The organism is Pantoea sp. Taur (assembly GCF_009830025.1).
Lineage (GTDB): Bacteria > Pseudomonadota > Gammaproteobacteria > Enterobacterales > Enterobacteriaceae > Pantoea > Pantoea communis.
Map to the genome: position 1 here is coordinate 57,517 of NZ_SZZZ01000016.1, position 57,671 is coordinate 115,187.

The window sequence follows — 57,671 nt, forward strand, 5'->3', positions numbered from 1 at the left end:
GCCATAAACGTTTAACGGCTGCTCGTACTGGCGCTCTTCAATGAAGTTTTCATTGCGGCCACCGTAGGTGGCTGCGGATGAAGCGTACAGGAAAGGAATTTCACGCTCCAGGCAGAAATGCAGCAAGTCTTTGGAGTACTGATAGTTGTTATCCATCATGTACTTGCCGTCCCACTCGGTGGTCGCCGAGCAGGCACCTTCGTGGAACACCGCTTCGATTGGACCCAGATCTTCGCCGGACATGATGTAAGAGAGGAACTCTTCTTTGTCCATGTAATCCGCGATATCCAGATCTGCGAGGTTCACGAATTTGGTGCCATCTTTCAGATTATCCACCACCAGAATATCGGTAAGACCGCGATCGTTCAGCGCTTTAACAATGTTGCTGCCAATCATGCCAGCGCCACCGGTTACGATAATCATATGCTTTGCCTTTAAAGAGTTGGGGTGAAACAGGAGGTTTCACGCACGAATGCCTAACATCATAACATTTCAGCCCGAGACAGGTAGCCAGATGACTCCGTAACCGCTGCACAATTTGCATCCATCGCGTGAACTATGCTGCAAAATGAAGATTTCTCTGGCGGAAATGTCGGCACGATGCATCCTGATCAGTAATATGTTCCAAAATTTTGCTATCTGAGGAGCAGAATCATGTCCAGTCAGTTTTATTCGCAAATCCGTCAACAGCTTGTGACAACACGTAGCGATGGATTGTTCAAACAAGAACGTACCATCACTTCGGCGCAGCAGGCTGAGATCCATGTCGCTAATAGTCCTCCGGTGATTAACTTCTGCGCCAACAACTATCTCGGTCTGGCGAATCACCCCGCGCTTATTCAGGCCGCCAAAGAAGGCATGGATTCCCACGGCTTCGGCATGGCATCCGTGCGCTTTATCTGCGGCACACAAGATATTCATCAGCAGTTGGAACAAAAGCTGGCGGCCTTTCTCGGCATGGAAGATGCCATCCTGTTTTCCTCTTGCTTCGATGCCAATGGCGGTCTGTTTGAAACGCTGCTCAGTGCGGAAGATGCCATCATCTCTGATGCACTCAATCATGCCTCAATTATCGATGGCGTACGCCTGTGTAAAGCCCAGCGCTATCGGTATGCCAACAACAATATGTCTGAGTTACGTGCTCGGTTAGAGGAAGCGCGTGATAAAGGTGCACGCCATATTCTGATCGCCACAGACGGTGTGTTCTCGATGGATGGCGTGATTGCCAATCTGCAAGGCATTTGCGATTTGGCCGACGAATTTGACGCATTGGTGATGGTTGATGATTCCCACGCAGTCGGTTTTGTCGGAGCGGCTGGACGTGGCACCCATGAATACTGCGGCGTAATGGATCGCGTAGATATCCTGACTGGCACATTAGGCAAAGCGCTAGGTGGTGCTTCAGGTGGCTATGTGGCTGCGAAAAAAGAGGTGGTTGAATGGCTACGCCAGCGTTCACGCCCTTACCTATTTTCCAACTCCCTGGCACCTGCCATCGTCGCCGCCTCGCTGCGGGTGTTAGATCTGCTCAGTGAAGGCGATGGATTACGCCAGCGTTTGTGGGATAACGCCCGCTTCTTCCGCGAAAAAATGACCGCAGCCGGCTTTACGCTGGCGGGTGCTGACCACGCCATCATCCCGGTGATGCTTGGCGATGCAAAAGTGGCGCAGAATTTTGCCAGCCTGCTGCAAAAAGAGGGTATCTATGTCACCGGCTTCTTTTATCCGGTTGTGCCGCAGGGTCAGGCGCGCATCCGCACTCAGATATCTGCAGGCCATACGCAGGCACAGTTGGAACATGCCGTTGCCGCCTTTACGCGCATTGGTCAACAGTTGGGCGTGATTGCAGGAGCCGAAAAATGAAAGCACTGGCCAAGTTAAGAGCTGAAGAAGGCATCTGGATGGTGAAAGATGCGCCGATTCCGGAACCCGGTCACAACGACTTGCTCATCAAAATTCGCAAAACAGCGATTTGCGGTACCGATGTGCACATTTACAACTGGGATGACTGGTCACGGAAAACTATTCCTGTCCCGATGATTACCGGCCACGAATATGTCGGCGAAGTTGTCGGCATGGGCGAGGAAGTAAAAGGTTTCACTATTGGCGATCGCGTCTCTGGCGAAGGTCATATCACCTGCGGTCACTGCCGAAATTGCCGCGCCGGTCGCACTCACTTGTGCCGCAATACCGTGGGTGTCGGCGTCAATCGTCAGGGCTGTTTCGCCGAGTACCTGGTCATCCCTGCATTTAACGCTTTCAAGATTCCCGACAATATCTCTGACGAGCTGGCAGCGATTTTCGATCCCTTTGGCAACGCCGTGCATACCGCGCTCTCGTTTGATCTGGTCGGCGAGGACGTGCTGATCTCTGGTGCTGGTCCTATTGGTATTATGGCTGCAGCGGTGTGCAAACATGTGGGCGCACGCAATGTGGTCATCACCGATATCAATGAATATCGCCTCGGCCTGGCACGCCAGATGGGCGTGACACGCGCCGTAAATGTAGCGCAGGAAAATCTGCGCGATGTGATGGCTGAGCTGGGTATGACCGAAGGTTTCGATGTCGGGCTGGAGATGTCTGGCGCGCCTCCCGCGTTTCGCACCCTGCTGGAGGTGATGAACCATGGCGGGCGAATCGCCCTACTGGGCATTCCGCCGGGCGAGATGGCGATCGATTGGAATCTGGTGATCTTCAAAGGACTTTTCATCAAAGGCATCTATGGCCGCGAGATGTTTGAAACCTGGTACAAAATGGCAGCGTTGATTCAATCCGGCCTCGATTTAACGCCCATTATCACACATCGCTACCACATCGATGAATTCCAGCAGGGATTTGACGAGATGCGATCCGGGCGTTCAGGAAAAGTGGTATTGAGCTGGGATTAAGGATTCACAGGGAGGCTTTTGGGCCTCCCATGGCTTCACTTAATCAGCGCCAGATATTGCTGACAGATTGCCGCCGTATCAAATTCGGCAAAGGCATCCGCTGCTAACAACGGCGGGTGCTGATAAATGTCACACATTGCTGTTGCCAGCGATTCAGGATTGAGATCTGCCAGGCCGCGCGCTAAATCACCTTGCAACAGCCACATCGGGCCACCCGGACAACGCGTACTGACAACAGGCGTGCCACACAATACAGCTTCGATCAGCACATTACCAAAACCCTCGCTATCCGAACTGACGATCAGCATTGCCGCCCGACTGATCCATGCATAAGGATTTTGTGTAAAGCCCTGGAAAATAACACGATTGGCAATCCCTAGCGCTTGTGCCTGGGCTTCTAAAGCGGCTTTACGCTGTGCCGATCCCTGCCCCAATAACACCAACGGCAACTGAATATTGCTTAATGCGTAAGCCTTTAACAGGCGGTCATGCCGTTTGGTTTCGTGGAAGCGCCCGACATGCACCAGAAAACCAGACTCAGGCACTTCGGCGGCCTCTGCTGCCAACTGCCGAATCAGTGCAATATCGAACGGATTGCCAATTACCGCTTCGCCTGTGAGCTTCACAGTAAAGGCCTCTTTTAAATCCTCCAGCACGGCGGGTGAAACGCCGACTACGTTACGCCCCTGATAAACCTGCTGGATTTTACGCGCCTTTAACCAGCGTGATAATCCGGTGCGATGCCCAAGATAGGAGGCTGAAAACACGCCATGCAGGCAGAACCAGGTTTTCTTCGCATCCAGCGCGCGACTTCGACGCACGATACGGTCGGTTTTGTGCAGATGAGACACCACAAGATCAAATTCACCTGCCGTTTTCTCCGCCTGTTGTACTGCTTCGTCCAGCAAACGGGCTCGACGACTCAGCTCGGTGAGTTTGCGCCAGGGTCGACGATTGGTGTCCAGAATGACCTGATAATCCACTCCCTGCGGCAAGGGGTACTCGCACACTTGTCGCAGGGAAAAAAGTGATACACGGTGCCCCTGTGCCAGCATCCCGGTGACCAGCGTCAGGACCACCTTTTCAGCGCCGCCGCCCGGCAATCCATCTATCACCATGAGTATGCGTTTTGACAAAATATTCTACCTGTCTGAATGAAATAACATGTGATTGCCTGCAGTCCTGGCCAGGATAGTAGCGCAGATCCTTCGTGCTTTTCGCCTGTTTCCTGCCCGGGCAAATAGTTTTGCGTCACTGAATGGCTCAGCGTAACATTGCGATTTTATTGGCTTCAGGCGGCGAACATGACCCGGCACGCGTTCCTTATTACCATTGACACTGAAGGTGACAACCTTTGGCGCAATCACCGTTCAATCACCACCGAAAATACCGGCTATCTGCCACGTTTTCAGGACCTGTGCGAGCGTTATGGTTTTAAACCCACCTGGCTGACCAACTATGAAATGGCGATGGATCCTGCTTTCGTGGAATTCGGCAAAGATGTCATCGCGCGTAAACAAGGTGAGATTGGCATGCATCTGCATGCATGGAACAGTCCGCCAGAAGCTCCACTCACCGATGATGACTGGCGTTGGCAGCCTTTCCTGGTCGAATACCCGGATACCGTGCTGCGCGATAAAGTCGTTTATATGACTGATCTGTTGGAAGAAAAGTTCCAGACGAAAATGCTGAGCCATCGTGCAGGGCGCTGGGCATTTGATGAACGCTATGCCGCCATTCTCACCGAACTAGGCTATCAGGTGGATTGTTCCGTTACCCCGCGCGTGAACTGGTCCTTCACACGCGGCGCACCACAGGGTAAAGGCGGCACAAACTATACAGATTTTCCGTTCAAACCTTATTTCATCGATCCGCAGGATATCTCACGCAGCGGCAACTCTTCACTGCTCGAAATTCCTATGAGTATTCAATACAAATACTCGCCTTTGATGAATACCTTCAAACAGAGTCTGTATCGACTGCGCGGCAAGCAAAAAAGCCCTGCTGTACATTGGTTGCGTCCATCTGGCGGTAATCTTTCGGACATGCAGCGCGTGGTAGAAATGTCACTGGCAGAAGGTAACAATTACACTGAATTTATGCTGCACAGCTCAGAGTTCATGCCAGACGGCAGCCCAACGTTTAAAAACGAACGCGATATCGAACAGCTTTATGAGGATCTAGAGGCGCTCTTCAGTTGGTTAGCGCCCCGTTTCGTTGGCCAGACTCTGTCGGAATATCACGACAGTTTTAAGCTACAGCAGTCCGCACGTTAAGTTTCTGCCATGCCTGCCAGACCGTTTCCGGTGAGATATCACGACATTCTCCGGAATCGGTCTGCATAATCTGGTACTCGCCCGACCACGGATGCCACAGACTGGCATTGGTATCGCCAAAGAACACCACCTGCTTTTTATGCAGCCCGGCGGCGAGATGCATCTGCCCCCCATCGCTACACAAAATTTGCTCGCAGCAATCAAAGCCTGCGATGACTTCCCGCACCGATGCGGTGGGATAGCGCGCTACGCGTGATGAATTGACCAACGCCATCAACTCATCAGCACGGGCCGCATCGCCTTTGTCGTGAGGATCCAGCGTGCCCTGCGGCGACCAAAAAACCAGCACGCGCGCCTGCTCATCTTCCAGCAGCTTATTGATAAATGCCGCATAACTGGCTATCGGCCAGCGACGCTTAGGACTGCGGCTGCTGATGTGCACACCATAGACCCTGCCTGCTGAAGCAAAGCTTTGTGCAACACGCGCTTTGGCCGCTTCACGTTCTGCATCTGCGAGATAAAGATTCACAGATGGCACTTCAGGCAGGCTGTCAGTCAACGCAGAGAGATAAGAAAAGGTATGTTCGACCTGATGGCTGCCCTGAAAATCTCTTTTACGGAACGGATGATCCAGCTGAACGTCGGGCAAAGCAGCGCCAATAATATTGTGCGCGCCGGCCATTTTCGCCAGGCGTAAGCTGTATTTGCACGGCACCGGATTAGCCAAAATCGTGGCATCAAAGCGCGTTTTACGCAGTGCCAGCATGATTTTTACGCGCTGCCAGTAAACACCGAGTGTGGTTTCGTTCTTACCGCGATGTTTGGCTTTTTTGTAGACATACAGACGGTCAACGTGAGGATTATGGCTCACCACATCCTGAGCAATCTTATTAACCAGTAGGGTGATTTTTGCGTCAGGAAAAGTGCGTTTCAAACCTTCCAGCAGTGGAGTGGTACACACCATATCGCCAATGTTATCGCGTCGGATAACAAGGATGTTTTTCATACTGATGCCCAGGGTAAAAAGGATTGATGCCAAACATTCCGGCCAGAACCGTTCCTAAAAGCGCAAAAATGCTAGCGAGCTAACTACTTTTGACCATTAATGTCCAAAAAGTTCTGAATTTCTTAGCAATAATTAACGTTATAAAATCGTAAATAATTCATAAAACCATAAATAACAATGTCGCTTGATAATCCCGCACTTTCCATCATTACACCCATGTTCAACGCTGGCGCGATGTTCGAGACGTTTATGCAGTCTCTACTGGCGCAGTCGCTGACAGATCTCGAGATCATCATTGTCGATGATGGTTCCACCGATGGTTCAGGCGAACGAGCTGAGGCTTATGCGCATCAATATTCTCAGGTGCGGGTTATTCACCAGGCTAATGGTGGCGTCTCACGGGCACGCAATGCCGGATTAGCCGTCGCAAAAGGCAAGTACGTCACATTCCCGGATGCAGACGACACCATGAGCCCAACCATGTATCAAATACTGGTTGAGATGGCCGAGCGAGACGATCTCGATGCCGCGCAGTGTAATGCGGAGTGGTTTTTCAAAGCCAGCCAAACAACCAAACCGCTCATTCCTCTGGATCGCTTAACCAGCACCGATGTATTGAGCGGCCCAGAATGGCTGAACACCGCACTGCAGACGCATCGATACATGCACGTGGTGTGGCTGGGTATTTATCGCCGTGATCTGATTGAACAAAACAATCTCACTTTCGAACCGGGGTTACATCATCAGGATATTCCCTGGACCACAGAGTTCATGTTCAACGCCAAACGCGTGCGCTACACCGATCAAATGCTCTACCGCTACTACCTGCACGATGCCTCCATCAGCAACCGCAAACGCACCGGTCAACGAAATGTCGAGTATCAACGCCATTACCTGAAAATCGCGCAGATGCTGGAAGAGATCAATGCACGCTATTGCAATAAAGTTAAAATCTATCCCGCATTCCATTATCAAATTACGCGTGAAGCGCTCAGCGTCTGCCATTCCATTCGCCGTGAACCGGAAGAGAGCGCACGGCAGGCGATGATTGCGGATCTGTTTGCCACGCAAACCCATAAACGTATGCTGCGGAATGCACGCGGCGCGCGGCAGTGGTATCAACTGCTGTTATGGCTGAGTCGGATTTATCGCTGGCGTAACAAATAAGCGTCGCGGCTGGCTTTCGCCCTATAGGGGTTTGCCCTACAATCAGCTCACTGAAATTTGAGATCATTTGAGTATGGCAAGCCCGATTCCAGTCCAATTTGCACCGAAAAATATTCTGCTGATCAAGCTGCGCCATCACGGCGATATGCTGCTGACCACGCCCGCTATCAATGCGCTCCGTCAACGCTATCCAAACGCCAACATCGACGTCCTGTTGTATAAAGAGACGCGGCCGATGCTGGAAGCACACCCCGCTATTCGCCAGTTGCACATCATTGACCGCAACTGGAAAAAAGAGGGCGGCTGGCAGAAGTTCCGCCACGAGATGGCGCTGCTTTCAGCTGTACGTGCCTGCCATTATGACGTGGTCATTAACCTCGCCGATCAATGGCGCAGCGCGATTATCACACGTTTTTCAGCTGCGCCGGTGCGTATTGGTTTTGCCTACGCCAAGCGTGATCACGCCCTGTGGCGTTGGTGCCATAACTATCTGGTTTCGACAAAAAAACATAATCAATTGCACACCGTCGAGCAGAATATGGCGGCGCTTGAACCGCTAGGTATCAGCGCAGAAGGTGCAAAAGCCTCAATGCACTTTAGTGCGGCAGATAAACAGAAAGTGCAGGATGCATTGGTTCAGCAAAAGGTCAGCGGTCCGTTTATCGTGTTACAGCCAACATCGCGTTGGGTATTCAAATGCTGGGAAGATGAAAAGGTCGCGCAGCTGATTGATACGCTCGCCGCTGATGGCCATACCCTGGTTCTTACCGCTGCCCCAGACCAGAAAGAGCAAGCAATGATTACCCACATTCAGTCGCTGTGCCACAGCCAGAATGTGGTTTCACTTGCCGGGCAGCTTTCATTGCCGCAACTGGCGGCATTGATTGATGCCGCGCAGCTGTTTATCGGTGTGGATTCTGCCCCCATGCACATGGCCGCCGCACTCGATACGCCCTGTCTTGCGCTGTTTGGCCCCACCAAACTGCAACACTGGCGTCCGTGGGGTGAAAACAATCGCGTGATCTGGGCCGGTGATTATGCACCGTTGCCTTCGCCAGACGACATCGATACCAAAACAGAACAGCGCTATCTCTCAGCCATTCCAGTGGATGATGTGGTGGCCGCCGCCAGGAGTTTTTTGCATGACTAAGTTACGCCTGGCGATTGTCCGGCAGAAATATCGTCCGGATGGCGGTGCCGAGCGTTTCATCTCGCGGGCGCTGGAAGCACTGGACAGCGAGCAGCTCAATCTGAATATCATCACACGCAGCTGGCAGGGCACACCCAATCCAGCCTGGCATCTGCACATCTGCAATCCCGCCAAATTTGGACGCGTATCGCGCGAACGCGGTTTTGCCCACGCGGCACGTGCATGTTGGGAACGTGAGAAGTTCGATATCGTGCAGAGCCACGAACGCATTGCGGGCTGCGATATTTTCCGCGCCGGTGATGGCGTCCATCGCGTGTGGCTGGAACAACGTGCGCGTATCGTCTCACCCTGGCAGCGCTTGAGCGCCAGCCTGAGTCCTTATCATCGCTATGTTTTGCAGGCTGAAGCAGAGATGTTCAATGCAGCATCTTTAAAAGCAGTGATCTGTAATTCTGAGATGGTTAAGCAAGATATTTTGCGTCATTTCACGCTAGATGCCAGCAAAATCCATGTCATTCACAACGCCATCGATAGCCAACGTTTCCAGCCAGCAACTGAAGCTCAGCGCTACGCCATACGCCAGCAATTGACGCTGCCACAGGATGCCACGGTGATGATCTACGTGGGTTCAGGCTTTGAGCGCAAAGGCTTGAAAGCCGCCATTGAAGCACTCGCCCACAGCGATCGCTATCTGGTTGTGGTTGGCCAGGACAAACAACTTTCACGCTATCAGCAGCTGGCTAACCAGCTTAATTGCCTTGATCGCTTGCGCTTTGTTGGCGTGCAGCAGGATGTGCAGCCCTATTATCACGCCGCTGACGCCTTACTGTTGCCCACGCTTTATGATCCTTTTCCGAATGTGGTGCTTGAAGCGATGGCCTGCGGTTTGGCCGTGATTACCAGCACCGGCTGTGGCGGCGCAGAATTTATTCAAGCCGGCCAGGAAGGCTTCGTTTGTGATGCATTGGATATCAAGGCATTAAATGACGCCATTGTCGCCACACCTGCACTTTCGCAGAATTCTGCCATGGGAGAAGCCGCACGCCGCAGAATCGAACCTTTTGGTCCGCAGCGACTGGCGCAGTCCCTGACTTCACTCTATCAGCAAGTGCTGAAGACCAGCTGACGAAGTGGTATGAGCAGGCGGTCAGTTTCTGATAACATGCCGCCTTTCATGTGTTTTTTGACGCGAATCTGTCGTAACGATAACTATGACAACTCTATACACAGCCCTGCTCTATTTAATACAGCCACTGATCTGGCTGCGCCTGTGGCTGCGCGGTCGAAAAGCACCGGCCTATCGTAAACGCTGGGCGGAACGCTACGGCTACTGTGTGGGCAAAGTTGAACCGCACGGCATTGTGCTGCATTCGGTTTCTGTGGGTGAAACACTGGCCGCCGTGCCGCTGGTACGCGCATTGCGCCATCGCTATCCTACTCTGCCGATCACCGTGACTACCATGACGCCAACCGGTTCCGAACGCGCTCAGTCCGCGTTTGGTAAAGATGTGCATCATGTCTATCTGCCCTATGATTTGCCCGGTTCGATTAACCGTTTCCTTGATACCGTTGATCCTCGTCTGGTGATCATCATGGAGACCGAGTTGTGGCCGAACATCATCCGTATTCTGCATCAGCGCCAAATTCCGCTGGTCATTGCCAATGCCCGTCTGTCAGAGCGTTCGGCCAAAGGCTATAAAAAACTCGGTGGCTTTATGCGTGATTTGCTGCAGCGCATTACGCTGATAGCAGCGCAGAACAACGAGGATGCTGAGCGATTCCTCAGCCTCGGCCTTAAACGAACGCATCTCGCCGTCACCGGTAGCCTGAAATTTGATATCTCTGTAACGCCGGAATTGGCGGCCCGTGCGGTCACCCTGCGCCGTCAATGGGCATCGCGCCGCCCGGTGTGGATCGCGACCAGCACGCACGAAGGCGAAGAGACCATCATCCTTGATGCGCATCGTCGTCTGCTGCAACAGTTCCCCGATCTGATGCTGATTCTGGTGCCACGCCATCCTGAACGTTTCAAAGATGCCTGTGAACTGACGCAAAAGCGCGGTTTCAGTTTCACTCTGCGTAGCAGCGGTGAAATTCCGTCTGGCGCAACGCAGGTCGTGATTGGCGACACCATGGGTGAATTAATGCTGCTGTACGGCATCGCCGATATCGCCTTTGTTGGTGGCAGTTTGGTAGAACGCGGCGGTCATAATCCGCTGGAACCCGCTGCCCATGCCATTCCGGTGCTGATGGGGCCGCATATCTGGAACTTCAAATATATCTGCGCCAAATTGCAGCAGGCAGAAGGCCTGATCACCGTCACGGACGTGGTTTCGCTGGAGAAACAGGTGGCCAACCTGCTGCAGGATGATGATTACCGCCGCTATTACGGCCGCCACGCAGTCGAAGTGCTGCATCAAAATCAGGGCGCATTGCAGCGTCTGCTACAGTTACTCGAACCACATTTGCCGCCACGAGCTCATTAACGCATGCCACAACGCCAACGTCTTTCCGTGGTGATGATCGCCAAAAACGAAGCTGAATTGCTGCCGGAGGCGCTGGCCTCAGTGAGCTGGGCAGATGAGATTGTGCTGCTGGATTCAGGCAGCCAGGATAACACAGTAGCAGTGGCCCGCGCGCACGGCGCGCAGGTGCATCAGGCTGAAGGCTGGGCGGGCTTTGGCAAGCAGCGCCAGCGTGCACAAGCCCATGCAAGCGGCGATATGATTCTGATGCTGGATGCCGATGAGCGTGTCACGCCCGAGTTACGCCGCGCGATTGAAAACGTACTGGAGCAACCACCCTCTGATACTGTTTATTGCCTGGGACGCAGCAATTTGTTCCTTGGCCGCTTTATGCGCCATAGTGGCTGGTATCCGGATCGCGTGATGCGCCTCTATCCTCGCGTACTCAATTACAATGACAATCTGGTGCACGAATCGCTGGAAACTCAGGGCGCACCGGTGGTGACGTTACCAGGCGATCTCCAGCATCTCACCTGCCGCGATTTGATTGCTTTCCAACGTAAACAGATGAATTATGCCGAAGCCTGGGCGCAAGAACGTTTTCAGCGAGGCAAGCGTTGTGGCATCTTCTCGATTTTCAGCCACACGTTAGGCGCATTCCTTAAGACGTTGCTGCTGCGCGCCGGATTCCTCGACGGCAAGCAGGGCTGGATTCTGGCCGTCGTCAACGCGCAATACACCTTTAACAAATACTCAGCGCTCTGGGCGCTGCATCACACCTCAACACAAGGTCGCGTATGAGCACCAAAGCGATTTATCCCGGCACGTTCGATCCCATCACGTTGGGCCATGTGGATATTGTGACGCGCGCGGCGCAGATGTTTGATCGCATCGTGGTTGCTATTGCCGCCAGCCCCAGCAAAAAGCCGCTGTTTACACTCGATGAGCGCGTGGATTTGGCACGGCAGGCTACTCAGCACTTAGCCAATGTTGAAGTTTTGGGTTTTAGCGATTTGATGGCGAACTTCGCCAAAGCGCAAAATGCCAATGTGCTGGTGCGGGGATTGCGTGCGGTGTCAGATTTCGAATATGAACTGCAGCTGGCGCAGATGAATCGTCACCTGTTGCCTACGCTGGAAAGCGTGTTTCTGATGCCTTCCGAAGGGTTCTCGTTTGTATCATCGTCGCTGGTGAAGGAAGTTGCACGTCATCACGGTGATGTGCAGGCATTTCTGCCTGCCGTGGTGCATCAGGCACTGCTGACCAAGCTGACGCAGCCCTGATTAATGCTGACAGCGTGGGCACCAAAAGGTGCTGCGCTGGCCGTGTTTACCGCTGACGATCGGCGTACCGCATGCACGGCAGGGTTCGCCCGTGCGACCATAAACCTGCAATTCCTGGGCAAAGTAGCCGGGCTTGCCATCGGTTTGCAGGAAATCACGCAGCGTGGTGCCACCCTGCTCAATCGAACGCAGTAATACGGCCTTGATCGTCGCGACCATCAACTCCGCCTCATCACGACTCAAACTCATCGCCGATCGATCGGGTAAGATCCCGGCGGTAAACAGAGATTCGCTGGCGTAAATGTTGCCAACGCCGACCACCACTTTGTTATCCATCAGCCACTGTTTAATGACCGTGCGCTTTCCACGTGACTTATCAAACAGATAAGCACCATCGAATTCGCTGCTGAGCGGTTCAGGACCGAGATGTGCCAGTACGCTGCTGCCTTCAAGCTCAGAGGCCCACAGCCATGCACCAAAGCGACGTGGGTCGGTGTAACGCAGCACCTTGCCGTTGCTCATCACCAAATCGACGTGGTCGTGCTTAGCCGCGGGTTGCTCACCCGGTAACATGCGTAAACTGCCAGACATGCCGAGGTGAATGATGATCCAGCCATGTGGCAGTTCCAGCAGCAGGTATTTTGCGCGCCGTTGCACGCTCAACACTGGTTGGTCGCTCAGCGCATGAATTTCGTGCGAGACCGGCCAGCGCAGGCGTGAATTACGCACAATCGCATGCAAAATCGTTGCGCCCACCATATGTGGCTCAATACCACGTCGGCTGGTTTCTACCTCTGGTAATTCAGGCATGTCATCTCCTCAACAAATCGCAGAAACAAAAAACCCGGCCGAAGCCGGGTTTTTCGCAAGAACACCAAAATTACTTAATTTTGGCTTCTTTGTAGATCACGTGCTGACGTACAACCGGATCGAACTTTTTCAGTTCCAGTTTCTCTGGTTTAGTACGTTTGTTCTTCGTGGTGGTATAGAAGTGACCTGTACCAGCAGAGGAAACCAGCTTGATCTTCTCACGAATACCTTTAGCCATGATTCAATTCCTTAGTACTTAGTACTTCTCACCACGGGCGCGGATTTCGGTCAGAACCGTATCAATGCCCTTTTTATCAATAACACGCATACCTTTAGCAGATACACGCAGAGTAACGAAGCGCTTTTCGCTCTCAACCCAGAAACGGTGAGAGTGCAGGTTCGGCAGGAAACGGCGTTTCGTCGCGTTCATTGCGTGGGAACGGTTGTTACCCGTTACCGGACGCTTTCCAGTTACCTGGCAGACTCGTGACATTTCTATTCTCCAAAAATCAAATCAGCTCGAGCTTTAAAAACTAGGTTTTGGCCGCCTCGTCAGGCCTTAGCCCGCCCAAGCGAGTTCCATGTGAACCCGCTAAGCTGGCCCAAACGCCAAACCCGAGATTCTCAAAGGTGGCGTAGTATACGCCGCTCAGCCCAAGTGCTCAAGTCCCGAACAAATAAAGATCCCGATGGATCGCGCGAAAATGCATCATTTCTGCGCAATCGGATGGTTATTTTACAGCCAACCGCGCTCAGCGAAGGAGGTATACTCGCCGTGACCGATCACCAAATGATCAAGTAAGCGAATATTCAGCAGCGCGCAAGCCTGCCCGACTTTACCGGTAATATCACGATCGGCGCGACTGGGCTCGGCTATGCCGGAAGGATGATTATGCGCCAAAATCACGGCGGCCGCGTTGAGTTTTAACGCTTCGCGCACAATTTCACGTGGATGCACTTCGACACTGGCAATACTGCCGGTAAACATCTTTTGCGCCTGCAAAACCCGATGCTGATTATCCAGGAATAACGCCATAAAAACCTCTCGCTCCTGATGCGCCAGCACGCTTTGCAAGTAATGCCTTGTCACCTGTGGATTCTCCATCACATTTTCTCGCGCCAGCTGACTGGCGAAAAAACGTCGCCCCAGTTCAGCCACTGCATGCAGTTGGGTAATTTTGGCCGTGCCTACGCCTTTAATCACGCTCAGTTCTATTTCATTTGCGGTCATGATGCGATATAGCGAGCCAAACTCGTTAAGCATTTGTCGCGCCAGCGCCATCACCGGAATACCGTGGCTGCCGGTGCGCAAAAAAATCGCTAACAGTTCTGCATCGCTCAATGATTCTGCGCCTGTGATGGCCAGTTTTTCTCGTGGGGCCAGTTCCGTCATGACATTCTCCTTGCTGGGGCAAGGCAATTGTGCGTATTTGTCAGGAGGCATACCAGCAAGCCGGTCGCGATTTCAGAGCCATCTCGCAAAGGGCGCAGGCCGTGAAAAGGCGGTCGATGGATTTTGTGATAAAGTTGCCTGCATCTGCCGCATCACAGCGGCAATCCGTTTTGAGTTGAGGCAAAGAACATGACGGGATTAGCCGGAAAAAAAATTCTGCTCGGCGTCAGCGGCGGTATTGCTGCTTATAAAACACCCGAGTTGGTTCGTCGTCTGCGCGATCGTGGCGCAGAGGTGCGTGTCATGATGACTGATGCAGCGAAAGCCTTTATCACTCCGCTCAGCTTACAAGCCGTTTCCGGATATCCGGTGCTGGATGATTTACTCGACCCTGCCGCTGAAGCCGCTATGGGCCATATCGAGCTGGCGAAATGGGCTGATCTGATTGTGCTGGCCCCCGCGACCGCCGATTTGATTGCACGCATCACGGCAGGGATGGCTAACGATTTGGTGACCACCGCCTGCCTCGCCAGCGCAGCACCTCTGGCGATCGTGCCGGCCATGAACCAACAGATGTACCGCGCGCCGATTACCCAGGAAAATCTTCAGCGTCTAAATCAGCGAGGCGTTCTGATTTGGGGGCCAGACAGCGGCAGCCAGGCCTGCGGCGATGTGGGCCCCGGCCGCATGCTTGATCCGCTGGCAATTGTCGCTCATGCGCTGGAGTGGGCCGCGCCCGTCAACGATCTGCAACATCTCAACATTATGATCACCGCCGGCCCAACCCGTGAGGCGCTGGACCCGGTTCGTTACATTAGCAATCACAGCTCCGGTAAAATGGGATTCGCCATTGCCGCCGCCGCCGCAAAACGTGGCGCAACGGTGACACTGGTGGCGGGCCCGGTCACACTGCCTACGCCCGCTGGCGTCACGCGCGTTGATGTGGGGAGTGCACTGGAAATGGAAGCGGCGGTGATGGCGCAAATCAGCCAACAACATATTTTCATTGCCAGCGCTGCCGTGGCAGACTACCGGGCGGCAAACATTGCCGCAGAGAAAATCAAAAAACAGGGTGGCGATGATAACGTCACGCTGCAGTTGGTGAAGAACCCGGATATTGTCGCAGGCGTAGCGGCATTACAGAAACATCGCCCTTATGTGGTGGGATTTGCTGCCGAAACCCAGAATGTGGAAGAATACGCGCGGCAAAAACGGGTGCGAAAAAATCTGGACCTGATCTGCGCGAACGATGTGGCGCAGGCAGGACAGGGATTCAATAGCGACACCAATGCTCTTCACCTTTTTTGGCAGGAAGGAGAGAAAGTCTTACCGCTCAGTGATAAGACGCTCCTTGGCCAACAATTAATAGACGAGATTGTCAGCCGTTATGATGAAAAAAATCGACGTTAAAATTCTGGATGCGCGCGTGGGTAACGAATTCCCACTGCCAACTTATGCCACCTCGGGTTCTGCGGGTCTCGATCTGCGTGCTTGCCTTGATGGTGCACTGGAGATCTCGCCAGGCATGACCACGCTGGTGCCAACTGGTCTGGCGATTCACATTGCTGACCCTGCGCTGGCCGCTGTGATTTTGCCCCGCTCAGGTCTGGGCCATAAGCATGGAATCGTGCTGGGCAACCTGGTGGGCTTAATCGACTCCGATTATCAGGGCCAACTGATGGTCTCCGTCTGGAACCGTGGTCAGGATAGCTTTACGCTGCAGCCTGGCGACCGTTTGGCACAACTGGTCTTTGTTCCGGTGGTACAAGCCGAATTCAACCTGGTGGAAGATTTTGACACCAGCGATCGCGGCGCCGGCGGTTTTGGCCACTCTGGTCGTCAGTAACACGCGACACTTTTCGCAAGCCATCTTTTTATCTCTCGTCGCTACGGGCCAAACTGCTTGTGGCTGACGAGGCAGTATTGCCTGTTTTTGGTGAATTTCAGGGGTCTTGAAGGTCATGGCAGAAAAAAAAGCCGCGAAACGGAATCGTCGCGAAGAGATTTTGCAGGCGCTAGCGCAAATGCTGGAGTCGGGCGATGGCAGTCAGCGAATCACCACCGCCAAGCTGGCAGCCAATGTAGGCGTTTCGGAAGCGGCACTCTACCGCCACTTCCCGAGCAAAACGCGTATGTTCGACAGCCTGATCGAGTTTATTGAAGACAGTCTGATTACCCGCATCAATCTAATCCTGAAAGATGAGAAAGAAACGCTCGCGCGACTGCGTTTAATCGTGCAGCTGATTCTGGGATTTGGTGAGCGTAATCCGGGGCTGACGCGCATTTTGACCGGCCATGCGCTAATGTTTGAACAGGATCGTCTGCAAGGGCGCATCAACCAGTTGTTCGAACGCATCGAGGTGCAACTGCGTCAGGTGATGCGCGAGAAGAAAATGCGTGATGGTGAAGGTTTCCAGACCGATGAAACACTGCTGGCGAGCCAGTTGCTGGCGTTCTGTGAAGGATTGCTTTCACGCTATGTGCGATCTGAATTCCGCTATCGCCCAACCACTGATTTTGACAGCCGCTGGCCACTGATTGCGGCACAGTTAGTGTAGCGATTCATCAGGCGCGCCCATGATTGGGCGCGCGATAAAATACCTTGGTTCATCTCCGGTCGCCAGCGATGGCGGCCGTGATAAAGCCGCGGTGTTAAATACCGTACTCTTTACGATACGCCCGCACTTTCGCCAGATGGTCTGCCATTTCCGGCTTCTCTTCCAGATAATCAATCAGTTCCGCGAGCGTAATGATCGCCGTGACCTTGCACTGATAGTCACGTTCCACTTCCTGAATGGCGGAGATATCACCACGGCCGCGCTCCTGGCGATCCAGCGAAATCATGACGCCCGCCAATGTGGCATTGTGCGCGCTGATGATGTCCATCGATTCACGAATAGCGGTACCCGCGGTGATCACATCATCCACCAGCATCACTTTACCCTGCAGCGGGCTACCGACCAGCAAACCGCCTTCACCGTGGTCTTTGGCTTCTTTACGATTGAAGCAGTAAGGCACATCGCGGTCGTGATGATCGGCCAGTGCGACGGCCGTGGTGGTGGCAATCGGAATCCCTTTGTAGGCCGGGCCAAACAGCAGATCAAAATCAACGCCGCCATCCACCAGCGCCTGCGCATAGAAACGTCCCAGCAGCGCTAAGTCACGGCCGGTATTGAATAAACCGGCATTAAAGAAGTATGGACTTTTACGACCCGATTTCAGGGTGAACTCACCAAACTTCAGCACCCCTTTGTTCAGGGCGAATTCAATAAACTGACGCTGCCAGGCTTTCATTTCTCACTCCTCAAATAAAGAAAAGGCGACTCTCTGGTCGCCTGTTAGATCAATTTGTTAGCGCTGCTTTTTGCGCCTGAATCAACTGCTCAATGCCGCCTCGCGCCAGCGCCAGCAGCTGCAGTAATTCCTCATGGCTGAACGGCTCGCCTTCGGCGGTGCCCTGCACTTCAATCATGCGGCCATCTTCAGTCATAACGACGTTCATATCGGTTTCAGCCGCAGAATCTTCAACGTACTCCAGATCGCACAGCGCTTCACCGCCAACGATACCGACCGAAATCGCCGCCACCATGCCTTTCAACGGGCTAGCTTTTAACTTGCCCGCCGCAACCAGCGCATTCAATGCATCGGCTAACGCGACGCATGCACCGGTAATCGATGCAGTACGCGTGCCACCGTCGGCCTGAATCACGTCGCAGTCCAGTGTGATGGTGAACTCGCCCAACGCATCCAAATCCACTGCGGCACGCAGCGAGCGAGCAATCAGACGTTGAATCTCCAGCGTACGGCCACCTTGCTTACCTTTGGCCGCTTCGCGCGCCATACGGCTGTGGGTGGAACGCGGCAACATGCCGTATTCCGCAGTGACCCAGCCCTGACCTTTGCCTTTGAGGAAACGTGGCACACCCTCTTCAACGGTGGCGGTGCACAGCACTTTGGTTTCACCGAACTCAACCAGCACGGATCCTTCTGCATGTTTGGTGTAGTGACGAGTGAGGGTGACGGGACGCACTTCAGATGCGTTACGGCCTGCTGGACGCATGGTTTCTCTCCGGCTTACTTAGGTTTGGCTGCGCATTATACGGACTTCGTGCGCGGCTGTCCTGCCTACATGCGGCACTTTTCCCGGATGAAATTTCGCCTCAGCTGTGGCTAAATGCGCCCTTTCCTCTCATAAAAAGACAAATGATGACAGCAATACTCCATTTCCTGCTGGCGCTGGTGGTGATCTTCGCCCTTGCGCTATTGGTCAGTCATGACCGCAAACTCATTCGCCCACGTTTTATTATTCAATTGCTGGTGGTTGAAGCGGCACTAGGTTGGTTCTTCCTGCATTCTGCGGACGGCCAGTCTGTGGTGACCGCTGTCGGCGGCTTCTTCGAAACCTTATTGACCTTTGCTGCGCAAGGTACCGATTTTGTGTTCGGCAATATGGCGAAACAGGGACTGGCGTTTATTTTCCTCGGCGTGCTCTGTCCGATTGTGTTCATTTCCGCCCTGATCGGCATCTTGCAGCACTGGCGTATTCTGCCGTTGTTGATTCGTCTGGTCGGTACCCTGCTGTCGAAGGTGAACGGGATGGGCAAACTTGAATCATTCAATGCCGTGAGTACGCTGATTCTGGGTCAATCGGAGAACTTCATCGCCTATAAAGGTATCCTCGGCGATATCTCCGCACCGCGCATGTACACCATGGCCGCAACTGCGATGTCGACGGTGTCGCTATCGATTGTCGGTGCTTACATGTCGATGATTGATGCAAAATATGTGGTTGCCGCACTGCTGCTGAATATGTTCAGTACCTTCATTATCCTGTCGATTATCAACCCGACACGCCCGGAAAATGAAGAACGCATTGCACTGGATAAGCTGCACGAAGACCAGAGCTTCTTTGAGATGCTGGGCGAATACATCCTGGCAGGTTTTAAAGTAGCGATGATTATTCTGGCGATGCTGATTGGATTTATCGCCCTGATCGCCGCCATTAACGCTCTGTTTGCCGCGGTATTTGGCTACAGCTTCCAGCAACTGCTTGGCTATGTCTTCTATCCGTTTGCGTGGTTGATTGGCATTCCTTCTGCCGATGCCCTGCAAGCGGCAAGCATCATGGCGACCAAACTGGTAGCCAATGAATTCGTGGCCATGATTGAGCTGAAGAAAGTCGCTGCGGGAATGTCACCGCGCGGTCTCGGCATTCTGTCCGTGTTTTTAGTGTCTTTTGCTAACTTTGCCTCAATTGGCATCGTGGCGGGAGCGATTAAAGGACTGAATGAGCGCCAGGGCAATGTGGTATCGCGCTTTGGCTGGAAGCTGGTTTATGGTTCCACGCTAGTGAGCCTGCTGTCAGCCGCGTTTGCAGGATTGTTCATTTAATCACAGCGGAGCGGCCAGCTAGCCGCTCTATACAGGGCCGCGCCCATCAAAGCGGCCCTGTTCTGCTTTAGAACGCGACACACACCAGCGAATCGACACGCATCACCGACTCCTGATCGAAGCGCTTTTTATAAATGTCGCGCAGCGCATTGATGCTGTCAGAACTTGCACGGTCCGGCTGATGTATCAGCATTAACGCTTTGCTGTTTTCACGCGCCAGCTTTCCACCCTCTCCCAGCCACTGACCTTTACCGTCATACACTGAAAGCCCATCTTTGAATCGTGGCGTGACATCATTATCAACAAATTGCTGCCATTCGCTGCTGCTGATGACGCCGCCTTTCGGCTTGTTCATCCCGAACCAAAGAGTGGTTTGCATCATGATGTCCCCTGAGCCGCACACAGCAACAGGAGCGGTATTCGGTGGGATCTGTTCAGGAGGTGCAGCGGTTGTCTGGCATCCGGCCAGAAAGAAGACGAACGCCAACGGCATCGCCAATTTATTCAGCATCATAGCCTCAGACTGTTTAGGTATCACACAGGACATCATAGGGTGTGAAAGGTGGATACGTCATCCTTTTCACCGAAAGTTGCGCGCGGCGTGAGCTCATTGCGCTTATGCCTATCATGGTTTGGCTGCCATCACTATAATGCGATGAACATTCCTGAAAATGAGTACAAGCTTATGATCCGCAGCATGACCGCCTACGCCCGCCGCGAAGCAAAAGGCCACTGGGGCAGCGCCGCCTGGGAAATCCGTTCGGTAAACCAACGCTATCTGGAAACCTACATCCGTCTGCCGGAACAATTTCGTAGCCTGGAGCCGGTGATTCGCGAGCGTATCCGTAATCGCCTAACGCGCGGTAAAATCGAGTGCAACCTGCGCTTTGATGCCGACCCCAGTGCGCAAGGTGAGCTGCAACTGAATGAGGCGTTGGCGAAACAGCTGGTGCGCTCCGCCAACTGGGTGAAGATGCAAACCGACGAAGGCGCAATTAATCCACTGGATATTCTGCGCTGGCCTGGCGTGATGTCAGCTCAGGAACAGGATCTGGATGCTATCAATACCGAACTGCTGACCGCACTCGACGGCGCACTGGATGACTTCATCATTGCTCGTGAAAGCGAAGGCACTGCGCTCAAAACCCTGATTGAGCAGCGTTTAGAAGGCGTGTCGCTGGAAGTCAGCAAAGTGCGTGCGCAGATGCCTGAAGTGGTGAAGTGGCAGCGTGAACGTCTGGTCAGCAAACTGGAAGAAGCGGAAGTACAGCTGGAAAATACGCGCCTTGAGCAAGAACTCGTCATGATGGCGCAGCGCATTGATGTGGCGGAAGAGCTGGATCGTCTGGATGCGCACGTCAAAGAAACCTACAACATTCTGAAGAAAAAAGAAGCGGTTGGTCGCCGTCTCGACTTTATGATGCAAGAGTTCAATCGTGAGTCGAACACACTGGCCTCTAAGTCGATCAATGCCGATATCACGGCGTCAGCTATTGAGCTGAAGGTATTGATTGAGCAGATGCGCGAGCAGATTCAAAACATCGAATAACACCTCATTCGGCTGGTGTTAAAAAAAGCCCGGTGATCCGGGCTTTTTTGCCCACTCAGCATGCCCAGTACGTTTCGTTTATCCTTTAGACCAATTTGCAGACTTTGCAATGTAAAGATTGTGAAAGCTTTGATGATGATGCATGTCAATGGCTGACCAAACATGACTGTGAATCAACCTTATGGACTATCACAGTAAGAAATTATGTTGTTGTTTATCATCAATTATTTATTTTCATTCCATGAATCTTCCGTTGAAAATACGCTTCCTCAATGAAACCTCTCAATCCTAAAGATTGCAGAGATTACGTTTCTTTGAGGGCACTATTTGCTAATCTACTGGTCGTAATTAACACAGCCGTACCGCCAGGAATTCATGGACACCCTTCTTTGTGCGATACACCCCACTCTTTCCCTGAAGGCGTTATGAAGAAAAACGGGCAGTTCAATTCTAAACTTTTGCATCCCCGCTACTGGTTTACCTGGTTTGGGCTGGGTGTGCTGTGGCTGCTGGTGCAGCTTCCCTATCCTATTTTAATTCGGCTTGGCGCCTCTGCCGGCAAGCTGTCGCGTCACTTTCTGAAGCGTCGTGAGCGTATTACCCGCCGCAATATTGAACTCTGCTTCCCGCATATCAATGAGGAAGATAAAGAGGTATTGATCGCCGGTAACTTTGAATCCCTTGGTATGGCGCTGGCAGAAACCGGTATTGCCTGGTTCTGGTCGGATGCGCGCGTCCGCCGTTATTTCCAGGTTGAAGGCCTTCACAACCTGCAAAATGCGCAGCAAAACCATCGCGGCGTGATGGCGATTGGTGTGCATTTCATGTCGCTTGAGCTGGGTGGCCGCATTACCGGACTGTGCCAGCCAATGATGGCGATGTATCGCCCTCACAATAATCAGGCAATGGAGTGGGCGCAGACAAAAGGTCGTATGCGATCGAATAAGGCGATGATTGATCGTCGCGATCTGCGCGGTATGGTGCAGGCATTGAAACAGGGCGAAGCCGTCTGGTTCGCGCCAGATCAGGATTACGGCCCGAAAGGCAGCGTGTTCGCTCCGCTGTTTGCTGTCGAAAAAGCGGCTACCACCAATGGCACCTTCGTATTATCGCGTCTGGCTAAACCGGCCATGCTAACGATAGTGCTGATCCGCAACAGCGATAAGAGCGGTTATCAGCTCATCATTCAACCGGAGTTGCAAAACTATCCGTATGAAGATGAAGCGGCTGCCGCGGCTTACATGAATAAAGTGATCGAGAAAGAGATCCTGCGCGCACCTGAGCAGTACTTATGGCTGCACCGCCGCTTTAAAACTCGCCCACCGGGTGAAGCGTCACTTTACGTCTAATCTGTTGATGCAGCAGGCCTTCGCCTGCTGCCCCTTCTGCACTGCTCACATTTACCAACCATTCTTAACGAAAAACAGGTTTGTCAAAAATTGCACAGACTCATGTAATGGTCTGCTCTCTTCTATTCTGACCAAAAACATGAACCTGCAATTTACCACTAAACCACGCGCGCTGCTGGCGCTTGCCGTGGCCAGCGCTCTGCTGACCGGTTGTGCCAATCCGCACGGCTTACATCCTCATAACTCACTGCTTGATGCCAACTCACTGCAAGCCAAAGCATCCCTTAGCGGCGCGCATTTCAGCGCAGCAAACTGGCCAAAAACCGAATGGTGGCAGGGATTTAACGATCCACAACTGAATCGGCTCATTGCCGATGCTATGACTTCAAGCCCGGATTTGCAGGTGGTGAACGCGCAGGCAGACAAAGCCAATGCGCAGGTCATTGCCGCCGAGGCTGAGCGCTATCCCGATGTGGATCTTAATGCCGGGATCACGCGTTCCCGTGTGGCAAAAGTCGACGACCCGCTTCTGCAAGGTAAAAGCTACAGCACGCTGCGCACGGCCAATATCGGCATGAGCTACACCTTTGACCTGTGGGGCGGTAAGAAAGATGCAGCAGAAGCCGCGCTAGGTCAGGCGCGCGCCAGTGAGTTGGATCGCCAGGCCAGCCAGTTGACGCTCGCCGTCAACGTGACGCGCGCCTGGAATAACCTCAACCTGGCCTGGTCGAACGCTGAACTGGCAAAACAGAATGCCGACCGTTCCAGTGGCATCGCCAAAATTCAGCAGCAGTATGTCAGCGCCGGTTTGACGTCCGACTATCAATACAAGCAGGCGTTATCGCAGCAAAAAACCGCTGAAGCCACCCTGACCGAAGCCAAACAGAATGTCACCGATGCTGGCATTCAACTTTCCACGCTAATTGGTAAAGGGCCGGATTACTGGCACCAACTGAAAGCGGCGAAAATGGATGTCCCCATTGCCGCCACGCTGCCGGGTAATATTCCGGCGGAGCTACTGGGTCGTCGCCCGGATGTGGTGGCAGCACGCTGGCGCGTAGAAGCAGCATCAAAACAAATTGCCGCAACGAAAACCGAGTTCTATCCCAACATCAACCTGGTGGCGGAAGCCGGTACCCGTTCACTGCTCGGCGATGCATTTTTCGGTGCACCCAGCCGATTCTTTAACGTGGGTCCAAGTCTGTCTCTGCCGATCTTCGATGCCGGCAAGCGCCGCGCCGATTTAGCGGAAAGTGACGCTAACTATGATCTGGCTGTCGCGCAGTACAACAAGCTGCTGATTGGTTCCCTGGGGAATATCAGCGATACCATAACGCAACTGCAGTCGATTCAGGATCAGCTGGCGCAGCAGCAGAGCGCGAATCAACTCATTCATAGCGCATGGGATGATTTAAACCGTGAATACACCGCAGGATTGCGTCCGTACCTTGATGTGCTAACCATTCAGAACCAACTCATCGAGTCCGATCAGAAACTGGTGGCGTTGCAGGCGCAGCAGATCAATCTGGCAGTGGTATTAATTGAAGACCTGGGCGGCGGATTCCAGAACACTGACACTTCAGTGAAGGGATAAGCTGACGGCTGGCATTCTGCCGTACATTAATGAATGATAGTCCGCACCTGGAATACTCTGCGGACTATCATGATGGAACAGAATGCCAATGCCGGCTGGTTACGCCCGCTTATCGCTGACCGACTGACGCCTTACCTCGAAATTGATGCGACACACCTGCAACGCAATCTGCAACACATGCAGCAAAAAGCCGATGCCGCAGGTGTCACGCTGCGTCCACATATCAAAACGCATAAAAGTGTCTGGATTGCCGAACAGCAACGCCAGTTAGGTGCGCGTGGTATTACCGTGTCAAAACCTAGTGAGGGTGTTGCCTTTATCCTCGGTGGGGAGCGCGATTTGCTGCTGGCTTATCCCGTTGTTCACGCCGATACACTCACTGAATTACTGGCTGTCGCCGTGCAATATCAGGCGCGTGTCACCTGTATTGCCGACTGTGCTCTCGGCGTCACAGCCATCGCTCAAGCGCATCGCCAGCAGCCTGCCAGTGAGTTGTCCATCGCCATCAAAGTCGATGTGGGATTGCATCGCGTGGGAGTGGATCCACACAGCGGTGAAGCCGTGGCATTGGCGCAGCAGATTAAAGCAGCGGGATTGACTTTTGCCGGACTGGTTTCGCACGCCGGCCATGCTTACGGCGCGGGTCATGCCGAGGCTATCGCTGAAGTTGCACAGCAAGAAATCATTTTAATGAACCAGGTTCAGCAGCAATTGATCGCTGCAGGCTTTGCGCGATGCCGCATTTCTGTTGGCTCCACGCCTACAGCCCTGGCCGCGCCCGTGGCTGAAGGCAGCGACGAAATTCGTCCGGGAAATTATGCGCTGCTGGATCTTACCGCCTGGCGCCTGGGGCTGTGCACGCCCGATGCACTGGCACTCAGCGTGGTAACGCGTGTAGTGGCGGTGAATCCGCATTTCGCGATTATTGATGCCGGCTCCAAGATGCTCAGCTCTGATAAGGGTCCACACGGCACTAACGCCAGCGGTTTCGGTATCGCCGTTGATGAGCAGGGCAACCAATACGAAGTTCTGAAACTTTCGGAAGAGCATGGCTTTCTGCAATACGGAGATCATGCTCCGGCGCTTGGGGCTCTGCTACGCATCTTCCCCAATCACAGCTGCGCGGTAGTGGCTCAATCTGACCGCTTCGTTTTACGCCATCAGGACGGTACAGCAGAGACGAAGGATATTCAGGGACGCGGCAAGTTTATCTGATAGCAGGATTTTTACTGGAAACCTCTGTTGCAGCACACTTCCACTATCCTGCCATTTGCAGCGGAATCCCCTTCAGTTAAGGTACTCTTTGCTGTAGGCAGTCTCATCATTCTGTAGGGTACGGCCTTAAGACCGCCATTTTACTGTGGCGGCCATCATTCATCTCCAGAAGCCACCCTTACGGATTCCCTGCCTTTCATTCGCCTAACGGAGGTTCCATGCTGCCATCTCAGACAGTCACGCTGACCATTCCCCGCAACTGGTTAGATTTATATGAAACCATCTGGAAACCTGAATGCTTTGCCAAATGGGCCAGTGGGCTAAGTGCCAGTACGCTCACGCAAGAGGGTAACTACTGGAAAGTCAAAGGACCTGAAGGTTCAGTGAAAATCCGCTTCACGCCACACAACCCCTTTGGCGTCATGGATCATTGGATCGATACCGGCAGCGGTAAGGAGATTTATATGCCGATGCGCGTGATTGCTAACGAAAAGGGAGCGGAAGTGGTGATGGTGGTTTATCGCCAACCCCTTATGTCTGATGAAAAATTTGCTCAGGACGTTGACTGGGTAAAACGCGACCTGGATCAACTTCTCCACCTGTTAACTCATTAGAATCAATGCATTATAAAAATCGTACTGCTTTAACTTTCGCTGGAAGCAATCAATAAAAAAGTCATCTTTTTCTACGCAATAGCGTTTAACTGTTTAACGATAATACCTGTTGCTTTTCGTGCTAATCACCAGTCTGGCTAAAGTCTTCTCACCAGGAAAACTCCTGGTGAAAGCACGCCTCCTAAGTCTTAGCCCCTCTGATTTATCGGTGTTTTTTCTTACTTATTCAAATGGCTTGTTTAATCGCCGATCAAAATGTCTAACAGGACTTATTAATCGCTCATCCGTCTCCTTATCTATTCTGATGCAAAGTCTGAAACCATTTATTTCTGAAGTTCATTTATAGGAGTTTTCTTATGGTGTTAATTTAATTAAAACACGGTATAACTCATTCACACACAGCAATACCCGATAATAACAACAGCAGGGAAATAACATGGATCGCTCAACCTATCCTTTGTTGTCTGAAAAAGAATTTGTTGAGATTGCCAGTAGGATACTGGCCGGGGAATATAATAATTCAAAGGGATTTTATAATGATCTTGCGGATTTCCTCCGAACAGGAGGAGATACCGCTGAGACAATGAAATATTTACGCGCCAGGGGCATCTCTTTAAATTCAGAACATCATTTAATTGAATGCATCTTTACGTGGCAAACTCTGAAAGGCATTTCAGGGCTGCGTCAGGACACGCTGCATTGATGTGATCTGTACTCTGGGCAGGCGCCCGGGTGAACCCTTAATTGCATTGGTACATGTACCATAACGAGCAGAACATGGCGATAAGAGAAAAAAGTTTGGCCAGCGCCAAATGGTCAATTTTGTCATCCATAAAAATCGTCGGCATTGGTGTTTTACAACTTTCACTTCTGGCACAAATACTTCAGGCAAACGAGTTAGATTTACTCGCGATTGCCATTGTGATGTTATTGATTATTGATACGCTTGCCGACCGTGGGTTTGGTAATTCCGTCATCAGAAATATAAATCTTAATAACAGCGAACTTTCCATTCTCTACTGGGGAAATGTATTAAGTGGCATGATGATATTCGCCGTGCTGTTTATTGGTAGTGATTTATATAGCCGAATCATGAATCAACCGGAAATGGCGATTATGCTGGAAATGATTTCGGTGATTTTCATCATTATTCCACAAGGGCAACATTATCGCGCCATATTACAGCGTGAGAAACAATTCTCGCGTATCGCCTTCACAGAAACCTCATCGGTGCTGGTTGGTCTGGGTGTCACACTGTTTACCGTATGGCTGACCCCTTCAGTGTTGTGCGCTATATGGGGCTACCTGGCCATGGTATCCATCAGAATGCTGGTCTACTGCTACTACGGTCGTTCCTGGTTCCAGCCAGAATACCGTTTTAGCCTGAAAAGTTTCGCTAACGTGCGAGCAAGAAACGGATAATAAAAACAAGTCTGTATGGTGGGCTCTGGGCATCTGAGAAGATGCGTTCGCGTGCTGGTCGCCAGCACGCTTTTTTCTTTTTTTGATACGTTTAACATCTCTTCTTCACCCGTCCTCTTACCCCTCGGACCTGCACGATCACACGGATCACATCACATTTTTTAATGCGAATGCGTAACACACTCCTGATTTATCAAGCGGGTTAAGCCTGTTAGCATGAGCGGCATCAAAACAGCTAATCCGATGACGTCTGCTTTAGAAATACTCAGTGGTCGATAGCTGAGGAAATCTTTAGGCTGGCCGCCGATCTTATGGAGTGCTCTATGTTATTAACCGTTCTCTACATTATTGGCATCACCGCCGAAGCCATGACCGGTGCGCTGGCCGCTGGTCGCCGCAAAATGGATCTGTTTGGCGTCATCATCATTGCGTCCGTCACTGCAATCGGAGGCGGCTCGGTGCGTGACATCCTGCTCGGGCATTATCCGTTGAGTTGGGTTAAAAACCCGGAGTACATCATGATCGTGGCCGCCGCTGCGGTGGTGACCACTTTTGTTGCCCCTTTAATGAATCATCTGCGTAAAGTGTTTCTGGTACTGGATGCGCTTGGCCTGGTGGTGTTCTCCATTATTGGCGCGCAGGTCGCGCTGGATTCTGGTCATGCCTCGATCATTGCCGCTATTGCCGCCGTGATCACGGGGGTTTTTGGTGGCGTGCTGCGTGATATGTTCTGCAATCGCATCCCGCTGGTGTTCCAAAAAGAGCTCTATGCCGGTATCGCATTTGCCGCAGGTTGGATCTACATTCTGCTGCTCAAAACGCCGCTTCCCCATGAAGCCGTGGTGATCATTACGCTGCTGGCCGGCTTCATTGGCCGTTTATTAGCGCTGCGCTTCCGCCTTGGTCTGCCGATCTTCAACTATCCCCACCCCGAACATTAAAGGTGCAGCAGGAATTTCCTGCTGCTGTAAAAAGCGGATCAGTTGCTGTAATTCCTCATCCTGCAGCATGCTAACAATCCGCTCTGCCAGTGTGCGCCCGATGCCGGGTAGCTGCTGCCACTCATCTGCCGAGCGAGCCAGCAACGCTGTCCAGTCGTTATCCGCTAAGGCCTGCAACGCGGTTCGGGGAAGCGGTAGACCTAATGCGCTCACCCAGCGCCGAAAGGGTTGCTGACGTGTCTGTTGGAAACGTTGCCAAATCTCTTGTGCCCGCGCAGAGGACATCCCGCTGTCCTGCGCGATCTCTTCTGGCGTTAACGTCAGCCAGGAGAAAAGATGGGTGATGGCGCCACTGTTCAGTAACCGCTGCCAGCTACTACGTTGCACGCCAGGGATGTTCAGCACCGATTTCTGACTGAGCCAGGTGAGGCGTGATAAGAACTGCAGCCGGCAATCCTGGTTGAAGTGCAAACAAGACAGCGGATTAAATTCGCCCTGCTGTGGTGTTAAAGGATAATCTCGCCCTCTCACCCGCCAAATGACTCGCTCTAAGCGAGGAATACCCTGACCGGCTAACGTGACTATCACTTGATCACCTGCGATGACATCCAGCTCCCGCCATCGCCGCAGCGATCCAAGATTCACTCTGCGCACGGTTTTATCATCCAGCTGAACGGGAGTGAGGTTCAGCACCACGGCAATTTTCCCCGTGCGCCCAACGTTGAAATCCACGGACAGCACTTCACTGCTGACTTCAACCGGCTGATATTTCCACGCGGCGGACCAATGCCCCTGACCAGGCTGCCAGTCCCGCCCGGCACCGACGGGTGATTGATGGATCACGACGCCATCGGTGACGAACGGCAAAGATGCACGGAACCAGCGATCGCGCCACACCTCCGCCTCCTCTTCGTTCTCGATTGGGCGGCTCCAGTCCTGCGCCAGACCGAATCCCCAGCGTGATAACTGCGCCAGTCGAGCGGGCATCTGGATGGGACCATCGGGCCATGCCCAGATAAAAATGCCGAAATCTGCCAGCAGCGGAGAAGCTTCATGACGCATCATCGCACCCGCCACCTGCGCTCTGGCATTTCGCCCTCCGTCACGTGCTTGCTGATGATCGGTCATAAGCAAAAACAGCTCGCCTTGCAGCACCACCTCTTCACGATCGGTTTCAATCTGCGGTGGAATCGCCGGAATATGGCGGGCTTTGGTTATCCACTCTTCGCCACGCAAGCCATCGCCGCGACTCACCAGGGAAACCAATTGCCCGCGTCGATACACCAGCGTTACCGCCACGCCATCGACTTTCGGCTGTATCCACAGTGGCGATTTATCCTGCATCCAGTAAGCCACCGCCAACTTGTCACGCAGTTTCCGTACCCCTGTGTGTGCCACCGGGTGTCGGGTGCTACCGTTCGTTGTGGGCTGCGCTTGATAAGCCCGTTGATCCGGCGCGAAGCAGCGCTGCCAATGCAGTAAGCGTTGCTGCAGGCTGTCATAATCCCCATCGCTAACCAGATTCGTGCCCTTGCGATAGTAGGCATCATCCCAGTGCCGTAGCTGGCTACGTAAATGAACCATCTCTTGTTCGGCGCGCACCGGTGACCAGTTAGGGCACAGCGCTTCAGCCCCGCAAGCCGCGGTGAAAAACCAGCAACACAACCACCACCATCCTTTCATCGTTGCTCTCCTTTTTGTCTATTGGAGAGTGCGATGAGGGCAATGACCAGTGCTGAAGGCGATAAAGAGCAAACGTATTCACGGTTTTTTAAGCCGTTTGCAGCGGCTTACCGCGTTATCTGGCGCGGGTTCACAGAAAAAGAATTACCTTAGCCCAACGGCAAACGCTGCGTGGCACCGTTAAGCCGTGTATACTGTGCAGGAAATCGACTCCGCTCTTTACTCAATTCAAGATAACCATGGCTCAAGGCACGCTTTATATTGTTTCCGCCCCCAGTGGCGCGGGTAAATCCAGTCTGATTCAGGCTTTATTGAAGACACAGCCGCTATACGATACGCAGGTGTCTGTTTCCCATACCACTCGCGGCGTGCGTCCCGGTGAAGTTCATGGTGAACACTATTTCTTTGTCTCCAAGCCTGAATTTGAGACCATGATTGCCGCTGAAGACTTCCTCGAACATGCGGAAGTGTTTGGCAATTATTACGGTACCTCACGCGCCGCGATTGAGCGCGTGCTGGCGACCGGTGTCGATGTATTTCTGGATATCGACTGGCAAGGTGCTCAGCAAATTCGTCAGAAAATGCCTGCCGCACGCAGCATTTTTGTGCTGCCGCCGTCGACTGAAGAGTTAGATCGTCGCCTGCGTGGCCGTGGTCAGGATAGCGAAGAGGTTATCGCCCGCCGTATGGCCCAGGCCGTGGCGGAAATGAGTCACTACGCTGAATACGATTATCTGATCGTGAATGATGATTTCGACCTGGCACTGACCGACCTGAAACACATTATTCGCGCAGAACGTCTGCGTATGAGTCGCCAAAAATCGCGACATGATGCTTTAATCAGCAAACTATTGGCAGTCTGAAGTCACTTTCAGTATTATGCCCAGTCATTTCTTCATCATCTGTGGAGTAGCACACCTATGGCACGCGTAACCGTTCAGGACGCAGTAGAGAAAATTGGTAACCGTTTTGACCTGGTGTTGGTCGCTGCACGTCGTGCACGTCAGATGCAGGTAGGCGGTAAAGATCCGCTGGTTCCGGAAGAGAACGATAAAGCCACCGTTATCGCCCTGCGCGAAATCGAAGAAGGCCTGATCACTACCCAGATTCTGGATGTGCGTGATCGTCAGGAGCAGCAAGAGCAGGAAGCCGCTGAGTTACAAGCCGTTACCGCTATCGCTGAAGGTCGTCGTTAACAGCACTTCGCAGGTCAACCTTGTATCTGTTTGAAAGCCTCAATCAACTGATTGAAAAATACTTGCCTGAGGAGCAAATCAAGCGCCTCAAGCAAGCTTATCTCGTCGCGCGTGATGCCCACGAGGGTCAGACACGCTCCAGCGGTGAACCTTACATCACCCACCCTGTTGCCGTTGCCTGCATTCTGGCCGAGATGAAACTCGACCATGAAACGCTGATGGCAGCGCTGCTGCATGACGTGATCGAAGATACACCCGCCACTTACCAGGATATGGAACAGCTGTTTGGCAAAAGCGTGGCCGAACTGGTGGAAGGCGTGTCGAAACTCGACAAGCTGAAGTTCCGCGACAAGAAAGAAGCGCAGGCTGAAAACTTCCGCAAAATGATCATGGCGATGGTGCAGGATATCCGCGTCATTCTGATCAAGCTGGCTGACCGCACGCACAACATGCGCACGCTCGGTGCGTTGCGACCGGATAAGAAACGTCGTATCGCACTGGAAACGCTGGAGATTTACAGTCCTCTGGCGCACCGACTTGGTATTCATCACCTGAAAACAGAGTTGGAAGAACTCGGCTTTGAAGCCCTCTATCCAAATCGTTTCCGCGTGATCAAAGAGGTGGTGAAAGCGGCACGCGGTAATCGTAAAGAGATGATTCAGAAGATCCTTTCTGAAATCGACGGGCGCTTACAGGAAGCAGGCATTCCCTGCCGTGTCAGTGGCCGCGAGAAGCATCTTTATTCGATCTACCGCAAAATGCACCTGAAAGAGCAGCGATTCCACTCGATCATGGATATTTATGCCTTTCGCGTTATCGTGAAAGACCTGGATACCTGTTATCGCGTGCTCGGTCAGATGCACAGTCTGTACAAACCGCGTCCTGGACGCGTCAAAGATTACATCGCTATTCCCAAGGCCAACGGCTATCAATCACTGCATACATCAATGATTGGCCCGCACGGCGTGCCCGTTGAAGTGCAAATCCGTACCGAAGATATGGATCAGATGGCGGAGATGGGGGTAGCGGCACACTGGGCTTATAAAGAGGCCGGTGAAAGCGGCACGACCGCACAGATTCGCGCCCAGCGCTGGCTGCAAAGCCTGCTGGAGCTGCAACAAAGCGCCGGTAGCTCGTTTGAATTTATCGAGAGCGTGAAATCCGATCTCTTCCCGGATGAGATCTACGTCTTCACGCCGGAAGGACGCATCGTCGAACTGCCTGCTGGCGCCACGCCGGTAGACTTCGCTTACGCCGTGCACACCGATATTGGCCATGCCTGTGTGGGCGCCCGCGTCGATCGCCAGCCTTATCCGCTGTCGCAATCGCTAACCAGCGGCCAAACTATTGAAATTATCACCGCGCCTGGCGCACGTCCGAATGCGGCGTGGCTTAACTTTGTGGTGAGTTCAAAAGCGCGCGCCAAGATTCGTCAGCTGCTGAAAAACCTGAAACGCGAAGACTCCGTTAACCTTGGCCGTCGTCTGTTGAGTCATGCGCTCGGCGGCAGCAAGAAGCTGGCAGAGATCCCGCCGGAAAATATTCAGCACGAGCTGGAGCGCATGAAGCTGACCAGCATTGACGATTTGCTGGCGGAGATCGGCCTTGGCAACGCCATGAGCGTGGTCGTGGCGAAAAACCTGCTGCAGTCGGGTGCTGAGCAGCCGCAAAGCAACAGCAAACGCAAAAAGCTGCCGATCAAAGGTGCTGATGGCGTATTGATTACCTTTGCCAAGTGCTGTCGTCCGATTCCTGGCGATCCGATTGTCGCGCACGTCAGCCCGGGTAAAGGTCTGGTGGTGCATCACGAATCCTGTCGTAACATCCGTGGCTATCAGAAAGAGCCCGAGAAGTTCATGCCGGTTGAGTGGGACAAGGTTATCGACCAGGAGTTTGTCGCGGAAATTAAGGTGGATATGTTCAACCATCAGGGCGCACTGGCGAACCTGACGGCGGCTATCAACACAGCGGGATCCAACATCCAAAGTCTTAACACGGAAGAGCGCGACGGCCGTGTTTACAGCGCCTTTATCCGTCTCACCGCGAACGACCGCGTCCATCTGGCCAATATTATGCGTAAAATCCGCGTAATGCCGGATGTGATTAAAGTTCACCGTAACCGTAATTAGTGCATGAACGCTCAACGTTTTGCTCGTATCCAGGAAATGCTGGCCATGCGCCAGCACGATCTCACCGTGTGCATGGAGCAGGTCCATAAGCCGCATAATGTCTCGGCGGTGATTCGTACTGCTGACGCGGTCGGCATCCATGAAGTGCACGCCGTCTGGCCTAGCGTGCGCATGCGCACCATGGTGTCTGCTTCAGCGGGCAGCAACAGTTGGGTGAAAGTGCAGACGCATCGTCATATCGCAGAAGCCGTGCGTCACTTGAAAGATCAGGGGATGCAGGTACTGGCGACCAATCTGTCGGCCAATGCAGTGGATTTTCGCGAGATCGATTACACCAAACCGACCTGCATTCTGATGGGGCAGGAAAAAACCGGCATCACCGCTGAAGCGCTGGCGCTCGCCGATCAAGACATCATTGTGCCGATGGTGGGCATGGTGCAGTCGCTCAACGTGTCCGTCGCCTCCGCGCTGATTCTGTATGAAGCGCAGCGTCAACGGCAGAACGCCGGCATGTACAAACGTCAGCACAGCTTGCTTGATGCCGATGAACAGCAGCGTTTGCTGTTTGAAGGCGGTTATCCGGTGCTTGCACGCGTGGCGAAGCAAAAAGGTCTGCCTTATCCGCATATCAACGCCCAGGGCGAGGTGGAAGCCGATGCCGACTGGTGGGCCACCATGCAATCCACAGGTAAAAAATGAAAGGCCGTCTGCTGGATGCCATACCGCTCAGTACCCTGACCGGCGTCGGCGCCAGTCAGGCGGGAAAACTGGCTAAACTCAGCCTGTTCACTATTCAGGATTTGCTGCTGCATCTGCCGCTGCGCTACGAAGATCGCACCCAACTCTACAAGATTAATGACCTGCTGCCGGGCGTCTGGTCCACGGTGGAAGGTGAAGTGCTGCACAGTGAGATCACCTTTGGCCGCCGCCGTATGCTGGTGTGCCAGATCAGTGATGGCAGCGGCGTGCTGACCATGCGCTTCTTCAATTTCAATGCCGGGATGAAAAACAGTCTGGCGCCAGGCCGCCGCGTCACCGCTTATGGCGAAATTAAACGTGGTCAGCGCGGTGCTGAAATTATTCATCCCGAGTATCGCGTGCAGGGCGAACAGGGCGGCGTCGAGCTACAGGAAACCCTGACACCGGTCTATCCCACCACTGAAGGCATTCGTCAGGCCACGCTGCGCAATCTCACCGATCAAGCGCTGACGTTGCTGGAAAGCTGCCCGATTGCCGAGTTGCTGCCGTCAGAACTGAGCGGTGGCTTGATGAGTTTGCCGGATGCCCTGCGCACGCTGCATCGTCCGCCGCCCGATTTACGTCTGAGCGAGCTGGAAACCGGTCGCCATCCCGCACAAAAGCGCTTAATCCTTGAAGAACTGCTGGCGCACAACCTCAGCATGCTGGCGGTTCGCGCCGGCGCTCAACGTCATCATGCGTTGCCGATGCCTGCTAAGCACAATCTGGTGGATCAATTACTGGCCGCGCTGCCCTTCTCACCCACCGGCGCGCAAAAACGCGTGGTTGAGGAGATCGAGCGCGATTTAGCCAACGACTTCCCAATGATGCGTCTGGTGCAGGGCGATGTGGGATCGGGCAAAACGCTGGTCGCGGCGCTGGCGGCGCTGAATGTCATTGCGCATGGCAAACAGGTGGCGCTGATGGCGCCGACCGAGCTGCTGGCCGAGCAGCATGCCAACAATTTCCGCCAGTGGTTTGCGCCGCTGGGCATTGAAGTGGGTTGGCTGGCTGGCAAGCAAAAAGGCAAAGCACGTGAAGCCCAGCAGGAAGCGATTGCCAGCGGACAGGTAGCGATGGTGGTCGGCACGCATGCGCTGTTCCAGGAGCAGGTCAAATTCAACGGCATGGCGCTGGTGATCATTGATGAGCAACATCGCTTCGGCGTGCATCAACGTCTTGCGCTATGGGAAAAAGGTGAAGAGCAGGGTTTCCATCCGCATCAGCTGATCATGACCGCCACGCCGATTCCGCGTACCCTGGCGATGACCGCCTATGCCGACCTCGACACCTCCACCATCGACGAATTACCGCCTGGCCGCACACCGGTCACCACAGTGGCCATTCCTGACAGTCGCCGCGGCGATATTATTGAGCGGGTGAAAAACGCCTGCCATGAAGGTCGCCAGGCTTACTGGGTCTGTACGCTGATTGAAGAGTCAGATGTACTGGAAGCACAAGCGGCGGAAGCCACCTGGGAAGAGTTGAAACTCGCGCTGCCTGGCTTGCAGGTTGGGCTGGTGCACGGCCGCATGAAACCGGCAGAAAAACAGGCGGTCATGGCGGCCTTCAAAGCCAACGAGATTCAGTTACTGGTCGCGACAACGGTGATTGAAGTCGGGGTAGACGTGCCCAACGCCAGCCTGATGATCATCGAAAACCCGGAACGTTTGGGCCTGGCTCAGCTGCATCAGCTGCGCGGTCGCGTGGGCCGTGGCGCAGTCGCCTCGCATTGCGTGCTGCTGTACAAAGCGCCGCTCAGCAAAACCGCGCAGAAGCGTTTGCAGGTACTGCGCGACAGCAACGATGGCTTCGTCATCGCTCAGCACGACCTGGAAATTCGCGGTCCCGGTGAATTACTTGGTACGCGCCAGACCGGTAATGCGGAGTTTAAGGTTGCAGACTTACTGCGCGATCAGGGCATGATCCCGGAAGTGCAACGCGTGGCACGCCATATCCACCAGCACTATCCAGAACAGGCGCAGGCGTTGATTGAACGCTGGCTGCCAGAGACCGAGCGCTACAGCAACGCTTAAAAATGGGCAAAAGACGGCGTGTTAAAGAGCCAACACGATGCCCGCCCTTACTCACTACGATCGATCGCCATAAAATCCCCGGCAAATTTCTGCAACAGACGCGCCAGCTCGGTGCGCTCGCTATCCTGCCAGTTCTCAAACAGATGCTGATAAATCTGCGCCCGTGCGGCATCGATTTTATCCGTCATTGCTTTGCCAGTGGCGGTAATGACCGCTTCGTTTACGCGTTTGTCTTTGGCATTTTTCTGTCGTTGCGCTAACCCCAGCTCTTCCAGTTTCGCCACCTGACGGCTCACGGTGGTGTAATCGCGTCCGGCGCGCTCTGCCAGTTCCACCACGCCAATCGGTCCAAAGCGGCCAATCTGAATCAGCAGCGGAAATAGCGCACGATCGAGTTGAATATTGGACTCTTTTATTAGTAATTCATCACGTTGCGGGCGATTAAAAGTACCCACAATCATCAGCAACGCATTATGCAGATCGTCGAACTCTGCACTATTATGTGTATTTTGCACACTTTTCATTGACGTTATCCCGAGGCAGAACTAATGTGTGCATATTACACATATATTCCGATTATCTGAAGGAGAATGCATGAAAGCAGCTATCGTTTCCGCAGCGGGTGAACAGCCGGTTTACGGTGATTTTCCCGAACCACAAGCCGATGAACAGCATGTGATAGTTAGCGTTAAAGCGGCTGCCGTCAGTCAACTGGCGAAAGCACGCGCTTCTGGCAAACACTACAGCGCCACCACACATTATCCTTTTATCACCGGCATTGACGGCACCGGTACACTCAGCAACGGCGATCCGGTCTATTTTCTCGCCTTTGATGCGCCCTGGGGCAGCATGGCGGAAAGAACCCTGGTTCCAGCCACTGCCATTGTGCCTCTGCCCGCCTCACTCGATCCGGTGCTGGCAGCCGCCATCGCCAATCCGGGCATGTCCTCCTGGGCAGCATTGACGCGCCGGGCGCAGTTGCAGCCGGGTGAAACGGTGCTGATCAATGGCGCCACCGGCACTTCAGGTGGATTAGCGGTGCGCATTGCACGACACCTCGGCGCAGGCAAAATCATCGCCACTGGACGCAATCGTGAAGTGCTCGATCAACTGCGTGCCCAGGGCGCGGACATCACCCTGACGCTGGATGAGTTGCCCGGCGCACTGCCCGCACTGATGAAAGAAGGTATCGATATCGTGCTGGATTACCTGTGGGGCCAGAGTGCACTTGATATCATGCAGGCGGCTGTCGCGGGTGGAGAGAAATCGGTGCGCTTCGTGCAAATCGGCTCGCTGAGTGGCCAGGAGATTACTCTGCACAGCAAGCTGTTGCGCTCATCCGGTCTGACATTAATGGGCAGCGGTCTGGGCAGCGTATCCGATGCGGATCTGATCGCCTGCATCAGCGAAATGTTGAACGCCGCGGCGGAGAGTGATTTTTCGGTCGCTTTCCAGATGCGCCCGTTGAGTGAAGTGGCTCAGGCATGGCAGGAAGATGATAGCCGCAGCCGTACCGTGTTTACGCTTTAAATCAATGCAAGTGAAAAGGGGCATTGCAAACGATTGCTTTCACAACGCAACCGTTTAAAATCGCCCCTTTGTTGTCATTGAGAACGCGCACCATGTCCGTCAATACCGCTGAATCTCATCAGTCAGCCCGTCCAAAGAGTGAACTGATTTACCGCCTCGAAGATCGTCCACCGTTGCCACAAACGCTGTTTGCTGCCTGTCAGCATCTGCTGGCGATGTTCGTTGCTGTGATTACCCCTGCACTGTTGATCTGCCAGGCGCTGGGCTTACCGGCTCAGGATACGCAGCACATTATCAGCATGTCGCTATTTGCATCGGGTGTGGCTTCGATCCTGCAAATCAAAACCTGGGGGCCAGTAGGTTCTGGTTTGCTCTCCATTCAGGGCACCAGCTTTAACTTTGTGACACCGCTGATTATGGGTGGCATGGCGCTGAAAAATGGCGGTGCCGATGTCCCGACCATGATGGCCGAGCTGTTCGGTACGTTGATGGTGGCGTCCTGTACCGAAATGGTGCTGTCACGCGTTCTGCATCTGGCGCGTCGTATTATTACCCCGCTGGTTTCCGGCATTGTGGTGATGATTATTGGCCTGTCACTGATTCAGGTCGGCCTGACCTCGATTGGCGGTGGCTTCGCGGCGATGAGCGATCACACTTTCGGCACACCAAAGAACCTGCTGCTGGCTGGCGCGGTATTGGTGGTGATTATCCTGCTCAACCGTCAGCGCAATCCCTACCTGCGTGTGGCTTCACTGGTGATCGCGATGGCGGTCGGTTATGCGTTGGCATGGGCGCTGGATATGCTACCTGCCACCAGCGCGCCCACCGATCAACCGCTGGTGGCGGTACCGACACCGCTTTATTACGGTCTCGGTTTTGACTGGAACCTGCTGATCCCGTTGATGCTGGTGTTTATGGTGACCTCGCTGGAAACCATCGGCGATATCACTGCCACCTCGGATGTGTCAGAGCAACCGGTGAGCGGCCCACTGTATATGAAGCGCTTAAAAGGCGGCGTGCTGGCTAATGGCCTCAACTCATTTGTATCCGCATTGTTCAATACGTTTCCGAACTCCTGCTTTGGGCAGAACAATGGCGTGATCCAATTGACCGGCGTTGCCAGCCGTTATGTGGGCTTTGTCGTGGCACTGATGCTGATCGTGCTTGGCCTGTTCCCGGCGGTGAGTGGTTTTGTGCAGCACATTCCTGAGCCAGTGCTGGGTGGTGCCACCATCGTGATGTTTGGCACGATTGCGGCATCGGGTGTACGCATCGTTTCGCGCGAGCCGCTGAACCGTCGCGCCATTATGATCATCGCACTGTCGCTGGCCGTTGGCCTGGGTGTTTCACAGCAACCGCTGATTCTGCAATTCGCCCCGGACTGGCTGAAAACCCTGCTTTCCTCAGGCATTGCTGCCGGTGGTATCACCGCAATCGTGCTTAACCTCGTCTTTCCACAGGAAAAGTAACCCTTAAGGCAGGCTACGGCCTGCCTGTTATTTATCCGCTTTTACATCCAGGCTGTTGAGCTGTAACGGTAATTCAGGCATAACAACCTCTTACCGGATAAATATCGGGATGGATGGATGCGATGAAATTTTTAGGCAAGTTTTTCCTTACCTTACTGCTGCTGATTCTGCTGGGGCTGGTTGTCCTGTATGTCTTGCTACAGACACAGTGGGGCGCAGGTTGGTTTAGCCGTTGGGTAAGTGATAAGACCGCCTGGCATCTTTCCCTCAGCAAGATAGAGCACAACTTCTCTTCTCCCTCGCACATCATGCTGGATGATTTCAGCTTTGGGCACGATGGTCAGCCAGCGGTGTTGGTGGCCAAGCGCGTCGATCTTGGACTGGCGCTGGTGCAATTCAGTTACTGGCTGCATTTTGATAGCATCGACGTGCGTGATGGCGAGATTAACCTCGCGAATCAGACGCCCGATACCACGCTGCCTATCCAGGCCAATCGCCTGCAACTGAACAACGTGCGCATTGATAGCCCGCACAGCATGCTGCCGATGATCGCTGAACGGGTTAATGGCGGAATTATCCCGTGGAAACCGACCCCGACGGATATGCTGGGCAGCGATGCACAGTTCCAGATGAGCGCAGGCAAGCTGACGCTGAATGGTGTTCCGGGCAACAATGTGCTGCTGCAGGGAAGTGTGAAGCAGCACCGCATGATATTCAGCAATATTGGGGCCGATCTCGCGCGTGGTTCGATGACCGGCAACGCCGAGCGCGACGCGCAGGGTAACTGGAAGATTGATCAGCTACGTCTTAACGATATCCGCCTGCAGACCCATCAAAATCTGAGTGATTTCCTCAATCCTCTGCGCGACGTGCCGTCAGTGAGCATCAATCGCCTGGATATGACCGATGCCCGACTGCAAGGGCCCGATTGGGCTGTCACCGACCTCGATTTAACCCTGAAGAACATCACGCTGCGTGGAGATGACTGGCAAAGCGATGATGGCTCACTGTCGATGAATGCCGGTAACTTCATTAATGGTGGCTTTGAGCTGAACGATCCGATTGTTAATGCCAACTTCTCGGCGCAGGGCATTGAATCGGCCCAGTTCAGTTCACGTTGGGCCAATGGCGTGATCCGTGCCAGCGGCAACTGGACGCGCAGCGATAAACGCCTGACGCTGAATGATTTAGCCATTGCCGGGCTGGAATATACCTTACCGCAGAACTGGCGCGACCGCTGGCAGCAAGCATTGCCATCATGGCTGGATAGCGTGCTGGTGACACACGCTACGGCCAATCGTAATCTGGTGATCGACATCAACCCTGCTTTCCCATTCCAGATGACCGCGCTGGATGGTAACGCCGATAACCTGCTACTGGCACGCCAGCATCAGTGGGGAATCTGGGGCGGTAAAGCGAGCTTTAACGCGGCGGAAGCAACGTTTAATCGCACCGATCTGCGCCATCCCTCCATTGCCTTTAATGCTAACGATCAGCAGATTCAGGTGACGGAAATGAGCGCCTTCAACGGTAACGGTTTGCTGGAAGGGACGGCGAGTATTGGCCAGGATGCACAGCGTCCATTGACGCTGAATCTCAAAGGTCAGGCGGTGCCAGCCAATGTGTTGCAGAACTGGGGCTGGCCTGCGTTGCCTCTTAGCGGCAACAGTAATCTTTTGCTACAGGTGAAAGGTTCATTGAGTGCTGCCGCGCCATTGCGCCAAAGTGTTGAGGGTAATGTGTCCGTGACCACCGATACACAATCGGTGCAGCAGACGATGCATGCGGGTCAGGTTCAATAGATTTTCAGCAAACGGTAGCGATGCGAGGAATGCCGCGTATCAGTAGCGACACCCTGTCGCTCACCGATGCGCCATTCTTCGCGCTGCTACCGATTAAGGTTGAAGATGGCTACAACGTAATCTGCACGCATTAATTAATGCGTGCACCCGAGCCACCCTCTTCTAATGCACCCTCTGCATCGGCTGGCAGTACGATATATACCCCTTCAAACACCGCACCCAGCTCATCATCACCAAACAGTTCCACTTCCATCTGCACGCGTGCTTTACGACCACGCGCCAGACGGTCAAGGTCGCCACTCAGTGATCCCAGGTCGGCAATCGCACCCGGACGCCCACTAATGGGCTTACTGTAACGAATATGAGCATCGGCAAGGATGATAGTGCCGCCGAGATGCCGCTCGCGCAGTAATAGCCAAATCAGCCCCCAGCCTGTGAGCGTAGCCAGTGAGAACAAACTACCAGCGAATAATGTGTGGTGCGGGTTCTGGTTGCCGGTTTCTGGCATGGTAGTAACGAACTTCTGCCCGGTATATTGCAGAATGCGCACGCCCATTTTCTCACTGAGCGGAATATGCTCGTACCAGGCCTGCTGCAACTGACCACACCAGTCAGCGCGGTGCAGAATGTCATCCAGTGTCACCACCGGTTTGATCATCAGGAAATGGCGCACCGGCGTGGTTTGTGGCGCGGTGATTTCTCCCTGATTGACATAGCCCAGCTTGGCGAAGAACTCCACGGCGTCTTCACGCGCGCTACAGGTCACGCGCTTCGCCCCCTCCTGACGCGCAACGGATTCCAGCGTCATCGCCACCAGCGTCCCTAATCCTTTGCCCTGCACCGAAGGGTGTACGGCCAGGAAGCGGATAGCGGCTTCGTTTTCCGCGTTGATATAGAGACGGCCAACCGCAACAGGATCGCCCTGCTCATCGACCACCATCTGATGATGCGCCAGCGCATCCCAGGCATCACGTTCAGAGCCCTGCGGCTGACGCAGCGGCTTACGTAACATTTCCCAGCGGAACTGATAATAAGTATCCAGTTCTTCCGCCGTTTGCGGCACACGAAGATGATACATAAAGTGATTCTCTCGTTCGGAGCTTGCGTGGCTGATCCCTGGCCGCTCGGCTGAAAACCTCACACCTGCAACCAGAAGGTCACTGGACCATCATTCACCAGTGAAACCTGCATGTTGGCAGCAAAACGACCGTTCGCCGTGGTCACACCCTGTGCCCGGCAACAATCGCTGAAATGGTAATAGAGACGTTCGGCTTCCGCCGGTTCGGCACCACCTGAGAATGAGGGACGCATGCCTTTGTTGGTGTCGGCGGCAAGAGTGAATTGCGAAACCACCAGCACGCTGCCACCGGCCTGCTGTACGTTCAGGTTCATTTTGTCGTTCTCATCACCGAAGATGCGATAACCCAGCACACGTTCAGACAACCGCTGGGCCTTTTGTTCGTCATCGCCCTTTTCCACCCCTAACAACACCAGCAAACCGGCGTCAATCTCACCCACCGTAGCGTCATCCACCACGACGCTGGCGCGACTGACGCGCTGAATCAAAGCAATCATGTTTCCTCTCGTTCTTTTTCGCGTTCCTGCTGTTTTAGCTGGCGATAGTCATCCAGGGTGACGGTGATTTCCGCGCCTAACAACACAATACACCAGGTCCAGTAAACCCATAAAAACAGAATCGGGATGACTGCCAGTACGCCGTAAATTAATTGATACGAAGGGAACATCGTAACATAGAGCGCAAACCCTTTTTTGCCCAGCTCAAACAGCAGCCCGGCGACAATCGCGCCGACCAGTGCATCACGCGTTGGCACACGGCGCGTTGGGACGATGCTGTAGAGCAACCAGAACGCGAGGATGGCGAGTACCAGAGGAAAGATGCGTAATACCTGATCGATAAGGCTGGTCACGCCAGTGACGTTGACCCAGCGCAGCGATAACAAGTAAGAGCTGATGGCCAGACTGGCACCAGCCAGTATCGGGCCCAGCGTCAGGATCATCCAGTAGACGGCAAAGGAGTAAACCATTGGTCGTGGTTTAGTACTGCGCCAGATCGTGTTGAGTGCGCTGTCTACCGAGTGCATTAGCAACAGCGCAGTCACGATCAATCCGACAATCCCGACCGCTGTCATTTTATTGACGTTGGCCACAAACTGGTCGAGATAGCGCTGGATAACGTCACCGGCTGCCGGCATAAAGTTGCTGAAGATGAAATGCTTAAGCTGGACGCTGATCTCCGAAAACATCGGGAAAGCAGCAAAAAGCGCAAACACCACGGCGATCAGCGGCACCAAAGCCAGCAATGAGACGTAGGCCAGATTCCCGGCCTGCGTCGTCATGTTGTCTTCATCAACACGGCGCCAGAGCAGTTTAACCCACAGGAAAAACGCGTGTGCCGAGTGACGCAAATGGTTACGTGTTACCACTCAGCGACGGCTCGCGAACCAGTCCGGCACGGTTTTCGCGTCTTCCACCAGCACGCTCTCTATACCTAGCGCGCGCGCGGCATCAATGTTGGCGCGATTATCATCAAAGAACACCGCTTGATCGGCGGTATAGCCTTCGTGCTCAAGCACATATTGATAGATACGCGCTTCTGGCTTACGCATGCCTATGTCTTGCGACATATAGACGTGATCGGCGGCCTGTTGCACTTCCGGATACTGCGTTGGCCAGAACTCAAAGTGCAACTGATTGGTGTTGGACAGGATTACCACGCGCTCACCGTTGGCGCGCAGTGTGTTCATGATCGCCAGCGTTTCCGGACGCACCCCGACAAACACCGCCTGCCAGCCCGCGGTGAATTGCGGATAGCTTAAGGCGATATCCAGTTGATCACAGATACGCGCCGCAAACTCGGGATCGCTGATCTCACCACGTTCGTGTTTCTCGAACGCCTCATCCATCTGGAAGCGACTTTGTAAGGTCGCCAGCGGCACACGTCCCAGGTCACTCCAGACGCCGAGCACGCGATTAAAATCGATATCAACAATCACATTGCCTAAATCAAAGATGTACAGCATGACGCCTCTCCTTCTATTCCCTGGATCATTCACTTTAGCGGCAAAAAGCATGACTGAACAGGTACGATGAGGGGGAAATAAGCGTTCTGGAATCGGGGACAACTTTCACAAAGCGAGCGTTGCAGCGGGTTGCAGGCACAAAAAAGCCCCGCGATGCGGGGCTTAAATATCAGACTGTTTCGCTTACTCTTTACCGCCGCGAGACGCACGCTTACGGTCGTTCTCGGTCAGGTGACGTTTACGAATACGGACTGACTGCGGAGTCACTTCTACCAGTTCGTCATCATCGATGAACTCGATAGCCTGCTCCAGCGTCATTTTCTGCGGTGGAACCAGAGTGGTCGCTTCGTCAGTACCTGACGCACGCATGTTAGTCAGTTTCTTACCGGTCAGGCAGTTAACTGTCAGGTCGTTAGAACGGCTGTGAATACCGATGATCTGGCCTTCATAAACTTCAGCACCGTGACCCAGGAACAGCTTACCGCGATCCTGCAGGCTGAACAGTGCGAATGCGACTGCTTTACCCTGGCCGTTAGAGATCAGTACACCGTTCTGACGCTGGCCCACTTCGCCTGGACGCACATCGTCGTAGTGGCTGAAGGTGGAGTACAGCAGGCCAGTACCTGAAGTCATGGTCATGAATTCGTTACGGAAGCCGATCAGGCCGCGGCTTGGGATCATGTAGTCGAGACGTACACGGCCTTTGCCATCTGGATCCATATTTTTCAGATCGCCTTTACGCTCACCCATCGCCTGCATCACAGAACCCTGGTGGGTTTCTTCGATGTCGAGGGTCACGTTTTCGAATGGCTCTTGTTTACGGCCTTCGAATTCGCGGAAGATAACTTTCGGACGGGATACCGCCAGTTCGAAACCTTCACGACGCATGTTCTCGATCAGAACAGACAAGTGCAGCTCACCACGACCAGACACACGGAATGCGTCTGAATCTTCGGTTTCTTCAACACGCAGTGCCACGTTGTGCACCAGCTCTTTGTTCAGACGCTCCAGGATCTGGCGCGAAGTCACATACTTACCTTCTTTACCGCAGAAAGGTGAAGTGTTGACGTTAAAGAACATGGTTACGGTTGGCTCATCAACGCTCAGGGCTGGCAGCGCTTCAACCTTCTGCGTGTCGCAGATGGTGTCAGAGATGTTCAGCTCGCCCAGACCGGTTACAGCGATGATATCGCCTGCTTCAGCCTCGGCGCTCTCGATACGTTCCAGACCCAGGTGGCCCAGTACTTTACCGACTTTACCGTTACGGGTTTTGCCTTCGCTATCAATGATAGTGACTTGCTGGTTCGGCTTGATTTTACCGCGCTTGATGCGGCCAATGCCGATAACGCCCAGGTAGTTGTTGTAGTCCAGCTGCGAGATCTGCATCTGCAGTGGGGCTTCAACTTCAACCTGTGGTGGAGAAACACGATCCACAATCGCCTGATACAGCGGGGTCATGTCGTCTGCCATGTCGTTGTGATCCAGACCGGCGATACCATTCAGCGCTGACGCATAAATGATAGGGAAGTCCAGCTGCTCGTCAGTCGCGTCGAGGTTAACGAACAGGTCAAACACCTGATCAACAACCCAATCAGGACGCGCGCCCGGACGGTCAACTTTGTTGATGACTACAATCGGCTTCAAACCATGAGCAAAGGCTTTTTTGGTTACGAAGCGGGTTTGCGGCATAGGGCCATCCATCGCATCTACAACCAGCAGCACCGAATCCACCATGGACATAACACGTTCCACTTCACCACCGAAGTCGGCGTGTCCTGGGGTATCAACGATGTTGATACGGTAGTCGTTCCATTTGATGGCGGTGTTTTTTGCGAGGATGGTAATCCCACGCTCTTTCTCCAAATCGTTGGAGTCCATTACGCGCTCAGTCGCTTCGGTACGAGCATCAAAAGTACCGGACTGTTGTAACAGCTTGTCAACCAGGGTGGTCTTACCATGGTCAACGTGCGCGATGATGGCGATGTTACGCAAATTTTCGATCACAGCTTTGCCTCAGGCATTATAGAAATAACGCGGTATTGTACACGGATTAAGCGAAAGACTGAACATGATCACAGTATTCCCTTAAAGTTTATCTTAGTGCTGTTTTTTAGCACCAATAACGGTGCATTAATCTGCACTGTGATGGGGTTTTGCACCTTTTTGATGCGATAATTGATCTATTAAGCACCAAATTAGTGCGCATCATCCATACTGGTGCAGTGACCGACTCACGAAAGAGCGCGTCACAGCGCCATTTTTACCATTGTAATAAAGTTGGCACAGAATTCGCTTTATATCTTTCAAGCGAAAACGACAGTTATACAACGGTTGAAAAGAGCTTGCCGAGATCTTGGTTAGGGGTGGTCAGTAAGCGTGACACATTCCAGGCAACGAAGTTCTCTCACCATGACGATTATGACCATTTCCAGGAGAGTTTAAGTATGTCCGCTGAACACGTCCTCTCGATGATGAACGAGCACGAAGTTAAGTTTGTTGACCTGCGTTTTACCGATACCAAAGGTAAAGAACAGCACGTTACTATCCCTGCTCACCAGGTTAACGCTGACTTCTTCGAAGAAGGCAAAATGTTCGATGGCTCATCCATCGGTGGCTGGAAAGGCATTAACGAATCAGACATGGTGCTGATGCCGGATGCGACCACTGCAGTTATGGATCCTTTCTTCGAAGATCCAACGCTGATCATCCGTTGTGACATCCTCGAGCCAGGCACGCTGCAGGGCTACGACCGTGACCCACGCTCCATTGCTAAACGTGCAGAAGAGTTCCTGCGTTCTTCAGGCATCGCGGATACCGTGCTGTTTGGACCAGAGCCAGAGTTCTTCCTGTTCGATGACATTCGTTTCGGTTCTTCTACTTCAGGTTCACACGTGGCTATCGATGATATCGAAGCGGCATGGAACACCGGTAAAGAATACGAAGGCGGTAACAAAGGTCACCGTCCATGTCTGAAAGGCGGTTACTTCCCGGTTCCACCAGTCGATTCATCTCAGGACATCCGTTCTGCTATGTGTCTGACCATGGAGCAGATGGGCCTGGTGGTTGAAGCTCACCACCACGAAGTTGCTACTGCTGGTCAGAACGAAGTGGCTACCCGCTTCAACACCATGACCAAAAAAGCTGACGAAATTCAGATCTACAAATACGTGGTGCACAACGTTGCTCACGCGTACGGCAAAACTGCAACCTTCATGCCTAAGCCAATGTTCGGCGATAACGGTTCTGGTATGCACTGCCACATGTCCCTGTCAAAAGGCGGCGTGAACCTGTTCTCTGGCGACAAGTACGGCGGCCTGTCTGAAACTGCTCTGTTCTACATCGGCGGTATCATCAAGCACGCTAAAGCGATCAACGCCCTGGCTAACCCAACCACCAACTCTTACAAGCGTCTGGTCCCGGGTTACGAAGCACCTGTTATGCTGGCTTACTCAGCACGTAACCGTTCAGCTTCAATCCGTATCCCAGTGGTTGCCAGCCCGAAAGCACGTCGTATCGAAGCACGCTTCCCGGATCCAGCGGCTAACCCGTACCTGGCCTTCACCGCGCTGCTGATGGCGGGTCTTGATGGTGTTATCAACAAGATCCACCCTGGCGATGCGATGGACAAAAACCTGTATGACCTGCCACCGGAAGAAGAAGCTGAGATTCCAAAAGTTGCAGGTTCTCTGGAAGAAGCACTGAACGCACTGAACGAAGACCGCGAGTTCCTGACCCGTGGCGGCGTGTTCACTGATGACGCTATCGACGCGTATATCGAACTGCGTAAGCCAGAAGTTGACCGCGTGCGCATGACTCCGCACCCAGTTGAGTTCGAACTGTACTACAGCGTTTAATTTAAAAAATTTCAGCGCATTTCACGCCGCTGATTGGCGGCGTAAATAACCTGAACGTTTTTTTGTTGCCGTGGAAACTTTAGCCCATCTCCGGATGGGCTTTTTTCACCGCGAATTCATCGTTCAAATGATAGTTTTCAGTCCCAAAAGGCTATAATGCACTAAATTAGTGCAGAGGAACGCTGTATGGCAACTGGCACACTGCCCGACGCGGGGCAGATTCTTAACTCTCTAATCAACAGTATTTTGCTGGTCGATAACGATCTGGTTATCCATTACGCCAACCCGGCGGCGCAGCAATTACTGGCGCAAAGCTCACGCAAATTGTTCGGCACGCCATTACCGGAATTAACCGGCTATTTTTCGCTGAATATTGAGGTGATGAGCGAGAGTCTTGGAGCAGGCCAGGGCTTTACCGACAGCGAAGTGACGTTAGTGGTCGATGGCCGCGCGCACATTATGTCGCTGACCGCACAGCGTCTACCCGATGGTCTTATCCTGCTTGAAATGGCGCCGATGGATAATCAACGCCGTCTCAGCCAGGAACAGCTGCAACATGCTCAGCAGGTCGCCGCACGTGATTTAGTGCGCGGACTGGCGCATGAAATTAAAAACCCGCTCGGAGGTTTACGCGGCGCCGCGCAGTTATTAACGCGTGCTCTGCCCGATCCTTCGCTGCATGAATATACCCGGATTATTATCGAACAGGCGGACCGCCTGCGTAATCTGGTTGATCGTTTACTGGGGCCCCAACAGCCCGGTATGCACGTCACACAAAGCATTCATCAGGTGGCGGAGCGCGTGGTGAATCTGGTCTCGATGGAGCTGCCGGACAATGTCTCGCTGGTGCGTGATTACGACCCGAGCCTGCCCGAGCTGCCACACGATCCCGATCAGATTGAGCAGGTGCTACTCAACGTAGTGCGTAATGCGTTGCAGGCGCTGGGTGACGAAGGTGGCACTATCGTGATCCGCACCCGTACCGCGTTCCAGCTGACGCTGCACGGCACCCGTTATCGCCTGGTGGCACGTATTGATATTGAAGATGATGGCCCTGGGATTCCTGCTCAGCTACAGGACACGCTGTTCTATCCGATGGTGAGTGGTCGTGAAGGAGGCACCGGTTTAGGTCTCTCCATCGCCCGCAGCCTGATCGATCAGCATTCAGGAAAAATAGAATTTAACAGTTGGCCAGGACATACCGAATTCTCGGTTTACCTGCCTATTCGCCAGTGAGGTTTCTATGCAACGAGGGATAGTCTGGATCGTCGATGACGATAGCTCCATCCGCTGGGTGCTTGAACGTGCGCTCACTGGAGCCGGTTTGAGCTGCGCGACATTTGACAGCGGCAATGAGGTGCTGGATGCACTCTCAAGTAAAACCCCAGATGTATTGTTATCGGATATTCGCATGCCGGGCATGGATGGACTGGCGCTGCTGAAACAGATTAAACAGCGTCACCCAATGCTACCGGTCATCATAATGACCGCGCATTCGGATCTTGATGCCGCCGTCAGCGCATATCAACAAGGCGCGTTCGATTATCTGCCCAAGCCGTTTGATATTGATGAAGCGGTCGCGCTGGTTGAACGTGCGATCAGTCACTATCAGGAACAGCAGCAGCCGCGTAATCAGCCGGTAAGCGGCCCGACAACCGACATCATTGGCGAAGCGCCGGCGATGCAGGATGTGTTTCGCATCATCGGCCGTTTGTCGCGATCTTCCATCAGCGTGCTGATTAATGGTGAATCGGGTACCGGTAAAGAGTTAGTGGCGCATGCTCTGCATCGTCACAGCCCGCGTGCCAAATCACCGTTTATCGCGCTGAATATGGCGGCAATCCCGAAAGACCTGATCGAATCCGAATTGTTCGGGCATGAGAAAGGGGCCTTTACCGGGGCGAATCAGATCCGTCAGGGCCGTTTTGAACAGGCCGATGGGGGCACGCTGTTTCTTGATGAAATAGGTGATATGCCGCTCGACGTGCAAACCCGCTTGCTGCGCGTGTTGGCCGATGGCCAGTTCTATCGCGTGGGCGGCTACGCACCGGTGAAAGTGGATGTGCGTATTATCGCGGCAACCCACCAAAACCTTGAGTTGCGCGTGCAGGAAGGCAAGTTCCGTGAGGATCTGTTCCATCGCCTGAACGTGATTCGCGTGCACTTACCGCCGCTGCGTGAGCGTCGCGAAGATATCCCACGTCTGGCGCGCTACTTCCTGCAAGTCGCCGCGCGTGAGTTAGGCGTCGAAGCGAAGATTCTGCATCCGGAAACCGAAACCGCGCTGACGCGCCTGCATTGGTCCGGTAACGTACGCCAGCTGGAAAATACCTGTCGCTGGTTAACCGTGATGGCTGCAGGCCAGGAAGTACTGATTCAGGATCTGCCGCCGGAGCTGTTTGAGTCGAGCACGCCGGACAATCCAGTGCAGTCTCTGCCGGATAGCTGGGCCACCTTGCTGGCACAATGGGCGGACCGCGCGCTGCGTTCCGGTCATCAAAACCTGCTCTCTGAAGCGCAGCCGGAGATGGAGCGCACGCTGCTCACCACCGCCCTGCGTCACACTCAGGGACACAAGCAGGAAGCCGCACGTTTATTGGGTTGGGGTCGTAATACCCTGACGCGTAAACTGAAAGAGCTCGGAATGGAATAAGTGAGAATCAGGGGAGCGCGATGCTCCCCTGATTTTTATATCACCCGCGAGAATTGCTGCATGCAAGCCTTTTGGCGCAGATAACGATCGAAGCACATGCAGATATTACGAATCAGTAAACGCCCAATTCCTGTGACATGCAGACTACGCCCACGCCGTTCCAGCAAACCATCCGCCATCAAAGGCGCCAGTAACGCTAAATCTTCCGCAAAATAGGTTTCGAAGGTGATCGGCCACTGCGCTTCAATCGCCGCGAAATCTAATGAGAAATGACAAATCAGCGTTTTGATGACATCACGGCGCAGACAGTCATCGTCGCTTAGTGTCAAACCACGCCATAGCGCGTTCCCGCTCTGCTCCACGCTGGCATAGTATTCTTTCAATTCTTTTTGGTTCTGAGCATAACTGTCTCCCAGCATACTGATCGCTGAGACGCCGAATCCGACTAGCTCGGTTTCGCCTTGCGTGGTGTACCCCTGAAAGTTGCGGTGCAGTTCACCCGCACGCTGCGCAATGGCCAACTCATCATCCGGTTTGGCAAAGTGATCCATCCCGATGAACTGATAGCCTGCATCCGTTAGGGTGCCAATGGTTTGCTGCAGGATTTGCAGCTTCTGTTCCGCACCAGGTAGCTCTTCATCTTTGATTTTGCGTTGTGCAGCAAACAGCGTCGGCATGTGCGCGTAATTGAATACGCTGAGACGATCGGGATTAAGCGCGATGACTCGCTGTAAGGTGAAGGCAAAGCTTTCGGGCGTCTGGAGCGGCAGGCCGTAAATCAGATCCAGGCTGACTGAGCGGAATCCTCGCGCACGCGCACGCTCAACCAGCCCGAAGATAGTCTCTTCATCCTGCACGCGATTGACGCGCTCCTGCACCGCCTTATTGAAGTCCTGCACACCCATACTCAGGCGATTAAAACCTTCAGCACGCAGATGATCGATCATCGCCAGCTCAATTTCGCGTGGATCGACTTCGATCGACATCTCAACGTCATCAGCAATCTCAAAATGGCCACGCAGCAGCGCCACCAGCCGGCTGACCTGAGCTTGATTGAGAAAGGTTGGCGTACCACCGCCCCAGTGCAACTGCGTGACGCGGCGTCCGGCAAACAGCGGCGCACGCTGGCGGATTTCCTGCTCCAGCACATCCAGATAGCGATCGGCCTTGTGCAGCTGGCGCGTCACAATCTTATTACAGCCGCAGAAGTAGCAAAGGCGATGGCAGAACGGAATATGGACATACAGCGACAGGGAACGTTGAGGATAGCGTTCAACCGCAAACTGGAAGCTTGCCTCGCCAAAGTTCTCATTGAACTCCAGCGCAGTGGGGTATGAGGTGTAACGCGGACCCGCGTAATTGTATTTTTCAATCAGCCGCTGGTCCCATTCAATCTGCTGCGATGACATGCTCACTCCTTACGGTGACGTCGTTTGAGGGAGGGTCGCGTTGCAGAAGAGGAGAGATAGCGGTGAGCCGTACGCCGGCGTAAACGCGACTTCAGACGCGACAGGCGACGAAGTTTAAACAATAACCACAGGAGATAACATGTCAGCAGCAGCGCTAAAATTGATCCAGGCCAAAGCATCAGCGAATACCTGTTTAGCGCGGCATGCGCAAATGCGCATGCCGATCAAAAATGACTTAGTTGCCTTTTAACAAGCGCATCATATCGACTTCGGCTTGTTCATCTTCAGCACCGTCATCCAACGCGATACCGAGGGTTTCCATCAGTTCGTCAATGCGATCCAGCGTCTGATCGAGCCATGCCTGATCTTCAGCGCTGAGTGTCTCACCACTTTCCAGACGATCCAGTAAGGTGTCGAGGCGTTCATCATTTTCCAGCTTCGCCAGCTCTTCTTCCGGTGTCAGACGAACCTTCTCCGCTTTCGGCCTGGCTTTCGCTACCGGCTTTTTCTCCGGTACGGTTTTACCATCGGCCACCAGCGCAACCGGTTTTTTACTGCCAGTACGTGGATCGGCATTTTTCTGACCCTGGCCTTTGCCAGCGCCTTTGGTTTCCGGGTTAGCACGGCTGCCCGCTTTATGGCCGCTGTGCTTTTTATCGCGTTTACGATCGCGTGCTTCCTGGTTCAGTTCTTCACGCGATTTGCGTTTGGCTTTAGCAGCAGGTTTGCCACGCTGGGCTGGTGCAGGTTGCTTCATGGTGTCCGGTCTCGGCGATTTTTCTTCAGTATAGAATTGCGGCGAAATCTAGCAGAAAGATGACAAAGAAAAAAGGCGATAGCCTATGCTATCGCCTTATTTCGCACCTTCTACTGAAGGAATAACGGTATAAATCCTTTACAGCTCTCAACGTCCCGGTTGCTCCTTCGCCTCATCGCTCCTGCGAGTAATCCTTTTCCTTGTCCGACTCGTACCTGAATCACATCCTGCCATGCTCCTGGTCATCCCCGACACTCCTGAGCGCATCATCCTGATGGGTGCTGCCGTGCACTGACACCAAATGTAGACCAATCAGTAAAATGAACAAGTGAGACATGTCTTTAATTTAGAGCGGTAATTTTCAATATCTACTTATCTTATTGAAAATATTACGATATCCAACATATGAACATTCTATTAATCGGTAATGACTGGCAGTAATTATCGTCGATCTCTTACAAAGTGGCGCGTTAAGACGCTATCGGGCACTTTTGCGCCATAACAGGTATAATCAGCCCAATTGAACGAATCACTTTGCTGGAGCTTTACTTTGTCTGCTTTGAATTATCACATGACCCACTTCGTGCTCAGCGCCCCGGATATTCGCCATTTACCGGCAGATGTGGGCATTGAGGTCGCGTTTGCCGGACGCTCTAACGCAGGCAAATCCAGCGCGCTGAATACCATCACCAACCAGAAAAGCCTGGCGCGTACCAGTAAAACGCCAGGTCGTACTCAGCTCATCAACCTGTTCCAGGTCGTCGAGGGGAAAACCCTGGTCGACTTGCCGGGTTATGGCTACGCCGAAGTCCCGGAAGAGATGAAACGTAAATGGCAGCGTGCGCTGTCTGAATATTTGCAGAAGCGCCAGGCGCTGAAAGGCCTGGTGGTGCTGATGGATATTCGCCATCCGCTGAAAGACCTCGATCAGAATATGATTGAATGGGCAGTCCAGAGCGGCATCCCTGTACTGGTGCTGTTAACTAAAGCAGATAAGCTGGCATCAGGTGCACGTAAAGCGCAGCTCAAACTGGTGCGTGAGGCAGCATTAAGTTTTATGGGTGATGTGCAGGTAGAGATGTTCTCATCACTCAAGAAGATCGGCGTTGATATCGTTCGCCAGAAACTGGATAGCTGGTTCAGTGAGCTGGAACCGGCGCAGGAAGATGAAGAAGCCCCTTCTGCGTAATGTGAAGTGCGGGTTTACGACCCGCTTTTCAGAAAAAGCCCAATAAAAAACGCCCCAGTCATAAATGACTGGGGCGGCTAAATATTCAGCCAAATCCGATTACGTGAAGTAAAAGGTCTGAAAGATAGAACATCTTACCTCTGTACCCTACGCGATGAACTTTACCTGATTTTTCCTGACCAACAAAGGGTTTTTTGTTGTTAAGTTTCAGGATTCCACATCTTTTTTACCGGGTCCGTCACACTTTGGCTTAAGGCGTGTAGTTTAATTACTAAAAAAATGCTTAGCCGATAGGCATTTACAAAATGCGCATTTAACAAGCGGCTTTACATCGTTGCTGAACCGATTAAGTAAACTTTTTTCTTATGACGATGTCAGCGGCATAGATATACCGCCGACAACGTTCCTTAGTGCGCCTGGTCCCAGTTATCGCCCGTTCCCACTTCAACCTGCAGCGGTACATCAAGTTTCATGCTGCTCTCCATCAGTTGGCGGATCGTCGCACTCGCACTCTCTACCGCGTCTTTGTGGATTTCAAACACCAGTTCATCGTGTACCTGCATGATCATCTTCACAGCGTCATCCTGCTGTTGCAGTAACCAGCCATCTACAGCGATCATCGCGCGTTTGATAATGTCCGCTGCGGTGCCCTGCATCGGGGCGTTAATCGCCGCGCGCTCTGCCGCCTTACGACGAATGGCGTTGCTGGAGCTGATGTCCGGAAGCCACAGGCGGCGACCATCCAGTGTCTCCACGTAGCCCTTCTCGGCCGCCTGGGTGCGAGTCTCTTCCATGTAACGCAGTACGCCCGGATAACGCTCAAAGTAGAGATCCATATACTTTTTCGCTTCGCCAGCACCGATATTCAACTGGCGCGACAGACCGAAGGCGCTCATGCCATAAATCAGGCCAAAGTTAATTGCCTTGGCACTGCGGCGTTGCTCACCTGAAACCTTGCTCAGCGCAACACCAAAGACTTCTGACGCTGTCGCGCGGTGAATGTCTTCACCCTGCGCAAACGCATCCAGCAGGCCTTTATCCTGCGACAGATGCGCCATGATGCGCAGTTCAATTTGCGAGTAGTCAGCCGCAACGATGCGATTATCTTTACCTGCGATAAAAGCCTGGCGAATACGACGGCCTTCATCGTTGCGCACTGGGATATTTTGCAGATTGGGATCGGTAGATGAGAGACGTCCGGTGGCCGTGACCGCCTGATGATAAGAAGTATGCACGCGGCCGGTAACCGGATTGATCATCAAAGGCAATTTGTCGGTATAAGTCGACTTCAGCTTAGACAGGCCACGATGCTCCAGAATCACTTTGGGCAGCGGATAGTCCAGCGCCAGTTCAGCCAGCACTTCTTCGCTGGTTGACGGTGCGCCACCCGGCGTTTTTTTAGTGGGCTTGATGCCCTGCTTTTCAAACAGAATGGTTTGCAGCTGTTTGGTGGAGGAGAGATTAAACGGCTCGCCTGCCAGTTCGTGCGCTTTCAACTCCAGTTCCGCCAGACGTGCGGTCAGCTCCTGCGAATGTTTGGCCAGGATGTTTTGATCGATCAATACGCCGTTGCGTTCAATGCGTGAAATCACGGTCACCAGCGGCATCTCGATATCGGTGAAGACCTGCTTCGGACCCGCTTCCTGCTCCAGCTTCGGCCACATCTGCAGATGCAACTGCAGCGTGACATCTGCGTCTTCTGCAGCGTAATGAGCGGCCTGCTCGATAGCAATCTGGTTGAAGGTCAGCTGATTTTTTCCTTTACCGGCAATCTCTTCGAAGGTGACGGTTTTATGGTTCAGCCAGCGCGAAGCCAGGCTATCCATATCATGTTTGCCGCCGACGCTGCTCAGGCAATAAGATTCCAGCATGGTGTCGAATTTAATGCCGTTCAGCTCAATATCGTAGTTCTTCAGCACGCCACGATCGTATTTGAGGTTCTGACCGACTTTTGCAGATTTAGCGTCTTCCAGTAGCGGTTTTAGCTTTTTCAACACGTCGCTGCGGTCGAGTTGTTCTGGCGCATCAAGATAGTCATGGGCCACCGGAAGATAAGCGGCTTCACCGGGCGCAACCGCAAAGGAGAGGCCGACAATGTTGGCACTCCAGCTATCCAGAGAATCGGTTTCCAGATCGAAGGCAAAGAGTTCTGCTTTTTTCAGTTTTTGCAGCCACTCGTCGAAGGTTGCCTCATCCAAAATGGTGACGTAGCCGTCAGATGACAGCACGCTAGCGGTTTCCGCCACCGCAGCCACAGGTTCAGTCGCCAGCGATTTCTGCGCCTGCACATTGCTCTTTTTGCCCTGCAACCAGGTGCCGTCCTGTAAATCGGTGATCCAGCGTTTGAATTCATAACGGCCGAAAAGATTTTGCAGCTTTTCAACGTCCGGTTCGTTAACGGTGAGTTGCTCACAACCCAGTTCCAGTTCTACATCCGTTTTGATGGTCGCCAGCTGATAGGACAGGAATGCGACTTCGCGATTCTGCTCTAGCTTCGCTGCCATGGTCTTCGCGCCACGGAACGAGAGATCCGCCACTTTATCCAGGTTGTCGTAAATCGACTGCATGCCGCCCAGGCCCTGCAGCAGCGCCTGTGCCGTTTTCTCACCCACGCCAGGCACACCCGGAATGTTATCCGAGCTGTCACCCATCATGGCAAGGAAATCGATAATCAATGAAGGCGGCACACCGTATTTTTGCTCAACCTCTTCCGGGCCCAACACGGTGTTGGTCATGGTATTGATCAACGTAATGCCGGGCGTGACCAGCTGCGCCATATCCTTATCACCGGTACTGATCAGCACTGCACGGCCCTGCTTTTCTGCTTCCAGTGCCAGAGTACCAATCACGTCATCAGCCTCAACGCCGGTCACCGCCAGCAGCGGTAATCCCATCGCTTTGACCATCTCGTGCAGCGGCTCGATCTGTGCACGCAGATCGTCGGGCATTGGCGGACGGTGCGATTTGTAGTGCTCGAATAATTCATCGCGGAAAGTTTTGCCTTTCGCATCGAAGACCACGGCCACATGGCTCGGCTGATACTGCATCAGCAAACTTTTCAGCATGTTGAGCACACCGTACATCGCGCCCGTGGGCTCGCCTGCACTGTTGGTCAGCGGCGGAAAGGCATGATACGCCCGGTAGAGATAAGAGGATCCGTCTACCAGAATCAGGGGATTTTCTGCAATTTGCGCCATAGGTTCGTATTTTCTTCGTTGCGATAATGAGGGCTATAAGGATGCCACATCCAGAGAGGAATGTTGAATCAGAGCAGGGATGTCAGGATCTTTTTCATTGTTACGCGGAGTGGATCGCAAGGATCGGTCTGTGGATAACTTTGTGCGTAAAATTCATAACGTATTGTTATTTACGTTAATTGCACTCATTTTACTAATAAAAGTTATTGTTTTTCAATCTGTTATTAACTTACCGTGATGAAGCGCGCCTTTTTGAAAAGGTGATCGTCCATGTGGATATTAAGCGGAGGGTTAACGGGGATATCATTATTACGTCATGGGAAAGGGAGTAAAAACGCCGACATCGCCGTAATGCCGATCAGTTAAGACAAAAATGATCGGATGAACGATCCGGCAGTTCTGCAAGAATCCGTAATCTCTCAGGGATTACGGATTTTTTTATGCTTCTCAGTCAGGCTCTCGATATCGTTCATAA

At 53.2% G+C, this 57,671-nt stretch carries 54 protein-coding genes (2 of these 54 only partly in view); 34 read left to right on the forward strand and 20 right to left on the reverse strand.

All coding sequences use genetic code 11. The features are described 5' to 3' along the window. Nucleotides 1–423, reverse strand: partial view of an ADP-glyceromanno-heptose 6-epimerase gene (gene rfaD, locus FD744_RS19255; protein ID WP_045815712.1) — the 5' end (the start) only. 510 nt of this gene lie to the left of the window's left edge; only the first 423 of its 933 coding nucleotides appear in the window; its start codon is at nucleotides 421–423; its stop codon lies off the left edge, out of view. Between the two features lie 231 nt (nucleotides 424–654). On the opposite strand from rfaD, the gene FD744_RS19260 reads away from it, so the two are divergent. Continuing rightward, entirely contained in the window at nucleotides 655–1,863 is a 1,209-nt protein-coding gene (locus FD744_RS19260) for a glycine C-acetyltransferase (protein WP_160869005.1), read from the forward strand. Beyond that, nucleotides 1,860–2,888: an L-threonine 3-dehydrogenase gene (tdh, locus tag FD744_RS19265; protein ID WP_160869006.1), complete on the forward strand. Its 1,029-nt coding sequence runs from the start codon at nucleotides 1,860–1,862 to the stop codon at nucleotides 2,886–2,888. The genes FD744_RS19260 and tdh overlap by 4 nt, the downstream gene beginning before the upstream one ends. 35 nt (nucleotides 2,889–2,923) lie before the next feature. Here the strand turns inward: tdh and FD744_RS19270 are convergent, their stop codons facing one another. Then, nucleotides 2,924–4,006 carry a glycosyltransferase gene (locus FD744_RS19270; protein ID WP_160869031.1) on the reverse strand — a complete coding sequence of 361 codons (1,083 nt, stop codon included), beginning with the start codon at nucleotides 4,004–4,006 and terminating at the stop codon, nucleotides 2,924–2,926. Nucleotides 4,007–4,192: 186 nt separating this feature from the next. Here FD744_RS19270 and FD744_RS19275 point away from each other — a divergent pair, with 186 nt between their 5' ends. Continuing rightward, nucleotides 4,193–5,164: a polysaccharide deacetylase family protein gene (locus FD744_RS19275; RefSeq protein WP_160869007.1), complete on the forward strand. Its 972-nt coding sequence runs from the start codon at nucleotides 4,193–4,195 to the stop codon at nucleotides 5,162–5,164. Here the strand turns inward: FD744_RS19275 and FD744_RS19280 are convergent. Further along, nucleotides 5,139–6,170: a glycosyltransferase family 9 protein gene (locus FD744_RS19280; protein ID WP_160869008.1), complete on the reverse strand. Its 1,032-nt coding sequence runs from the start codon at nucleotides 6,168–6,170 to the stop codon at nucleotides 5,139–5,141. The genes FD744_RS19275 and FD744_RS19280 overlap by 26 nt on opposite strands. Before the next feature lie 177 nt (nucleotides 6,171–6,347). Between FD744_RS19280 and FD744_RS19285 the strand changes: the two genes are divergently transcribed. The 6 genes from FD744_RS19285 (at nucleotide 6,348) to coaD (ending at nucleotide 12,235) form a co-directional block, all read left to right on the forward strand. After that, complete coding sequence (locus FD744_RS19285; protein ID WP_160869009.1) at nucleotides 6,348–7,337, forward strand: glycosyltransferase; 990 nt, start codon at nucleotides 6,348–6,350, stop codon at nucleotides 7,335–7,337. 73 nt (nucleotides 7,338–7,410) lie between these two features. Beyond that, the gene (rfaQ, locus tag FD744_RS19290) at nucleotides 7,411–8,487 is read left to right on the forward strand and encodes a putative lipopolysaccharide heptosyltransferase III (RefSeq protein ID WP_160869010.1); all 1,077 of its coding nucleotides are present in this window, start codon (nucleotides 7,411–7,413) and stop codon (nucleotides 8,485–8,487) included. Next, nucleotides 8,480–9,613: a glycosyltransferase family 4 protein gene (locus tag FD744_RS19295; RefSeq protein WP_160869011.1), complete on the forward strand. Its 1,134-nt coding sequence runs from the start codon at nucleotides 8,480–8,482 to the stop codon at nucleotides 9,611–9,613. The genes rfaQ and FD744_RS19295 overlap by 8 nt, the downstream gene beginning before the upstream one ends. Nucleotides 9,614–9,698: 85 nt before the next feature. Next, on the forward strand, nucleotides 9,699–10,973 hold the full coding sequence (gene waaA / locus FD744_RS19300; RefSeq protein ID WP_160869012.1) for a lipid IV(A) 3-deoxy-D-manno-octulosonic acid transferase: 1,275 nt from the start codon (nucleotides 9,699–9,701) through the stop codon (nucleotides 10,971–10,973). Nucleotides 10,974–10,976: 3 nt separating this feature from the next. After that, a complete protein-coding gene (locus FD744_RS19305; protein ID WP_097119656.1) occupies nucleotides 10,977–11,753 on the forward strand; it encodes a glycosyltransferase family 2 protein in 777 nt (258 codons plus the stop codon). Then, complete coding sequence (gene coaD, locus FD744_RS19310; RefSeq protein ID WP_160869013.1) at nucleotides 11,750–12,235, forward strand: pantetheine-phosphate adenylyltransferase; 486 nt, start codon at nucleotides 11,750–11,752, stop codon at nucleotides 12,233–12,235. Before FD744_RS19305 ends, coaD begins: the two co-directional genes overlap by 4 nt. Here the strand turns inward: coaD and mutM are convergent, their stop codons facing one another. The 4 genes from mutM to radC form a co-directional block, all read right to left on the reverse strand. Further along, nucleotides 12,236–13,045, reverse strand: a complete 810-nt coding sequence (mutM, locus tag FD744_RS19315; RefSeq protein WP_160869014.1) for a bifunctional DNA-formamidopyrimidine glycosylase/DNA-(apurinic or apyrimidinic site) lyase — start codon at nucleotides 13,043–13,045, stop codon at nucleotides 12,236–12,238. Nucleotides 13,046–13,115: 70 nt separating this feature from the next. Continuing rightward, nucleotides 13,116–13,283: a 50S ribosomal protein L33 gene (gene rpmG / locus FD744_RS19320; RefSeq protein ID WP_001051798.1), complete on the reverse strand. Its 168-nt coding sequence runs from the start codon at nucleotides 13,281–13,283 to the stop codon at nucleotides 13,116–13,118. Nucleotides 13,284–13,301: 18 nt separating this feature from the next. Next, nucleotides 13,302–13,538: a 50S ribosomal protein L28 gene (rpmB, locus tag FD744_RS19325; protein WP_007885297.1), complete on the reverse strand. Its 237-nt coding sequence runs from the start codon at nucleotides 13,536–13,538 to the stop codon at nucleotides 13,302–13,304. Between the two features lie 243 nt (nucleotides 13,539–13,781). Further along, a complete protein-coding gene (gene radC / locus FD744_RS19330) occupies nucleotides 13,782–14,438 on the reverse strand; it encodes a DNA repair protein RadC (protein WP_160869015.1) in 657 nt (218 codons plus the stop codon). A gap of 189 nt (nucleotides 14,439–14,627) precedes the next feature. Between radC and coaBC the strand changes: the two genes are divergently transcribed. The 3 genes from coaBC to slmA all read left to right on the forward strand — a co-directional run bounded on the left by coaBC (nucleotide 14,628) and on the right by slmA (nucleotide 16,996). Beyond that, nucleotides 14,628–15,848, forward strand: a complete 1,221-nt coding sequence (gene coaBC, locus FD744_RS19335) for a bifunctional phosphopantothenoylcysteine decarboxylase/phosphopantothenate--cysteine ligase CoaBC (RefSeq protein ID WP_045833647.1) — start codon at nucleotides 14,628–14,630, stop codon at nucleotides 15,846–15,848. Further along, nucleotides 15,826–16,284 (forward strand): dUTP diphosphatase, encoded by a 459-nt coding sequence (gene dut / locus FD744_RS19340; RefSeq protein WP_034823835.1) that lies wholly within the window; start codon nucleotides 15,826–15,828, stop codon nucleotides 16,282–16,284. The genes coaBC and dut overlap by 23 nt, the downstream gene beginning before the upstream one ends. 115 nt (nucleotides 16,285–16,399) lie before the next feature. Next, nucleotides 16,400–16,996 (forward strand): nucleoid occlusion factor SlmA, encoded by a 597-nt coding sequence (gene slmA / locus FD744_RS19345; protein WP_097119650.1) that lies wholly within the window; start codon nucleotides 16,400–16,402, stop codon nucleotides 16,994–16,996. Between the two features lie 94 nt (nucleotides 16,997–17,090). Here the strand turns inward: slmA and pyrE are convergent, their stop codons facing one another. After that, the gene (pyrE, locus tag FD744_RS19350; RefSeq protein WP_034823839.1) at nucleotides 17,091–17,732 is read right to left on the reverse strand and encodes an orotate phosphoribosyltransferase; all 642 of its coding nucleotides are present in this window, start codon (nucleotides 17,730–17,732) and stop codon (nucleotides 17,091–17,093) included. Nucleotides 17,733–17,781: 49 nt separating this feature from the next. Continuing rightward, on the reverse strand, nucleotides 17,782–18,498 hold the full coding sequence (rph, locus tag FD744_RS19355; protein WP_034823841.1) for a ribonuclease PH: 717 nt from the start codon (nucleotides 18,496–18,498) through the stop codon (nucleotides 17,782–17,784). A 146-nt stretch (nucleotides 18,499–18,644) separates the two neighbouring features. Here rph and FD744_RS19360 point away from each other — a divergent pair, with 146 nt between their 5' ends. Continuing rightward, nucleotides 18,645–19,829 (forward strand): NupC/NupG family nucleoside CNT transporter, encoded by a 1,185-nt coding sequence (locus FD744_RS19360; protein WP_160869032.1) that lies wholly within the window; start codon nucleotides 18,645–18,647, stop codon nucleotides 19,827–19,829. 67 nt (nucleotides 19,830–19,896) lie between these two features. On the opposite strand, the gene FD744_RS19365 is transcribed toward FD744_RS19360, so the two are convergent. Then, entirely contained in the window at nucleotides 19,897–20,340 is a 444-nt protein-coding gene (locus FD744_RS19365; RefSeq protein WP_038649786.1) for a DUF3574 domain-containing protein, read from the reverse strand. 174 nt (nucleotides 20,341–20,514) lie between these two features. Here FD744_RS19365 and FD744_RS19370 point away from each other — a divergent pair, with 174 nt between their 5' ends. From FD744_RS19370 to FD744_RS19405, 8 genes are all read left to right on the forward strand, one after another. Further along, on the forward strand, nucleotides 20,515–21,378 hold the full coding sequence (locus tag FD744_RS19370; protein ID WP_045815725.1) for a YicC/YloC family endoribonuclease: 864 nt from the start codon (nucleotides 20,515–20,517) through the stop codon (nucleotides 21,376–21,378). 425 nt (nucleotides 21,379–21,803) lie between these two features. Next, nucleotides 21,804–22,727: a kdo(2)-lipid IV(A) palmitoleoyltransferase gene (lpxP, locus tag FD744_RS19375; protein WP_034823845.1), complete on the forward strand. Its 924-nt coding sequence runs from the start codon at nucleotides 21,804–21,806 to the stop codon at nucleotides 22,725–22,727. A gap of 139 nt (nucleotides 22,728–22,866) precedes the next feature. Next, nucleotides 22,867–24,321, forward strand: a complete 1,455-nt coding sequence (locus tag FD744_RS19380) for an efflux transporter outer membrane subunit (protein WP_160869016.1) — start codon at nucleotides 22,867–22,869, stop codon at nucleotides 24,319–24,321. 72 nt (nucleotides 24,322–24,393) lie between these two features. Continuing rightward, the gene (locus FD744_RS19385) at nucleotides 24,394–25,536 is read left to right on the forward strand and encodes an alanine racemase (RefSeq protein ID WP_373424437.1); all 1,143 of its coding nucleotides are present in this window, start codon (nucleotides 24,394–24,396) and stop codon (nucleotides 25,534–25,536) included. A gap of 218 nt (nucleotides 25,537–25,754) precedes the next feature. Continuing rightward, nucleotides 25,755–26,150, forward strand: coding sequence for a polyketide cyclase (locus FD744_RS19390; protein WP_160869018.1), 396 nt, complete (start codon nucleotides 25,755–25,757; stop codon nucleotides 26,148–26,150). A gap of 436 nt (nucleotides 26,151–26,586) precedes the next feature. Further along, on the forward strand, nucleotides 26,587–26,853 hold the full coding sequence (locus FD744_RS19395) for a hypothetical protein (protein WP_034823852.1): 267 nt from the start codon (nucleotides 26,587–26,589) through the stop codon (nucleotides 26,851–26,853). A 74-nt stretch (nucleotides 26,854–26,927) separates the two neighbouring features. Then, entirely contained in the window at nucleotides 26,928–27,572 is a 645-nt protein-coding gene (locus FD744_RS19400) for an oligosaccharide flippase family protein (protein WP_038649777.1), read from the forward strand. 323 nt (nucleotides 27,573–27,895) lie between these two features. After that, nucleotides 27,896–28,513, forward strand: coding sequence for a trimeric intracellular cation channel family protein (locus FD744_RS19405; RefSeq protein WP_058960141.1), 618 nt, complete (start codon nucleotides 27,896–27,898; stop codon nucleotides 28,511–28,513). Here the strand turns inward: FD744_RS19405 and ligB are convergent. Further along, entirely contained in the window at nucleotides 28,454–30,196 is a 1,743-nt protein-coding gene (gene ligB, locus FD744_RS19410) for an NAD-dependent DNA ligase LigB (RefSeq protein ID WP_160869019.1), read from the reverse strand. The genes FD744_RS19405 and ligB overlap by 60 nt on opposite strands. A 239-nt stretch (nucleotides 30,197–30,435) precedes the next feature. On the opposite strand from ligB, the gene gmk reads away from it, so the two are divergent. The 5 genes from gmk to recG are packed head-to-tail and all read left to right on the forward strand — an operon-like array spanning nucleotide 30,436 to nucleotide 36,295. After that, nucleotides 30,436–31,059, forward strand: coding sequence for a guanylate kinase (gene gmk, locus FD744_RS19415; protein WP_034823854.1), 624 nt, complete (start codon nucleotides 30,436–30,438; stop codon nucleotides 31,057–31,059). A gap of 57 nt (nucleotides 31,060–31,116) precedes the next feature. Beyond that, the gene (gene rpoZ, locus FD744_RS19420; protein ID WP_034823855.1) at nucleotides 31,117–31,392 is read left to right on the forward strand and encodes a DNA-directed RNA polymerase subunit omega; all 276 of its coding nucleotides are present in this window, start codon (nucleotides 31,117–31,119) and stop codon (nucleotides 31,390–31,392) included. A gap of 20 nt (nucleotides 31,393–31,412) precedes the next feature. Beyond that, nucleotides 31,413–33,521, forward strand: coding sequence for a bifunctional GTP diphosphokinase/guanosine-3',5'-bis pyrophosphate 3'-pyrophosphohydrolase (gene spoT, locus FD744_RS19425; RefSeq protein ID WP_034823856.1), 2,109 nt, complete (start codon nucleotides 31,413–31,415; stop codon nucleotides 33,519–33,521). Between the two features lie 3 nt (nucleotides 33,522–33,524). Further along, entirely contained in the window at nucleotides 33,525–34,220 is a 696-nt protein-coding gene (trmH, locus tag FD744_RS19430; RefSeq protein WP_034823857.1) for a tRNA (guanosine(18)-2'-O)-methyltransferase TrmH, read from the forward strand. Beyond that, nucleotides 34,217–36,295, forward strand: a complete 2,079-nt coding sequence (gene recG / locus FD744_RS19435; protein ID WP_160869020.1) for an ATP-dependent DNA helicase RecG — start codon at nucleotides 34,217–34,219, stop codon at nucleotides 36,293–36,295. Before trmH ends, recG begins: the two co-directional genes overlap by 4 nt. A gap of 47 nt (nucleotides 36,296–36,342) precedes the next feature. On the opposite strand, the gene FD744_RS19440 is transcribed toward recG, so the two are convergent. After that, nucleotides 36,343–36,819: a MarR family winged helix-turn-helix transcriptional regulator gene (locus tag FD744_RS19440; RefSeq protein ID WP_160869021.1), complete on the reverse strand. Its 477-nt coding sequence runs from the start codon at nucleotides 36,817–36,819 to the stop codon at nucleotides 36,343–36,345. Between the two features lie 70 nt (nucleotides 36,820–36,889). Here FD744_RS19440 and FD744_RS19445 point away from each other — a divergent pair, with 70 nt between their 5' ends. The 3 genes from FD744_RS19445 to FD744_RS19455 all read left to right on the forward strand — a co-directional run bounded on the left by FD744_RS19445 (nucleotide 36,890) and on the right by FD744_RS19455 (nucleotide 41,096). Continuing rightward, nucleotides 36,890–37,825, forward strand: a complete 936-nt coding sequence (locus FD744_RS19445; RefSeq protein WP_160869022.1) for a zinc-binding alcohol dehydrogenase family protein — start codon at nucleotides 36,890–36,892, stop codon at nucleotides 37,823–37,825. Nucleotides 37,826–37,917: 92 nt separating this feature from the next. Beyond that, nucleotides 37,918–39,294, forward strand: coding sequence for an NCS2 family protein (locus FD744_RS19450; RefSeq protein WP_160869023.1), 1,377 nt, complete (start codon nucleotides 37,918–37,920; stop codon nucleotides 39,292–39,294). Nucleotides 39,295–39,416: 122 nt separating this feature from the next. Continuing rightward, nucleotides 39,417–41,096, forward strand: coding sequence for an AsmA family protein (locus tag FD744_RS19455; RefSeq protein ID WP_160869024.1), 1,680 nt, complete (start codon nucleotides 39,417–39,419; stop codon nucleotides 41,094–41,096). 130 nt (nucleotides 41,097–41,226) lie between these two features. Here FD744_RS19455 and fabY read toward each other — a convergent pair whose 3' ends face one another. From fabY to typA, 5 genes are all read right to left on the reverse strand, one after another. Next, the gene (gene fabY, locus FD744_RS19460) at nucleotides 41,227–42,174 is read right to left on the reverse strand and encodes a fatty acid biosynthesis protein FabY (protein ID WP_034823865.1); all 948 of its coding nucleotides are present in this window, start codon (nucleotides 42,172–42,174) and stop codon (nucleotides 41,227–41,229) included. Nucleotides 42,175–42,233: 59 nt separating this feature from the next. Then, entirely contained in the window at nucleotides 42,234–42,671 is a 438-nt protein-coding gene (gene dtd / locus FD744_RS19465; protein WP_160869025.1) for a D-aminoacyl-tRNA deacylase, read from the reverse strand. Next, nucleotides 42,668–43,540, reverse strand: a complete 873-nt coding sequence (locus tag FD744_RS19470; protein ID WP_160869026.1) for a virulence factor BrkB family protein — start codon at nucleotides 43,538–43,540, stop codon at nucleotides 42,668–42,670. The genes dtd and FD744_RS19470 overlap by 4 nt, the downstream gene beginning before the upstream one ends. Then, a complete protein-coding gene (yihX, locus tag FD744_RS19475; RefSeq protein ID WP_038644008.1) occupies nucleotides 43,541–44,137 on the reverse strand; it encodes a glucose-1-phosphatase in 597 nt (198 codons plus the stop codon). 183 nt (nucleotides 44,138–44,320) lie between these two features. Then, complete coding sequence (typA, locus tag FD744_RS19480) at nucleotides 44,321–46,141, reverse strand: ribosome-dependent GTPase TypA (protein ID WP_034823899.1); 1,821 nt, start codon at nucleotides 46,139–46,141, stop codon at nucleotides 44,321–44,323. A gap of 440 nt (nucleotides 46,142–46,581) precedes the next feature. Here typA and glnA point away from each other — a divergent pair, with 440 nt between their 5' ends. The 3 genes from glnA to glnG all read left to right on the forward strand — a co-directional run bounded on the left by glnA (nucleotide 46,582) and on the right by glnG (nucleotide 50,644). After that, a complete protein-coding gene (glnA, locus tag FD744_RS19485) occupies nucleotides 46,582–47,991 on the forward strand; it encodes a glutamate--ammonia ligase (RefSeq protein ID WP_160869027.1) in 1,410 nt (469 codons plus the stop codon). 186 nt (nucleotides 47,992–48,177) lie between these two features. After that, on the forward strand, nucleotides 48,178–49,227 hold the full coding sequence (glnL, locus tag FD744_RS19490; protein WP_034823903.1) for a nitrogen regulation protein NR(II): 1,050 nt from the start codon (nucleotides 48,178–48,180) through the stop codon (nucleotides 49,225–49,227). A gap of 7 nt (nucleotides 49,228–49,234) precedes the next feature. Then, a complete protein-coding gene (gene glnG / locus FD744_RS19495; protein WP_034823905.1) occupies nucleotides 49,235–50,644 on the forward strand; it encodes a nitrogen regulation protein NR(I) in 1,410 nt (469 codons plus the stop codon). A 35-nt stretch (nucleotides 50,645–50,679) separates the two neighbouring features. On the opposite strand, the gene hemN is transcribed toward glnG, so the two are convergent. Then, entirely contained in the window at nucleotides 50,680–52,053 is a 1,374-nt protein-coding gene (gene hemN / locus FD744_RS19500; RefSeq protein WP_160869028.1) for an oxygen-independent coproporphyrinogen III oxidase, read from the reverse strand. 235 nt (nucleotides 52,054–52,288) lie between these two features. Further along, the gene (yihI, locus tag FD744_RS19505; protein ID WP_034823909.1) at nucleotides 52,289–52,810 is read right to left on the reverse strand and encodes a Der GTPase-activating protein YihI; all 522 of its coding nucleotides are present in this window, start codon (nucleotides 52,808–52,810) and stop codon (nucleotides 52,289–52,291) included. Nucleotides 52,811–53,360: 550 nt separating this feature from the next. Between yihI and yihA the strand changes: the two genes are divergently transcribed. Further along, entirely contained in the window at nucleotides 53,361–53,999 is a 639-nt protein-coding gene (yihA, locus tag FD744_RS19510) for a ribosome biogenesis GTP-binding protein YihA/YsxC (protein WP_058960150.1), read from the forward strand. A gap of 407 nt (nucleotides 54,000–54,406) precedes the next feature. On the opposite strand, the gene polA is transcribed toward yihA, so the two are convergent. Then, complete coding sequence (polA, locus tag FD744_RS19515; RefSeq protein ID WP_160869029.1) at nucleotides 54,407–57,196, reverse strand: DNA polymerase I; 2,790 nt, start codon at nucleotides 57,194–57,196, stop codon at nucleotides 54,407–54,409. Between the two features lie 440 nt (nucleotides 57,197–57,636). On the opposite strand from polA, the gene FD744_RS19520 reads away from it, so the two are divergent. Beyond that, nucleotides 57,637–57,671 carry part of the coding region annotated (locus FD744_RS19520) for a transposase domain-containing protein (RefSeq protein WP_202403470.1) on the forward strand (this coding region is incomplete at its 3' end). Its footprint extends 151 nt past the window's final position, so 35 of the 186 annotated nt are shown.

Bases quoted from the DNA above. Each gene is read 5' to 3' on its own strand.
- FD744_RS19260 (WP_160869005.1), top strand. From the start codon at position 655: ATGTCCAGTCAGTTTTATTCGCAAATCCGTCAACAGCTTGTGACAACA.
- tdh (WP_160869006.1), top strand. From the start codon at position 1,860: ATGAAAGCACTGGCCAAGTTAAGAGCTGAAGAAGGCATCTGGATGGTG.
- FD744_RS19270 (WP_160869031.1), bottom strand. From the start codon at position 4,006: ATGGTGATAGATGGATTGCCGGGCGGCGGCGCTGAAAAGGTGGTCCTG.
- FD744_RS19275 (WP_160869007.1), top strand. From the start codon at position 4,193: ATGACCCGGCACGCGTTCCTTATTACCATTGACACTGAAGGTGACAAC.
- FD744_RS19280 (WP_160869008.1), bottom strand. From the start codon at position 6,170: ATGAAAAACATCCTTGTTATCCGACGCGATAACATTGGCGATATGGTG.
- FD744_RS19285 (WP_160869009.1), top strand. From the start codon at position 6,348: ATGTCGCTTGATAATCCCGCACTTTCCATCATTACACCCATGTTCAAC.
- rfaQ (WP_160869010.1), top strand. From the start codon at position 7,411: ATGGCAAGCCCGATTCCAGTCCAATTTGCACCGAAAAATATTCTGCTG.
- FD744_RS19295 (WP_160869011.1), top strand. From the start codon at position 8,480: ATGACTAAGTTACGCCTGGCGATTGTCCGGCAGAAATATCGTCCGGAT.
- waaA (WP_160869012.1), top strand. From the start codon at position 9,699: ATGACAACTCTATACACAGCCCTGCTCTATTTAATACAGCCACTGATC.
- FD744_RS19305 (WP_097119656.1), top strand. From the start codon at position 10,977: ATGCCACAACGCCAACGTCTTTCCGTGGTGATGATCGCCAAAAACGAA.
- coaD (WP_160869013.1), top strand. From the start codon at position 11,750: ATGAGCACCAAAGCGATTTATCCCGGCACGTTCGATCCCATCACGTTG.
- mutM (WP_160869014.1), bottom strand. From the start codon at position 13,045: ATGCCTGAATTACCAGAGGTAGAAACCAGCCGACGTGGTATTGAGCCA.
- rpmG (WP_001051798.1), bottom strand. From the start codon at position 13,283: ATGGCTAAAGGTATTCGTGAGAAGATCAAGCTGGTTTCCTCTGCTGGT.
- rpmB (WP_007885297.1), bottom strand. From the start codon at position 13,538: ATGTCACGAGTCTGCCAGGTAACTGGAAAGCGTCCGGTAACGGGTAAC.
- radC (WP_160869015.1), bottom strand. From the start codon at position 14,438: ATGACGGAACTGGCCCCACGAGAAAAACTGGCCATCACAGGCGCAGAA.
- coaBC (WP_045833647.1), top strand. From the start codon at position 14,628: ATGACGGGATTAGCCGGAAAAAAAATTCTGCTCGGCGTCAGCGGCGGT.
- dut (WP_034823835.1), top strand. From the start codon at position 15,826: ATGATGAAAAAAATCGACGTTAAAATTCTGGATGCGCGCGTGGGTAAC.
- slmA (WP_097119650.1), top strand. From the start codon at position 16,400: ATGGCAGAAAAAAAAGCCGCGAAACGGAATCGTCGCGAAGAGATTTTG.
- pyrE (WP_034823839.1), bottom strand. From the start codon at position 17,732: ATGAAAGCCTGGCAGCGTCAGTTTATTGAATTCGCCCTGAACAAAGGG.
- rph (WP_034823841.1), bottom strand. From the start codon at position 18,498: ATGCGTCCAGCAGGCCGTAACGCATCTGAAGTGCGTCCCGTCACCCTC.
- FD744_RS19360 (WP_160869032.1), top strand. From the start codon at position 18,645: ATGACAGCAATACTCCATTTCCTGCTGGCGCTGGTGGTGATCTTCGCC.
- FD744_RS19365 (WP_038649786.1), bottom strand. From the start codon at position 20,340: ATGCTGAATAAATTGGCGATGCCGTTGGCGTTCGTCTTCTTTCTGGCC.
- FD744_RS19370 (WP_045815725.1), top strand. From the start codon at position 20,515: ATGATCCGCAGCATGACCGCCTACGCCCGCCGCGAAGCAAAAGGCCAC.
- lpxP (WP_034823845.1), top strand. From the start codon at position 21,804: ATGAAGAAAAACGGGCAGTTCAATTCTAAACTTTTGCATCCCCGCTAC.
- FD744_RS19380 (WP_160869016.1), top strand. From the start codon at position 22,867: ATGAACCTGCAATTTACCACTAAACCACGCGCGCTGCTGGCGCTTGCC.
- FD744_RS19385 (WP_373424437.1), top strand. From the start codon at position 24,394: ATGGAACAGAATGCCAATGCCGGCTGGTTACGCCCGCTTATCGCTGAC.
- FD744_RS19390 (WP_160869018.1), top strand. From the start codon at position 25,755: ATGCTGCCATCTCAGACAGTCACGCTGACCATTCCCCGCAACTGGTTA.
- FD744_RS19395 (WP_034823852.1), top strand. From the start codon at position 26,587: ATGGATCGCTCAACCTATCCTTTGTTGTCTGAAAAAGAATTTGTTGAG.
- FD744_RS19400 (WP_038649777.1), top strand. From the start codon at position 26,928: ATGGCGATAAGAGAAAAAAGTTTGGCCAGCGCCAAATGGTCAATTTTG.
- FD744_RS19405 (WP_058960141.1), top strand. From the start codon at position 27,896: ATGTTATTAACCGTTCTCTACATTATTGGCATCACCGCCGAAGCCATG.
- ligB (WP_160869019.1), bottom strand. From the start codon at position 30,196: ATGAAAGGATGGTGGTGGTTGTGTTGCTGGTTTTTCACCGCGGCTTGC.
- gmk (WP_034823854.1), top strand. From the start codon at position 30,436: ATGGCTCAAGGCACGCTTTATATTGTTTCCGCCCCCAGTGGCGCGGGT.
- rpoZ (WP_034823855.1), top strand. From the start codon at position 31,117: ATGGCACGCGTAACCGTTCAGGACGCAGTAGAGAAAATTGGTAACCGT.
- trmH (WP_034823857.1), top strand. From the start codon at position 33,525: ATGAACGCTCAACGTTTTGCTCGTATCCAGGAAATGCTGGCCATGCGC.
- recG (WP_160869020.1), top strand. From the start codon at position 34,217: ATGAAAGGCCGTCTGCTGGATGCCATACCGCTCAGTACCCTGACCGGC.
- FD744_RS19440 (WP_160869021.1), bottom strand. From the start codon at position 36,819: ATGAAAAGTGTGCAAAATACACATAATAGTGCAGAGTTCGACGATCTG.
- FD744_RS19445 (WP_160869022.1), top strand. From the start codon at position 36,890: ATGAAAGCAGCTATCGTTTCCGCAGCGGGTGAACAGCCGGTTTACGGT.
- FD744_RS19450 (WP_160869023.1), top strand. From the start codon at position 37,918: ATGTCCGTCAATACCGCTGAATCTCATCAGTCAGCCCGTCCAAAGAGT.
- FD744_RS19455 (WP_160869024.1), top strand. From the start codon at position 39,417: ATGAAATTTTTAGGCAAGTTTTTCCTTACCTTACTGCTGCTGATTCTG.
- fabY (WP_034823865.1), bottom strand. From the start codon at position 42,174: ATGTATCATCTTCGTGTGCCGCAAACGGCGGAAGAACTGGATACTTAT.
- dtd (WP_160869025.1), bottom strand. From the start codon at position 42,671: ATGATTGCTTTGATTCAGCGCGTCAGTCGCGCCAGCGTCGTGGTGGAT.
- yihX (WP_038644008.1), bottom strand. From the start codon at position 44,137: ATGCTGTACATCTTTGATTTAGGCAATGTGATTGTTGATATCGATTTT.
- glnA (WP_160869027.1), top strand. From the start codon at position 46,582: ATGTCCGCTGAACACGTCCTCTCGATGATGAACGAGCACGAAGTTAAG.
- glnL (WP_034823903.1), top strand. From the start codon at position 48,178: ATGGCAACTGGCACACTGCCCGACGCGGGGCAGATTCTTAACTCTCTA.
- glnG (WP_034823905.1), top strand. From the start codon at position 49,235: ATGCAACGAGGGATAGTCTGGATCGTCGATGACGATAGCTCCATCCGC.
- hemN (WP_160869028.1), bottom strand. From the start codon at position 52,053: ATGTCATCGCAGCAGATTGAATGGGACCAGCGGCTGATTGAAAAATAC.
- yihI (WP_034823909.1), bottom strand. From the start codon at position 52,810: ATGAAGCAACCTGCACCAGCCCAGCGTGGCAAACCTGCTGCTAAAGCC.
- polA (WP_160869029.1), bottom strand. From the start codon at position 57,196: ATGGCGCAAATTGCAGAAAATCCCCTGATTCTGGTAGACGGATCCTCT.